The sequence below is a fragment of the Arachnia propionica genome, assembly GCF_037055325.1.
Lineage (GTDB): Bacteria > Actinomycetota > Actinomycetes > Propionibacteriales > Propionibacteriaceae > Arachnia.
In genome coordinates, this window is sequence record NZ_CP146373.1 from 3,216,778 (window position 1) to 3,274,448 (window position 57,671).

Below are 57,671 nucleotides of genomic sequence, written 5' to 3' on the forward strand. Positions count from 1 at the left end.
TGGGTGGGAGGCACGAGAGGCTGCACGATGTAGACGTCGCGCTGCCGGCAGTTGGCGAGCAACTGGGCCTGAAGGCAGTCGTTGCTGAACCGGGAGATCTTCACATGGCTCCGGGGAACCTCCAGATGGTCGCAGATCTCATCAGCCAGCGCATGATGGGCGGATCCGGAGAAAACGACGATGCCCTTCACGGTCTCTCCTTGTTAGACGACTGTACGTCCCCACCCTAGTGGGGAGGCTCTCGCTGAAGCCGTCACAGGGCCGTGCGACACGACACCCGTCACAACTACTGTCAACGACCGCCCGCGAGACGACGGCGCAGGGCACGTCCCATCCGGGTGAAGTCGTCGCCCAGTTCGTTGTCGGTGACGGTGTAGGCCCAGGTGGCGCTGGGGATGCGGGTGCCCAGCGATTCCAGGTCCAGCCGCCCGTCGACGACCGGGGCCTCCAGGAGGGTGGCGACGGCGTCGTCGAGGATGCTCTCGGCGAGTCCCTGATAGGCGGCACCCATCTCCTTCTCGAACTCGGTCAGCGGATCCTCGCGGGCCAGCACCCGCAGATGGATGCCCTCGCGCAGCTCGGCTGCGTGCCCAAGATGCGCGCTCCAGGCGGCATCGATGGCCGCGACCAGCGCCAGTCGCGCCCCTTCCTCGAGTTTGTCCTCCCCAACCCGCTCGCCCAGTTCCGCGACCTCCTCGGGCGCGTGGTCGGCGAGCCGGTCGAGGGCCTCGGGCCCCTCGAGACAGGTTTCGCGCACCTCGACGAGGTGGGCACGTTGGCGGTGCAATAGTTCGCCGTAGCGCCACGACAGCCACCTCAGGTTGCGCTGCTCGCCGTCGCTGATCCGCTGCGCATGATCCACGACCCCCAGGACGCGACGGTTCGCGCGGCACTGCTCGACCTCACCGTCGCCATCCACGACCGCGGGGTCGGGATGGTCGGGGTCGTTGTCGGTGACGAGGCGGTCCTCGAGGCTGGCGAGGAACACCGACTCCCCCGGATCGCCCTGCCGTCCGGCGCGACCACGGAGCTGATCGTCGAGCCGGGCGCTGGGGAAACGCCCCACCCCGACCACCAGCAAACCGCCCGCGTCGACGGCCTCGGGTGAGGGCACCACGTCGGTGCCGCGCCCGGCCATCTGCGTCGACACCGTGACCCGGCCCGCCTCCCCGGCCCGCGAGATGATCGCGGCCTCCTCGGTGGCGTTGCGGGCGTTCAGCAGCACGCAGTCGACGCCGAGGCCGCGCAGCAGGTCCGCGATCCGCTCCGATTCCCTCACGCTCTGGGTCGCGACCAGCACGGGTCGTCCCCGCTCCCCGGATTCCCGGACGAGGTCCGCCAGGGCCGCGTCACGATGCTCGGAGGTGGCGTAGAGCCGGGTGGGGTGGTCGGTGCGGCGGCACGGCAGGTGCGACGGGATCACCGCAACCTGCAGCCCGTACAGGGATTCGAGTTCCTCCTCAGCGGACCGCATGGTCGCGCTCATGCCGACGAGTTTGTCGTAGCCACCGACCAGTTCCGCGATGACGAGCTGGTCGAGGACCTGGAGTCCGGGGGCGGTCTCGAGGGCTTCCTTTGCCTCAACGGCGAGCTGCAGCCCGTCGGGCCAGCGTTGCAGCCGGTCCACTCTTCCCCGCGACCCGCTGACGAGCCAGACACGGTCGTCGGCGACGAGGTAGTCGACGTCGCGTTCCAGGGCGGCGTGGGCGTGGAGGGCGAGGTTCAGCGAGACGAGGAACTCGGAGTCGGTGCCGAACAGGTCGCGGTCGGGGTGGTCGTCCTCGACGCGGCGCAACCCGTCGTCGGTGAGGTGGACGGTGCGGCGATCGGGCGCGACGACATAGTCGCGGCCCGCTTCGAGGCCCCGCACGTAGGAAGCGAGCACCAGGGCGTGTTCGTCGCGGTGCGGTTCGGCGTCGGCGGCGAGCACCAGGGGCACGCGGGCCTCGTCGAGCAGGACCGCGTCGGCCTCGTCGACGAGCACCACCTCGCGGCGGGCCCCGGTGCGCTCCCCGGGCCGGGCGGCGAGGCGGTCGCGGAGCAGGTCGAAACCGGCCTCGGCAACCGAGGAGTAGGTGATGTCGGCGGCGTAGGCGACCTGCCGGGCGGGCAGGTCCTGGTCGGCCTGCACGGCCGCGCAGGTCAGTCCGAGGCCGCGGTACAGCGGACCCATCCAGTCGGCGTCGCGGGCCGCGAGGTAGTCGTTGGCGGTCAGCACGTGGACGTGACGGCCCTCCAGGGCCCAACCGGCGGCGGCCATCGCACCCACGAGGGTCTTGCCCTCCCCGGTCGCCAGCTCGATGGAGAACCCCCGCAGCAGGGCGGCGGTGGCCAGGTACTGGTTGGGGAAGGGAGCGAGACCCACCTCCCGCCCCGCCACCTCGCCTGCGAGCGCCAGGAAACCCGCCAGCTCGGCGTCGCCGGTCACATCGAGCCGGGCAGGGACCTCGGGTGGATCCTCCGGCATGGCCTCCACGACCCGTCGGAGGCGTTTGAGTCGTTTGTCATTGGCGGAACGCCACATGGACTCGCGCAGACGGTCGGCGACGGATGTGAGGGGCACGATGACTCCTGGGTCGGGTGTCATCCAGCCTAAGGCGCGACGCGGGCGTGGTCGCGGAGGAACCCGACGGGGACACCCGGGGCCGCGTCGCCTCACGGGGAGTAGAACATCGCCCGTGTTACGGTGGATTCACTTCTGTATCCAAACAGACGTCAGGAAGGACTTCCCCGCATGTCGGACTCACTCTCCCGTCGCGCCACCATCGGCCTCATGGCGACCATCGCGTCCGGGGCCCTGCTGCATCATCAGTCTCAGCAGGCTTCGGCAGCCACGCCGAGCACCCCATTCACTTTCACCGCATCCAACGGCTCGAGCTCCGGATGCAGGTTCTACTCCGCCGGCGCAACCAAGGCCGGGCTGGTCGTCTACCTCGACGGCGACGGCCAGCAACTCCACGACCAGGACCACGACGGCGACAACCCGAACTTCCCCGGCGGCCTGGCCGGCCCCGACAGCATCGTAGAAGCCGCACTCGCACGAGGCCACGACGTTCTCTCGGTACACACCCCGAGCGCAGACGGCACGTGGTGGCACACCGACCACAACGCGAAGATCACCTACCTCAACGAGCTGCTCCAGCACGTACGGACCACGTACGGGGCAAACACCGCTGCCCTGTGGCTGGTGGGCTACTCCGGGGGCTCGGAGTTCATCACCCGATACTTCTTCCCCCACCGCGCCAACGACATCGAGACTGGCGGTTTCCTCGTCTTCGGGGGCGGCGACGCCCCAGGCCCGGAGTGGACCGGATCCTTCTCCCAGTACGTGAAGTCAAATCTGTCGCTGAACCTGGTGACGGGGGAACCCGACCGCACCGACGACTACGACGCCCTGGGCGGAGCCCAAGAAGCCGCCGCCTTCTACCGGTCCGCGGGATTCGAACACGTGTGGTCGCACTGGCCCCAAGAACACGATCACCTCACCATCACCCACGAATTCGGCACCTACCTCGGCACCGTGATCGACGCCTACAACGAGGAGTAAAACCTCCCCAAAAAGGCGGCTGAAGAGGCACCAGGAGCGGTGAACCGACCCCGTGTTAGCGTGAAGCCAATAATTTCAGTCAGACGGTTCCGCGGATGGTGGGAAATGGAGCGGGGACCGTCGTGGGACGCATCAGTACAGACAACGCAATGGGACCGCATGCGGCCCCTGTTGTTGGCGTGCCACCGGGACGGTCGTAGCGACGCACCACCATGTCCACAGGAATCCCAGGGGGTCGAAAGGAAGGTTTGTCAATGTCAGCTCATCTCTCACGCCGCGCCGTCACGGGCCTCATGGCGGCGACTCTCGCCTCCGGCGCGTACCTGTCACAGGCGGTCCCCAAGGCCTCGGCCGCGGTGAACAGCACATCTGTCACCTTCACCGACTCCGCCGGCACGAGTTCCAGCGCCCGCTTCTACCCGGCCGGTTCCGTGAAGACCGGGCTGGTCGTCTACCTCGACGACAAAGACCATCCACTGCACGACCAGGACCACGACGGCGACAACGCGAACCTTCCCGGCGGCCTGGCCGGCCCCGGCAGCATCGTGGAGGCCGCCACCGCGCGGGGTCTCGACGTCGTCTCAGTGCACGTCCCCGACGGCGCCACTACCTGGTTGACGTCGTTCCCCCCCACGCTCGTGAGCTACCTCACGGAGCTCTTCTCACACGTGCAGTCCACCTACGGGGCGAATCCGGCGGTCCTGTGGCTCGTCGGGTACGCCGAGGGCGCGGATTTCATCACTATGGATTTCTTCCCCAAGTACGCCAACACCATGCAGGATGGCGGTCTTCTCGCCCTCGGTGGCGGCAACGCGCCCACGCCACCGCCCATCTGGGGCGACGATCTCTCCCAGCACGCGAAGTCAACTCTGTCGCTGAACTTCGTGACGGGCGAGAAGGACGAAACCGCCCACAGCAACGCCATCAACAGTGCGAAGCTGGGGGTCGGCTACTACGAAGCCCTGGGTTTTGAACATGTCTGGTCGGAATGGCCTGCGGGGCTTGACCACGACTCCCTCGTCCCCGAGTTCGGAGCCTACCTCGGCAAGGTGCTCGACGCCCACAAGGGCTGAGCGAGGACTCTCCGGGATGTCCTTCCCGGGAATCGGCGCACCCGGTTCCCGGGAAGGACCCCGGCTCGGCGAACACCGAGGCACAGGAGTTACGATTTCCCGCATGTTGGCCGCAGTGATCACGTGTTCGGACCGAGCAGTCTCCGGGGCCTACTCCGACCGTTCCGGTCCGCTGCTGCGGCAGGCCCTGGACGCTCTGGGGTTCGAGACCCGCGACCCGAGGGTCGTGCCTGACAATCTCGTCATGATTCGTGCCGCCATCCGGGAGGCCGTCGCATCCGGGGCACGGGTGGTGCTCACCACCGGCGGCACGGGCGTCGGACCGCGCGACGTCACCGTCGAGGCCACCCTCGACCTGCTCGCCTGCGAACTGCCCGGAATCATGGAGGCCATTCGCCGTCACGGCGCCGAGAAAACCCCCCGCGCCCTGCTGTCGCGGGGCCTGGCGGGGGTGGTGGAGTGCGCCGGGACCCGCGCGATCATCATCAATGCGCCCGGATCCGAGGGCGGCGCCTCCGACACCATCGAGGTCGCCGGTCCGCTGCTGCAACACCTCGTCGAACAGCTCGACGGCGCCGATCACTGATCTCGCGTCGGGTGGGAAGGAAATCCTGCTCGTTCCGGGCAGCGGACGAGTCCGAACCACCGTGTCGGTCGTGGATCTTATGAAGCATCCTGATCTTGTTGAACGGGACTTCACAGCCGATACCCCAGTACAGAAATAGGCGGGTGATATCACCTATATTCACACATGGAAGGATTCGTGCACCTCGCGACTCTGACGGGTTTGCTATTCGAAGAAAATTGTTGGCTACACCTTGGCGGAGCACATGCGAACCAGCCTTATCAGACTTTTCGCAATCGAGGGTGTAGCGGTGGTGTGGCATCGCTGCCGCGGGGTCGATACCGGGCAACGCCCCGGCATCCCGACTGACGTCGTCGAGGAAAACAAACCGACTGCGACGCGAGAACGCCGAACTGCGCAAAGCCAAGGAGATCCCCAAAACCGTGAGCATGTTTTTCACGAAGAAACTCGACCGGCCCTGACCGAGAGGATCCGCTTCCTCATCGAACATCGAGAGTGGTTCGGGGTCGAGTTCCTGCGCCGCATCCTCAAGGATACGGCGCCAGGGTTCCTGACCTCCCGTGGGTATCGTGCCGTGAAAACCCGCCCGGCTTCCGCGCGCCACCTACGCAACAAGTTACTCATTGCCGTGATCAAACGTTTGCACGAGAAAAACTACGGCATCTACAGGATACGGAAGATGCACACTCTCCTGAAACGAAAGGACTAAGACAAGGACTCGGCCACCACACCCCGACCGAGGACGAAACAACCCACCACCCCGGTCTCGAATCAGCCCAACCAGCACTCGCTGAGCAAGGAACCAAACAGAAACGAAACCCAGGCGCCGGCTCAGCACGGCTGTTGGTCATGGTCCAGTCACACCCCAAACAGGTGTTCAAGACTTGGCTGGCCCAACGCCCCCAGGCGTGGCGAGACGCGGTGGAAGTCGTCACGATGGACGGGTTTACCGGTTTTAAGACCACTACTGCCGAAGAATTCCCCGACACCACCGCCGTGAAGGGGTCCCTTCCATGTCATCTGGTTGGTAGGTGATGCTCTTGACCGGTGAGGCCGGCGCACCCAGCAAGAGTTGCATGGTCGTCGTGGTCTGGCCAGCGATCCCCTTCTAGCGGGCGCGGCGCACCCTGCACACCGGATGCGATCTGCTCAACCTCAGGCAGCGCCTCTGGAACACCCCCGAGGCAGTGCTCTAGGCTTTCGTAACCTCGCCAACTACATCACCCACAGCCTACTCGAAGCCGGAGGATTCAGACCCCGCCTACACCCTGAATTGCGATGATTTCCTTATGGAGGATGCTTTGGAGATGGCGGTAAGAAGCTACTCATCTGTCAAGGGCGTGATGGTTTTTCGTTCAGACCGGAGATCGCAGCATACCTCCGCCGACTACGCTGCCATCATAAACTAGTATGGTATTCCCGCCTCGGTGGGAAAACCGGCCTCTGCTACGACTGTGAGGATGATTTCAGCAAGCTGGCAGGCTGACCCTTGCTTACGACTGACGACCTGTGGGCCTGTCCGGGCTGTTGATCTGTCGGTTGGTTATTCGATCAATGCCGCAGCAGATACCATTCAACTCCGCCTGCGAGAAAGAGCTCGTCAGCCGGGAGTCTACCCGGCCAGAAGAAAAGCAATCATGGGTTAAACACTGACTGCAATCAAACCAAGAGGCCATCCATAGCTCTCTCAAGTGTATGTTGACTAGAGGTTTAGCCAGCCGACTGCTGCCTGCGAATAAACCTTCAGACCCCATCCTAAGATCGGCTACCGAACCCCGAACGAGGTCCATCAAGAATCGGAGAGAGACCAAGACGGCGACCTGAACCATTAATCCAAGTTCTTGTGCCCCTATCCACAAACCTGCCTACAGCGATCTAGTTCGCTTCATCAGTGGCTGCTGGGACTGGGCATGGGGAGGCATTCCCCTTAATGCTCTCCCCACGCCTACTCATGCGGTCAACGCCTTAACTCGCTGATGACGTTGAACAGGCTCTCGGTGATCCGGGTGGATTGGTTCTTCTCCTTGTCCCCACCCCTATGAATAGCGACAGACTGATTCACGTCACCCAAGAACACCGGTGAGCCGCTCTGACCAGGAGCTGTGTCGATCTGATAGTAGAGGTTGTTCGCCTCACTGCGGGTGATAGTGCCCGCCATGCCCCACATCTCACCGTGTGGTTTATCGCCCGGATAGCCTCGAATATCCACCTTGGTGCCGTCTAGGCTGGCGCTCTGCCAGCGGTATCCGAAGTGTCCGACCTGCGGGAATGATTGGCTGAGTTTCACGATAGCCCAGTCCAGCTTGCTTTCGCGATTGCTGATCCACGAGGTGTCGGTCCACATCCTCGCCGCCTTGGCAGTCCCGTAGGGACGCTCAGCCTCGTTGGCACCGGGGCTGTACTCGAGGTCGAAGTTCCAACCATTTTTGCCGTAGATGCAATGCCCTGCGGTCACGAGGGTGTCTGCGGAGACAAGCCATCCCGTGCAGTGCTGCGTCCCATCGGATTGGTGGATGTAGACGATAGCTCGGTTCGGGAAGTCGGTGGTGTTGGTGATGCGCTGTCGACCATCCGGGCCGATGATCTTCCAACCACCCCTGTCTTCCGGAGAGTATGCCTCCACAACTCCCCCCGCAGCAGAGGACTCTTGAGAGGCCGCCGCAGCCAGTTCTGGAGTAAACTCCAGCGGATTACCTTGGCCATCCACACCTACGGGAGAAACCGAATCCGACGAGATTTCGTCGGCCTTGGCCAGCGAGGTCGGCCCTGTCAGTCCAGCCCCCGATAGACAGAGCACGAAGACCCCCAACAGGGAAGCCAGCTTGCCCGACGTAGTGTGCTTCAGCATAATTACTACCCTTTCCTCAACTGCAGTCAACTCGGTTTCTTCAAGATTGACGCCAAACCCGAGTCAAGATCTTCGACATCGATGCTGGCCCTATCACTTATTACCAAACCCCACTGCCTGAGAGAGATCCACACCTACCGCGACTTAACGGTGAAGTCCTGCGTAAACTCCCCAATCTCCGGCACTTCGATAGCGACACGGGTTTCGGTGTACAACTCCGAGTGGCAATCTATAATCAAGGCTTGCGGCCCCCACCGGAGCCACCCCTTGAACCTGCCTTCAGAGCCACTGACGATAGCGTACTCATTGGTGTCTCCCTCGATCTGAATGAGGCAGCCATCCACAGGTTCCCCCTCCTCACTCAAGACTCGGCCCAGCAGATGGGCCCCCTGAGGCGAGAGCGTGGATAGCGGACTGTCAATGTCACCGATCGCGGATGCGCTCAAGGTAGCGCTACCATCCGACTGACTCGGTTCCGCCGGCACGGGCTGAGAGCAAGAAGATCCAAGCATGACAACTCCCACAGAAGCGAGTGCCGCAATTATCCGACAGAAATTGCTCATCTGCTACCCCCTTGCCATTGAAATCACTAGATATGAGCAGAAATCGCAGTCATCACAGCCGGACGAACGAACATCTATCCCGGCTGGCTACACGAAGTGATATTTCGTTTATACATGACTCCGTAGAGTCAACCAGAAATAACGCTAATCCCTCCTGAGTGTGGCTGTCAAGGGTGGGTCAGCAAAGTTGATGGTTGGTTGTCTAATCTCTAGTGGGTCTGGTGTGGTTGGTGCGGGTGCGGCGTGACCTGCACGGTGACAATGAAAGCGTCTACTCAATTCCGTCAATAGCGAGGTCACGCCGCCATGTCATCTTCCATCACGGCTGTCCTATCGCGCCAGCCTCCGGTCTAGGTTCTCAGGAATGTGACCGATCCCCGGCACCGGCGCGGAGTACGCCACAGCCTGTTCACGATCCTGTCCCTGACCGTGACGGAAGTGCTGGTCGGCTGCCGGAGTTTTATGGCGATGTTGGGAGCACGCCACCGGCCTGACCACCGCAGAGCTTGAGGCCCTGGGACTTCAGGATGGCCAGGCTCTGTCGTCGGAGTCGACCATTCGTCGGCAGAACCTGGAACCCACAGACGTCGATGCCCACCTGAGGTCATGGTTCTACACGCGTACCGGCACCATCGAAGGCAGAAGGATAGCAGTGGTAGCGCCAAGAGGACGGCTGTAGATGTGGTCTACCTGATCTGCTCCCTACCTATGACCGATGCTCAGCCCGAGCAGGTCGCCGCCTGGATCCAAGGACGCTGAGGAATCGAGAACCAGCTCCACTGGGTCTGTGACGTCGTTACGGGCGAGAACCACACCACCGTCAGCTTCACCCGCCTCTTCCACGGCCCGGTACCTCCATCGCCTCGACCACCAGATTCCTAACCAGACGCCCCAAACGCGCCATTAAGCTCATCATCCATCCAACCGCGTAAACCGACTTTAGCGGTCCCCTGTCCGCAAGCGTTTCGCAACGACCTGGGCGGGTGTGTGGTCGCCTGCCTCCATGGAATCGTCTCACTCACCCATGGTTGGGGGCTGGTTGCCCTCGTCGCGCTGGGCGAGGAAACGCTCCACCGCCGCCGCTATCTCGTCGGCGGAGGGCAGATCCTCGCCGGTGGGTTCGGTGTAGCGGTCGTATTGTTCCTCGAGTTGGCGCAGCAGCTCGCGGGCGGTCTCGTCACCCCGGGTGTCGGCCTCGATGGACATCAGATTGGCCTCGGCGGCCAGGTCGAGTTCGTCGGTCGGAAGGGCCAACCCCGTCACCTCCACGTACTGGTGCAGGATGGTGGCCGCGGCCTGCGTGAAGGATGCGTTCGCGAGGTAGTGGGGAACGTGGGCTGCGGCCCCGAAGGCGCTGATCCCGAGAGTGCCCAGGTGGTATTCGAGATAGGACGCGAAGGAGGCCGGGATCTCGAGGCGCTCGATCCAGCGGGGGTTCGCCTGCCTCAGGTCCGGGTCTGTGGAATGTATCGCCAGGGGTGTGGGACGCGTGTGCGGAAAAGCCATGGGCATGCCGTAACCGGTCAGCAGCATCGAGACGTCAAGTTTTTCGATCAACCCGACCAGTTCGTCGCGGAACAGCTGCCACCGATGATCGGGTTCCGGACCGCGCATCACGAGATACGGTTTCCCTTCGGCGTCGCGCGCCAGGTGCAGGTTCAGCACTGGTTCCTCGAGTGAGGCCCAGTGGTCGCGGTCGAAGACCATGGCGGGACGGCGGGCACGGTAGTCGTGGACGAGGTCCATGTTGAAGGACCCGAGCAGTTGGGGCTCGGAGTGTTCCAGAAGGGCCTCGATGAGCGTCGCGCCGACACGTCCCGAGTCGATGAAACCGTCGAAGAAGTAGAACAGCGGCAGTTCTGATCCCGCGACGGTGCCCCACAGGTCTTCGTTGATGGCAAACCAGTCGGACATGTCCCCAGCCTAACCGGTACGGCGGGAAGATCCCGCTTATCCCGACCACCCACCGTGGTCCGCAGCACGTCCGGTCTCACGCACGGGAATCATGGCGACCAACCCGGCGGCCAGCACCAGCGCGATCCCGAGGATGCCGAAATGCGCCGCCGACTCGCCTGCCGGGACGAAGAACGACCCCAACCACAGGGACAGCACCCACAGCGACGACGCCAGGAAGGACACCGCCCGACCGGTCGTCGCATACAACCCGAACACCTCACCCGAGTGTCCCTCGGGAATGATGCGCGCCAGGAAGGACCGCGACGCCGATTGCGCCGGACCGACGAACAGGGTCATGGCGATCCCGAAGACCCAGAACACCACCGGCCCCCGGTCGTGGAGCAGGAAGATGCACGACCCCAACCCCACCAGCGCGCCCAGCGAGATCAGGATCACCCGTTTCGGACCGACCCGGTCGTCCAGGTGCCCGAAGGCGATGGTCGCAATCCCTGCGACGACATTGGCCACCACACCGAAGACGATCACCTCGCCGGTGGTGAAGCCGAACACCAGTTTCGCCAGCACCGCACCGTAGGTGAACACCCCCGCCAGGCCGTCGCGGAACAGCGCGGAGGCCAGCAGGAACCAGGTGGTGTGCGGGGAAACGCGGTGGATGCGGGTCACGGAACCGATGAGGTCGCGGTAGGCCCGCAGCGGCGACTGGCGCGGCGGCGGTGAGACCACGGGCCGGTCCTTGATGGCCACGAACAGCGGAATGGTGAACAGCACCGTCCAGGCCCCGCACAGCAGCATTGAATTGCGCACCCCGTCGGGACCAATGTCGGCGCCCGCGACGGCGACGATCAACAGCAGGATCGCGATCCCGCCGAGGTATCCCATCCCCCAGCCGTAGCCGGAGACGCGACCGACGGTGCCGGGGGTGGCCACCTGATCGATGGCGGCGTAGTAGTTGACGTTGGCCACCTCGGAGACGATGTTGCCGATCCCGAGCAACGCCAAGCCCAGCCACAGGTACTGCTGCCCGGGCGCGACGAACCACAGCGCCGCCGAGACCGCCGCCAGCGCCCATGTCTGCCAGCGCAGGTGGAACATCCGTCTCCCGGAACGGTCGGTTCCCTGCCCCAGCACCGGGGCCAGCAACGCGATGAGTACTCCTGCGGCGGCCATCGCGACCCCCATCATCATCGCCGGGGAGTCATCGCCGGGGCCGTTCCCGAACAACGCCCCGGAGGAGATGTAGGTACTGAACACGAAGGTGGTGATGACGGTCGCGAAGGGCTGGGTCCCCCAGTCCCACATGCACCAGCTGAGGATCCGTGCCCAGGATGTGCGCTGTTCACGCAGCGCGGTGGGCGCCTGGGTCTGGGTTTGACTCACAGGAACAACCTAGTGCCATCTGTCCCGTCTGTCGTTCCGGACAACTGGCGAAGCAAGGCAGCATGGGAGTCCCACCACATCAAACACTGACCCGAAGAACGTTCCGCCTCTTCCTCAAACGTCATCCACTCGGCGACGTGACCAGCTCCGGACACCCAAGGTGCCTGTCATCCAGTGCGGCCACCCTTTCCACACTCTCTGGGGCCGTGGGGCCGGTCGCACGTGGCAGGTATGCCACCGCCCCGCATGAGTGCAGCTATTGTCGTAATTGGTTTTCGTTACGAACGTTAGGAGGACATCGTGAGCATGGACATGCAGCTGGAGATCGGCGCACAACAGCAGGCAGCCGAAACGGTACTGGACACGTGCGACGAGCTCTCGGGGGGCGTCAAGGGATTCGCCTCATCGGTTGAGGAACACCTGAGGAACGTGACGGGATCGGCAGCAGCTTCGGTGGTCGACGTCACCAATCACTGGGCGGAATCGTTCAAGGTGTTCCACGAGGATCTCCAGAGATATGCGTATGCACTACTGGAAGTCGACAAAGCTGCGGCAGAAAACGAGGAGTCGGTACAGGGAGCATTCCAGGACGTCATAGGTGCCATCAGCGCCTGTCCTCCGGCTGGGGGTTTGGAGGAACCAACCCAAGGAGCACTCCCGGACATCATGAGCGCCATCAGGAATCGAATGGAAAGCTGATATGGGAAAGAGAACATTCATTTACAAGGAAGCCGATGCGCAGGCCTTGCAGGACGCCTTCACCAAGATGGCCTCCGACCTGCGCACCAACATGAGGAACATGCAGTCCAAGGTGGACTCGGATCTGTCAGGCTGGAGCCCTGACACGGAGTCCCGGCAGGCGCAGCAGAAGAAGGGGCAGGAATTCAGCGACCGGTCCGAAGCACTAACAAAGGCCCTGGAGGACGCGGCGAGCGCTGTGGAAAAAGTTCGAGATCTCGCACACAAGGCCGAGGTCGATAACGTCGCTCTCCTGGATTGAGAGGATGCGCATTGCCTTCATATGATTTCGAGGTTGACCTGAAGTCCTTGGTGAGTGCCGCCAAGAAGACTGCCGAGGTAATACAGCTCAAAAAAGACAAGGATGTGGAGGACTACGTTCCAACAGAGAGCGCGTTGGGACACGCCAAGCTCCAGGAAACCGTGAATGATTTTCAGGACAGATGGGAACGCGCCATCAACTCGATGACCAAGGACCTCGAAGAGATATCTGCTCGTTTGAGCAAGGTAGCCTTTAACTACATCGAGTACAACACCGCCGCCGAAGAGCAGATGCTCTCCGTCAAGAAAACCGCAGAAGGACTTTCAAAGAACCGAATCATGGAGGATTCTTGATGAAATACACCCTGTCTATTCTTGATTATTTCATCATCCCCGGAAACCCGGCGGAAATTCGGGAGCGAACAAAAATTATGAGAGACCGCGCATCCGATTTCGACGATCTAGGGAACGCCCTCAAGTCGGTGAGTACGGATGGCTGGGTAGGGCGAGCAGCAGACCGTTTCCATGAGCGCTTCAAGCCCGAGCCGGACAGATGGATCAAAGCTGCGAACGGCTTCCGCAGAGCGGCAGCGGCTCTGGATTCCTACGCGGATGCCCTTGCTTCAACACAGGAGAAGGTGCAGATCTGCAAACAGAATTACGAAGAAGCCGTCCGCCGATCAAAAGAGGCCGAGGCAGAGTATGAAAAATCGATCGCCGAGGGATACCAGAAGAAGTCGGAGTGGGAGTCCCAGAACGGGCCGGGCACCTATACTCTGACCATCCGACCATTCGAGGATCCAGGAGAAGAGCAACGGAGCAAGGCAATCGACGACTATTTCAATCTGCGCGAAGAACTGTCGACCCATGGAGAAAAAGTGGCCGTCGAAGTGCGCGCATCGTGCGACGGGGCCGATGAATCTCGCAACTGGCTCACATCGGGATTGGCGTTCGCAGGTGGAGTAATCCTTGGGGCGCTCGAATCAGTAGGGAAAGTCGTCGGATTCACCCTTGATCTTCAGTACGGTATCGCATTGAGAGAGATAATCGATCTCACAAAAATGGCAACTGGAGAACTCACTCAGGAAGAATGGATTGCCAAGAAATCTCTCCCCGCAAATGAGGCCGCAGAGGTAGCACAGGCAGCGATGTCGAACCCCACGGAATTTGGCGGAGCTCTTGTTAATTCGATACTCGACATAGACAATCTCAAGGACGATCCCGCCCGGGCTCTTGGTGGATACATACCAGATGCCGCATTGCTTATCGCCAGCGGCGGGGTAAGCGCCCTTTCAAAGGCAGCCAAGACAATCAGGACGGTCAAGGGCGCGGTCGACAAAGGAAACAAACTCAAGGGTGGCATGAAAGCAATGAACGGGACGCTGGATGCCCAACACTCGGAGAAGGCATCGGACAGCGTCGACGAGGCCTCCCAGGAATCCCATCTAGGCAAGCTGCACGAACTCGCCGATTCCCTGTAATCCCGAGCCACGTCCATCTCTGCGACTCCGCCCTCTACACTGCGTCGCATGGACGCGCTTGAACGGGCTGCACTGGTCGAGAAGGCAGCCGAGCGCGAGGCCGTCCGGGCGCAGGTCCTCATCGACCGGTTCGTCGCCGATGCCCTCGCCTCGGGCCTGGAGCCGGTGCCGTTGAGGGCCAGAACCCTCGACGGTCACGAGGTGAGGACGGATCGCCGCGGCTGGTACCTGCGCCGCGACCGCTCGGTCGCCGTCGACACCGACGGCGGCTACCACGTCCTGCACGTCCCCGGCGGCCTGATGGCACGCCTCAGGGGCGTGAAACTCGAACCCACCCGCCCGTCGCTGCGGGTGGGACAGGGAGGTCGCGACGGAGAAACCGGCGACCTGGAGGAATTCCTCACCTGGGCGCTTGAGGGAAGAACCCCGCAACGTTCTTGACTCCTCAACCAGATCCTCCCCCACGAAAGTGAGCTATCCACAGAAAGACCGCTTTTCCACAGATCCTTGTGGAAAGTTTCGCCGAGAAGCCAAAACGTCTTGCGTGTGAGGTCACACGAAACAGCTGCTTTCCCGGCACGATCGGGCTCGACGATTCCAGGAACCGGTGCCCCGATGCCACGCCCACCGACCTGGCCTCCCGAGTGGCCGAAAGTTCGTTTTCCCGCGGCCCCCCTCCCACATCGCCCCGTGTGCTACTAGGCTTGATGCACCGGACGCCACAGGCGACGCCCGAAGAGATGAAAGGCATCATCATGGAGACCACGGAGGCAATAAGCGAAACCAGAAGCGTAGCGGTCACCCGGGTGGCCCACGCCCAGCTGGAGGCCGTCTGGAGGGCCCTCATGGCTCCCGCCGGAGCGCAGGCACTGCTCGGCGCAGGCGGGCAGCTCGGCAACAAAGGAGAGTCGTGGAAGGCCGAGGACGGCACCTACGGCATCACCCGAAGCTTCCATCCGAAGGAACAGATCCGGTTCTCGTGGCACGCTGCTGAGGGGGCACCAGCCACTCTCGTCGACCTCAGGATGCGCGCCGTCGACGACGGCACGGAACTGACGCTCGTCCACAGCAACCTGCCCGAGGACGCCGACCTCGAGGCGCTTCGTTCCCGCTGGGAAAAGACCCTCGAAAACCTGATCGCAGCCGCCTGACGGCGACGCGATAGCCCAGGACCCAGGGCCCGTGCACGCGGCCCGACCGACGACCAACCGCCGGTCGGGCCGCGGCTGTTCTCATCCCTCGAAATTTCCCCGCGCACCCTCCCGTCCCACACCCACGGGCGTACAGTGAGTCAGGACAGACTGGCAACGTGGTCAGTGCACGAATGATCGCGAGGGAGCATCATGATTGAGCTACCGCGAGAAGCGGTGACAGCACCAGACGAGAAGATCCTCCGCACCGCGACGGATTCATGGTCCGCCCGGCACAATCCCGCGAAGGGCATCGGACTGCTCGGAGCCGCGGTCGGTGTGCTCTGCCTCACCTCCTGCGAATCCGGTGGCGGCCAGCCGGGAAGCCACACGGGCGGGGAGGCGAACCTCCCGCTACCCGACCTCGGATCCGTCTCCTTCCTCGGCCTGCCAGGCAACGTGCTGCTCGGCCTCGGGCTGGTCGTGTGCGCCCTCGGCCTGGGGTTCGGGATCATCACCTACTCGCAGCTGAGCCGCATGCCCGTGCACACAGCGATGCGGGAGGTCTCCGAGCTGATCTACACCACCTGCAAGACCTACCTGAAACAGCAGGGCCGGTTCCTGATGCTGCTGTGGGCCTTCATCGCCGCCATCATCGTCGTCTACTACCTGTTCCTCGTCGACTTCGGGGTGGGCAGGACGGCCGTGGTGATCCTGTTCTCGCTGATCGGCATGGGCGGCAGCTACGCGGTGGCCTGGTACGGCATCCGCGTCAACACCCTGGCCAACTCCCGCACCGCGCACGCCGCGATGTCCGGGCGTCCCTATCCCTGCCACGACATCCCGCTGCGCTCCGGGATGAGCATCGGCATGGTGCTGATCTCCGTCGAACTGGCGATGATGCTGGTTATCATGGTGTTCCTGCCCGGCGAGATCGCGGGTTCGTGTTTCATCGGCTTCGCGATCGGTGAATCGCTGGGCGCGTCGGCGCTGCGCATCGCCGGCGGGATCTTCACCAAGATCGCCGACATCGGCGCCGACCTGATGAAGATCGTCTTCCACATCAAGGAGGACGATGCCCGCAACCCCGGCGTGATCGCCGACTGCACAGGCGACAACGCCGGCGACTCCGTCGGTCCCTCGGCAGATGGTTTCGAAACCTACGGCGTGACCGGTGTGGCACTGATCACCTTCATCCTCCTCGGCGTCCAGGACCAGACGGTGCAGGTGCAGCTGCTGGTGTGGATCTTCGTGATCCGCGCCGTGATGGTGGTGGCCTCCGGGATCTCGTACTTCGTCAACGCCACCATCACCCGCGCCCGCTACCGCGACGCCGCCGAAATGGATTTCGAGGCTCCCCTGACGTCGCTGGTGTGGCTGACCTCGGTGCTGTGCATCGCCTGCACCTTCGGCACCTCCGCGGCGCTGATCGGCGGCCTGCCCGACGGGATGTGGTGGAAACTGTCGCTGATCGTCAGCTGCGGCACCCTAGCCGGGGCGCTCATCCCGGAGCTGGTGAAGGTGTTCACCTCCACCAATGCCCGCCACACCCGCGAGGTCGTGGTCTCCTCCAACCAGGGCGGGGCGTCGCTGAACATCCTCTCCGGCCTGGTGGCCGGCAACTTCTCCGGCTACTGGATCGGGCTGGCGATCACCGGATTGATGGGGGTGAGCTTCCTCATCTCGACCATGGGGCTGGACCAGCTCATGATCGCCCCCGCGGTGTTCGCGTTCGGTCTGGTCGCGTTCGGTTTCCTGGGCATGGGACCCGTGACGATCGCCGTCGACTCCTACGGCCCCGTCACCGACAACGCCCAGTCGGTGTTCGAACTGTCCACCATCGAGGAGATCCCCAGCATCGAGGAGGAGCTGGAACGTGACCACGGCATCCGGCCCGACTTCGAACGCGCCAAACGCTTCCTCGAGGCCAACGACGGCGCGGGCAACACCTTCAAGGCGACGGCGAAACCGGTGCTGATCGGCACCGCCGTGGTGGGGGCCACCACCATGATCTTCTCCATCATCATGAAACTCACCGGCGGCCTGCAGAACGAGCTGGCGAAATCGAACCTGTCACTGCTGCACGCCCCATTCCTGCTGGGCCTGCTGCTGGGCGGCGCGGTGATCTACTGGTTCACGGGCGCCTCCATGCAGGCCGTCACCACGGGCGCCTACCGGGCCGTGGAGTTCATCAAACAGAACCTGCGCCTCGACGGCGAGACGAAGGCCTCCGCCCAAGACTCCAACAAAGTGGTCGAGATCTGCACCCAGTACGCCCAGAAGGGCATGTTCAACATCTTCCTGGGCGTGTTCTTCGCCTCCTTGGCGTTCGCCTTCGCCGAACCGTACCTGTTCATCGGGTTCCTCGTCGCGATGGCGCTGTTCGGGCTCTACCAGGCCATCTTCATGGCGAACGCCGGTGGCGCCTGGGACAACGCGAAGAAACTCGTCGAGGTGGATCTCGACGCGAAAAACACGCCGCTGCACGACGCCACCGTCGTGGGTGACACCGTCGGTGACCCCTACAAGGACACCTCCTCGGTGGCGCTCAACCCGGTGATCAAGTTCTCGACGCTATTCGGGCTGCTGGCCGTCGAACTTGCCACCGCGATCACCGCCCAAGGCTTGGGTGTGCTGGCCCACGTCCTGGCCGCGGTGTTCCTGCTCGTCTCCGCCTTCTTCTGCTACCGCTCCTTCTACGGCATGCGGATCGGCGAGAGGATCGAGGACATCAAGGTCTGAGGCCTGCCACGGGTGAGGCCGGGACCCGACACCCCGCCTCACCCTCCGTCCATTCAGGGCCGGAGATGTGCAAGAGTGGTTGGTGATCGAGTGCGTCCGCGTGGAGAGGAACCATCATGAGCAATCCGCAGTACCCCCACGACCCGTACGGCGGCGACCAGCAGGGAAACGTCTGGGAGCAGTCGCAGCCCACCGGAAACGTCTGGGATCCACAGGCCACGGACGCCTGGAATCAACAGGCGGTCTCCAGCGACTCCCCACACGGGCTGCCACCCTCCCCCTCCCCGGGAGGACCCATGGGCCAGTCCGCACCCCCGCCCCAACAGCAGCCACCGCAGTACCAACCCCGCCCGAGTAACGCCTTCGCCACCTTGTTCGACTTCGGTTTCGCGCATCGCACGAGCATCGCGGCCCTCAAGACGATTCACCTGCTCGGCACCGTCACAGCGGCCCTCCTTGCGGTCGCGATCCTCGTCATCGGATTCACCGGCCAGAACACACTGCTCATGATCGTGGCACCATTCCTGGCGGTTTTCGTGTTTATCACCACTGTGGCCGTCATCCGTGTGATACTGGAGACATATCGGGCCGTCACAGGAGAGCCCGACTGAGGACCGGTTGGGCCGGGCCACACACGACAGAGACTCAGCCTGGCCCAACCTTCATCACCCACACGTCCTTGAAGGAACCCGCCAGTGGAACCACCACAGCCGGTAGGTTGTAGTCGTGAGCATCACTGTCAAGACGATCAGCGCCGACGAGCACCTCGCCTTCGTGGCCGCTCGTGGACAGGCGAGTTTCCTACAGCTTCCCGCCTGGGGGAAAGCGAAACCGGAGTGGCGTTCCGAATCCGTCGGCTTCTTCGACGGCGACACCCTCACCGGGGTGGGACTCGTCCTGTATCGGCAGCTACCGAAACTGCCCCGCTACCTGGCGTACCTGCCGGAGGGTCCCGTCCTCGACTGGAACCGTCCCGACGTGGACGCCCACCTGGAGGCGCTCATCGCCCACGCCCGCCGCAACAAGGCGTTTGCCGTGCGGATCGGCCCGACCGTGGTGCACCATCGCTGGCTGGCCCCCACCGTGAAGGCGGCCATCGCCGACCCCGAGATCACCGCCCTGTCGCAGGCCACCCCCGACGAGACCACCTTGACCGGAACCCGCGTGCTGCGGACCCTGGATCATCTCGGCTGGCAACCCCAGGCGGAGGGTCACGGCTTCGCCGCCGGGCAACCGAAGTTCAACTATCAGCTGCGCCTGACCGACGCCGAGGGAACACCCCTGACCGACGAACAGCTGCTCAAGGGAATGAACCAGCTGTGGCGCCGCAACATCAAGAAAGCCGACAAACTGGGGGTGACGGTCACCCGGGGGGAACGCGCCGACCTGGCCCGGTTCCACCACATCTACCTGGAAACCGCCGAACGCGACCACTTCACCGGGCGCGGACTGTCCTACTTCGAGACCATGTGGGACGCCCTCAACACCGAGGAACCCGACCGGATGCGCGTCTACCTGGCCGAACACGACGGTGACCTGGTGGCGGCCACCACCTTCATTCGCGTCGGTACCCACGCCTGGTACTCCTACGGCGCCTCCACAACCGCGAAACGCGAGGTTCGCGGCTCCAACGCCATCCAGTGGCGCATGATGCGCGACGCCCGCGACGCCGGAGCAGACATCTACGACCTGCGTGGCATCACCGAGGGGCTGGCAGCCGACGATCCGGAGCTGGGACTCATCCAGTTCAAGGCCGGCACCGGAGGCGAAGCCGTCGCCTACCTCGGGGAATGGGACAAACCCATCAACTCGTTCCTTCACTTCGCCTTCCAGCAATACCTGAAGCGGCGGTGACATGACCCTCACGCTGACCATCGACACCCGCGCCTGGCGTGACCACCTCACACACGTCCACGAGGAGTTCCCGGGGCTGGTACCCGTCGCCAAGGGCAACGGCTACGGCCTCGGGCTGGACGTCCTGGCCCGCGAGGCCGAACGCCTCAGCAACGACTGCCTGGCGGTCGGCACCGCCCACGAGGTCGCGACGGTCAGGGATGCGGGATGGTCGCACGACGTGATCGTCCTGAACCCGTGGCGACCCTTCGACGACGCGGCCACGGCCCTGCTCGACGATCCCCGCGTCATCACCGTCGTCTCCCGCCTCACCGACCTCGACGAGCTGCGCACAGCACATCCGGGCGCCCGGGTGGTGGTAGAGCTCATGACGTCAATGCGCAGACACGGCATCACATCGCAGGAGATCGCATCGGTGGATGCCGGGACGTTGGGATTCGAGGGCTGGACCATGCACCTGCCGTTGAAGGGACAGTTCTCGGAGGCCCAGCACCTCGCCTCCGAGGCCGTGGCCCACCAGCGGGGCGCGGTGTGGGTTTCACACCTGGGAGCAAACGACTATCGCAGGCTCCGCACCCAGCTGGGCGTAGAGACCCGGATGCGGATGGGAACCCAGCTGTGGCTGGGGGCCCCGCAGGCCCTGAAAACCACCGCCACCGTCCTCGACGTGCACCGCGTCACCCGCGGCACCCGCTACGGCTACAACCAGTCGCGGGCCCCCCGGGACGGCTGGCTGGTGATCGTCAGCGGCGGCACCTCCCACGGCATCGCCCTGTCGGCGCCGTCGCCGGCCCGGTCGCTGCGGCAGCGGGGTGTGAGCCTGGCACAGGGTGTCCTGGACGCCGCCGGGATCTCGCGGTCGCCGTTCAGCATCGCGGGTCGCAAACCCCCCTTCGCGGAACCCCCACACATGCACGCCTCCATGGTGTTCGTCGGGGGCTCGAGCGCCGGGGTCGAGGTCGGCGACGAGATCCCCGTCACCACCCGCCAGACCACCACCACCTGCGACACACTCGTCTGGAACTGACGGGCAGCACCGCCGATCGCACGGTTACGCAGCACTCAAGCCGGAAACTGACCCGTTTCGGCTCGATTCCCGGGTTGAGTGCTGCGCAACCGTGCACATGAGTTTGCGGCCTCGTTCAGCACACCGCCGATCGGGTCGGCGGCCTGCGGGGTGCGCAGCGGATCGCGGCCCGGGTCGGCGGCGTCGCGCAGGCAGGAGACGAAGATCCAGACCTCCACGACGATTCGCAGGATGATGGCGGCGAAGTAGATGTTTGGGTTCGAGTTGAGGTGCCCGGCCAGATGCCCCCAGATCGCGGCCCAATAGATCACCTGGGTGATGGTGAACGCCACCCACTCCGGGCGACCGGGACGCCCCACCAGCAGCGCGAGCAGCAGCCACAGCGCGGTCTGGGGAGCGTAGGTGGCGCCGAACAGCACCGTCGGGAACACGAACAGCACCACCACGGTGCCCACGCGTGGCCGATGGCCCCGCAGGTACAGCCACGCCACCACGATCAGCAGCAGCAACGCGGTCAGCATCAACCCCAGCGATCCCGCAGCCCGCACCTCCCAGCCGAACAGTTTTCCGAGGTAGAACAGCGACCCGTGGGACAGGTTCTTCGTCGCCTCACCCTGGTAGTAGCCGGCGACGGCCTCCCAGTTGAGGATCAGCAACGGCAGGTGCAGCAGCGCGACGGTGGCCGTCGCGGCTCCGAGAAACGCCCCGGCCCGCCCGGCACGACCCCGCAACGCAAAGGCCGAGGTCACGGCCAACACCACTGCGATCGCCACCAACCCCGCACACACCGCGAGTCCGAGAACGATCCCCGACCACACCGGTCGTCCCGTGGAGAACAGCAACAGCCCGAGGGCGGTCAGCGAGACCGCAAAAAGGTCCCACGAGACCAACCCGGAGGCCAGAACAACGGGTGAAGCCGCCAGCCACATCCCGTCCCACGAGCGGCGCCGACCACCCTGCGAGTCGCGACCCATGAAGGTCTGGCACAGCACCCACAGCAGGAAACACGCGAACAGCAGCACCATGCAGACGGCGTAGAACACCTGTGCGCCGTCGAGCTGGGCCTGGACCTCCAGTGACGTGCCGACGGGCGCCCCGAGCAGACCGGAGATACCGATAGCGGCCAGCAGCAACAAACCGAGAAGTGGTGGGTAGCTCATCTGTCCACCGTCGAAGGGGTGAGCGCCGAGCGCGAATCCGCTGCTCGTCCACGCCAGCGGCACATCCGAGTAGCAGAGCGTGATGAACGCGTTCACCCGGACACCCTCGGTGGTCTGGACGCACGGTATCTGCCGCAACGAACAGGCCACGAAAAGCACCGTCGCGACCAACAGCGACCACGGCAGCGGATCGAACCACGGTCCTGAGCGCCGGGCGTAACGCCCGGCAGGCCCTCCGAGGCCCTCCAGCAGCGCACTGTTCATGCGAACACCTTAGAGGCTGCGCGAACAGCTGCCGGAACAGCCAGCACATGCCCTACTCCCCGGCGACATGGACACGACAGCGGCTAAGGACGCAGGGACCCGAGGATGTCAGTCCTCCTCCCAGCCCCGGCCGTTGTCGCCCCCCTGGCCGTTCTGGTCTCCCTGCCGGCCACCACCGGGGCCCCGCTCATCGTCGCCGGGATTGGTCGGCAGGTTGTTGTTTCCACCGCCTGTTGGTTGCTGCGTGGCCCTGCCATCGTTGCTCGGCTGCTTGGTGGGCCACTGCGACGACCTGCCGCGGGTCGGCTGCGTGGAGGGCGTGACCCGACCCGAATCGGTGGGCTCGGAAGTGGGCCGCCTGCCCTCAGCCGACGATTCCTCAGTGGGTTGGCCGCTCGGGCTGGGGTGGCCGCTCGGGCTGGGTTGGATGCTCGGGCTGGAACTCTCCGACGGGGCGATCGACTTCCCCTGGATCGGTTTGGCCTTGTCGAACTGCTTGACCTCCTGCCCCTTGGTGGCGGTCTGCATGTACTCCACCCACGTCGTCAACGGATAGCCGGAACCGAAGAAGGTCTTGTCCCCGGGTTTCTTGTAGGCATCGAGGTTCTCATTCCCGGAGTCACCGGCGACGTACATGACCGCCGTGGAGATCTGCCGGGTGTAGCCGACGAACCATGCGGAGGTGATGGTGTCATCGACACCGTTGGTTCCGGTCTTGCCCGCGACGGGACGGTTCAGCTGCGACGCCTTCGCTCCGGTGCCCTCCTCAACCACGGAGGTCAGCGCGTCCGTGACATTGGCGGCCACGTTCTCCTCGATGGCCTGGGTGGCCTCGTTCTTCGCCTCATAGACGGTGTTGCCGTTGCGGTCCAGCACCTTCGCCACGAAGTGGGTCTCCTTGCGTTTCCCAGAATCCGCGAGGCTGGCGTAGGCGTTTGCCATGTTGAGCGGGCTCACCTCGGCGGCGCCCAGGGCGATGCGGTTGTTGGCATCCCATCCCGCCCCGGTCGGGGCACCCGCGTCGTTGGCGGCCTTGATGACGGCGGCAGGGCCGTTGTTCATGGATACCGTCATGTCCACGAAGGCTGTGTTGATGGATTCGGCGACTGCCTTGCGCAGCGTCACATCGCCGTACTGCTCACTGAACTCGTTGCGTACCGGGACGCCTTCACCACGCGGGGTGAACGTGTCGCCCTTGAGGGTGCTGTCAAGGGAGTAGCCGTTGCGCAGACCCGCCACGGTCGCAAACGACTTGAAGGTGGATGCGGCAGGACGCGGCGTCATCGACCAGTTGCGGGAGTTCGTCGTGTAGTCAGGACCGCCGTACATCGCCAGGACCCCGCCGGTGGCGGTATCGACCGACGAAATCGCGACGTGCAGTTGAGACGCATCCTGCTGGGGTTTCGCCTTGGTCGCGGCCTCCTCCGTGTACTTCTGCGCGGTGGCAACGGCGGCGTCCTGCATGTTCTTGTCGAGGGTAGTGATCACTTTGAGGCCGCCACCTTGCACCTCGGCGTCGCTGTACCCGAGGTTCGACAGTTCCTGCTCCACCTGGGCCACCAGGAATCCCTTGGGGCCGCCGTAGCGATCGGAGACGGGCACCTCGGGAAACTCGGGGAGGGCGGGATGGGCCGCGTCGTGATCGGCCTGAGTGATGTAGCCATTGGCCAGCATCTGATCGAGGACGTACTGGTAGCGCCCCAGGAGCCGTTCCCTGCTCTTCTCACCAGCGGACGGGTTGAGGCCGGCTGGGTTGTTGAGGATGGCTGCGAGAGTCGCGGCCTCGGACAGGCTGAGTTCGGAGGCCGACTTGAGGAAATACGACTTAGCGGCAGCCTCAATGCCGTAGGCGCCCCGACCGAAGTAGATGGTGTTGAGGTAGCCCTCCAGGATCTTCTCCTTGGGCACCTCCCGACCCATCTTCATGGCCAGGATCAACTCGCGGATCTTGCGGCCCGCGGTGCGTTCAGAGCTCAAGTAAAGGATCTTGATGTACTGCTGGGTGATGGTGGAGCCGCCCTGCACGTCACCGCCCCGGGCGATGGTCCACAGGCCACGGAACATGCCGGGCAGGGAGAACCCCGGATCGGTGAAGAAGGTGGAGTTCTCAGCCGCCACCACCGCGTCCTTCATCACCTGCGGCATCTTGTCGTATTCGAGGGTGATGCGGTTCTGCACGGCCAGGGAGCCGAGCTGCTCCTGCCCGTCGTTGTAATAAATGAAGGTGGTATTGGTGGTGAAGTCGCTATTCGGGTCCGGTAGCTTCGTCGTCGCATACAGGTACAGGAAAGCACCCACCCCCACCAGGCTCACGACGAGGAACAACACGAGCATCGCCAACCCGGTCCTCGCCACAATCTTTCGGGCGCGGGACTTCGGGCGTTTCGATGAGCGACCGCGTTTCTTCTCCGGCTCGGTCGCCGGCTGCTGATCCTGCTGTTCCATGAGCCCCAGAGTATGCGCTGAAGCTAGATGACTCATCCGCAAACGGGAATCTGATAGCCCGCGGGCTACGAAATTCGGGTGGAACCGGGGCTGCAGCGACGTCCGGCGGGTGCCGTCATGGCGATCAGCGCACCCCACAGCAGCGGGGAGGATCCCAGGCCGGGCCTCTCCCGCCAGGCGGCGAGCTTTCTGCGCTGCAGGTCGCACAGCGATGCCACCGGGTCGGCGTCAGACTGGGCGTGGTCGACGGCCTGCGCCAACCATCCGAAAGCTCCCACTGCCCTGGCGTTCACGAGTCTGATGGCGTGGTCGGTGGGGAGCGGCCACAGGGTCGCGTGCACCACCTCAGCGCCGTTGATCAGCAGCGCGGTGCCGAGCCCGAAGGGTTCGTGCTGGGTCAGGTCGGTGCCCGAGGCGCACGCCACCACCCCGACCCTGGGAGGCATCGACCACCTCCCGGCCTCTCGCACCAGCCGCGAGGCCCGCAGCTTGTTCGCCTCGCCGTCACCCATGAGGAACACGGTGTCGGCGGCGTCACTCGCCCCTGTGGCGCAGTGCCCGATCATGAGCAGTCGCGCGATCTTCCCGGCCCCGGCGTCGAGGACGTCCCGGAGCTCCTCCACGCCGTTGCCCTGGGCAAAGAACCGTTCCGCACCGTGCCCGTGGCAGTCGCAGGGCTCGAACCTCTCCGAGAGCACCCTTCCCCGGCTGGTTCTAGGATCGATGATGTGCAGCGCCCGACCGCCCGTCGCGGGGGTGACCTCGGGCGCGTCCGGATCGATGTCACGAGGCAGGATCGGAGCGATCCAGGAAACGTCTGCGACATCCAGCAGCCGCATGTCATCGTCATCGAGCACCAGCAGTCCCCACGGCACGACGGCAGCGGGTGGACTGGGGGCCACCCGCACCTCCACGCGTTCCCCCTCGGCGGTCGCTTCGACCAGCTGGCGGCGCAGGTCATCGGGCAGCAGCGCCTTCGACAAGTCCTGCATCAGCTTTCGTTCATCGTCGTAGCGGGTCAGGGGGCCGTACAGCCCCAGCTTCTCCAGGACGTCCTGCCGGCTCACGGTTTTGGAGGTCGCGAGCCGCCGCGGGCTGTCGCGGTTCTTCTTCCTGTCCGAGTCCGGTTCCCGAGGCAGGGCGGCACGGAACGTCCTGACCGCTTCCCCGAGCTCTTTGACACGATGCACCCCGACCGGTCGGTAGGGGTCGTTCCAACGCCACGTCAACCAGTCGCCGTCCACGCCGTCACCGACGATCTGCACCACCCGGTGGCGCCGTCCCGCTTCCTCCACGTCACACCTTTCCACGCGGATGCCAGACTTGTCCCATGCCTCAGAATGCCACTGTGACGCCCGGACCGCGACGGATCGGCCCCGATGTCCACGATGACGTCACGGCGAGGCTGCTCACTCAGTGGCTGGCCGCCCCGGGAAACGCGGCGATCGAGGTCGTCTTCCGCGACGACGCGGTCGCGGCGCTGTGGGAGGGGCATCCGCGGGTGCGGGCCACCGCCTACGGGAGGCGACTGGCACGGTTGGTGCTGGCTGCCGTGGCGCCATCGACCCCGAACCGGGTGGCCCCGCCGCCGATCATCGTCGGCGACGGCCCCCTGAACGCCACCCTCGCCGAGGAGCTGGTGGCGGGCTGGTCCGAACCGGGCCAGCCGATGGTCGTGCACTGCGTGGGTCGCGACGAAAGCTGGGCCCGCGACGTGGCCGACTGGGCGGGCGGGGCGGCGCGGATCTCGTGGTCGCAGGGGTCGCTGCGCCCGGAACCGGTGCTGCGGCGGATCGGCGAGCTGCTGGCCAGCTGGGACGCTCCTCCCCCCAAACGCGGCACCCCCACCGGGCCGGCGGTGATCGTCGCCTGCGACGACGACATGCTGACCCCCGTCGTCGCGGCCGCGGTGGCCCGGGAGGTGCGGGAGGCTCGGGTCGCGATGATCACCCCCGGCGGGATCCGTTGGCCGCAGCTTCCCGGGGTGGCGCATTTCACGCTGGAGAAGTCGGCGGTGCTGGCCCTGGATCCGCGGTTCTCCCCGATGCAGCAGCTGGCCCGGTTGATCCTGGACGACGTCGCCTGGCTGAGCGCCGCGGACGCCGAGGCCACCCGGTCCGAGGGGCCGATTTTCGCCGACGTCGCCCACTCCCCGGACGGTCGGGCGGCCTGGGAGGCCCAATCGGAGGAGCTGCGAGGGCAGCTGACAAAGCTCGCCGGGGCCTGCGAGGAGCTGCTCGCGGCGGGGTCGGTGGAGCTGGCCCCCGGCGGGGTGAGGGAGCCGTCGGCGATCCTGCTGGCCCCGCCAGAACTGGCCGCGATGGCGTCGCGAATCCTGGGGCTGCTCGACCGGGACAAGACTCCGGGCACCTGGTTGACGGCCCTGGAGCTGGCGTCGCGGCTGCCGGTGCTGGCCGCCCGCGCCGGCTTCACCCCCCGCCGTCCCGCCGGCCACGACCCGCTGCTCACCCCGGAGCTGGTGGAACTGCTGGCCCCGCAGGTGCACCTGGCCTACCAGCGGATCAGCGAGGAGACGGGCAACGCGACGGGTTCGCCGCTGGCGCTGGAACTGTGGGAGAACCTGGACGATTTCACTAAGGCCAGCAACCGGGCGGCCATCACGGGCAGCGCGGTGACCCACGCCGCGGCGGGCCTGACGTGGCGTCGCCCCACGCAGGAGGGAGAGGCGACGCTGGACGAGGAACTGCTGACAGAACTCGGTCGGCTGGAGCACCGTCGCTGGGCCATTCACGAACGCCGCAACGGTCGCGGGGACCACGAATGGGCCAAACCCTGGGCCAAGATCAAGGATGTCCAGCACTACGACATCGCGATCATGCGCCACCTGCCCCGCATCCTGGCCGCCGCCAACATAGAACTGGCGACCGCCCCGCCCGACGCTCGTGTCGACATATCTCCGGAAGCCGGTTGAGTCGGCTCAACCGGCTTTGGGTGCGGGGCGGTAGTTCGCCGTGAAAACGTCCTCTAGGACGAACCACGAGTTGCCGTCATCGTCGGTGACCCGCCACTGGCCCTCCCCCGCGACATCCTCCCCCTCCTGGGTCGCCACCCGCTCCCCCGGCTTTGCGGGTCGTGCCCACACCTCGCCGGTTCGTTCGTACACATCCCCCTCGACCTGCGCGTAGGTGGCGGCGAAGGATTCGGGTGTGATGCTCCAGGTACGCTCCCCGGAGGTGACAATCATGTCACCGGGTTCAACGCTCATGGGGCTGCCGGAGTCGGAGGTCCAGGTCTCGACCCGTTCGGCCACCCGGAGCAGCCTGACCCGACCCGACCGGCGAAACCGGGCAGTGGCGTCCATACCTCGACCCTACGCCACCTCGATTCGGTTCCACCCACATCGGCCTGGTCGTGGACCAGAGCACCCATTGGGAGGACCTGCTCAGGGACGACTCCGACCGGGTGCGGTTGATCTCCCGGGACGCGCTGCTGGCCGACCCGAAGGTCCTGAAACGCAACGAGGCCGACCTGCTCCACTCCGAGCTTCGTCGCGACGCCGAAAGCTGGCCGCCGGACTCCCCGAGCCTGTTCAGCGCGGACATCGTGCGGGACGAGAACGACGGCGACATCGCCGACGCGCTACCCGGCAACGCCGACATCCACGACGTGCGGCAGTGGGTCCTCGACCTGGCCTCCCGCCTGCCGGAGATGATGCAGCGTTCCGGCTGGACGGTCACCAGCGACACCCCGCCACTACTGGATTCCGAGAGCATCGAACACCTGGCGGAACGGGTGCACGAAAGCTACCGGCAACAGGCGTTGGCGGAGGGCAGCAAACCGACATCACGGCCAGCGAACCGACGATCTTCTCCCCGGCTCCGCGCCGAGGCGCACATGCACCTGTTCCGCGACGCTGGGACGCACGGGCCAGTTCGCGGGAAAATCGGGTTCCCGGGCCAGATCGAGCAGGTCCCGTACCGCCGCGGCCTCCGCTCGGGCCCCGCCGGCCCGCCAGGTCTCCGTCGCAGCCTCCAGCGTGGAAAGCCCCGTCTCCAAGAGCCCCCGGTCGGCGGTGATGACGTACAGCCGCAGGTCGAACACCCCCTGGGCGGTCAGGCACCGCGCATCCTCCGAGGCACGCTCCCCACAGGACCCCGGCGGCAGGCAGGGTTCGATGTCCTCGCTCTCCTCGTCCTCGGGTTCGACCCCACCCGCGGCCAGCGCGTACCGGAACACCTCCGGGCGGCCCACAGGCGCGGGATCCGGGATTGCCGATCCCGCCAGAACATCGGAGGCTTCCAGCAGCAGATTCATCGCCACCGGATGCCCCTGGATGCGCAACAGCCTCTCCGGGCTCTGCGTCAGGCAACCAAGCAGGGCCAGCAGCGGTTTCCGCCACTCCCGGTCCACCTCGATCCGACCGGAAAGGCGACTCAGGAGGGTCAGTTCCTCCAGCTCCAGCAGCAGGGAATCGAGCAGCAGGTCAGAGTTGTCGCGGCACCAGCGGATCTCCGCCAACCCGCGCAGCAACCCCAGCACCTCACCCCCGCGCACCTGGTAGATCCCGGACTCGGCCCCCTCCCCGGAGACCACGTCCAGCAGTCCCTTGGCGACCGCCCTTCCGAAAATCTGTTTCACCCCAGAGATGGCCAGGTCGACGTCCCCCACCAGACACGACGGCACGAGATCAGGACGCGCTGGATCGACATCCAACACGGTACCGGGCAGGTTGATCACGACCGCGCCGGCGGGCGCGACAGGTTCGCGTCCAATCAGCACCGTTCCCAGGCCGATGTGACGGATCGACGACCGTTCGGTTCGCATCACACACCCACCCTCAACTCCTGGTACCCCACCGCATCCTCCATGCCCGACGGAGGGATCCGCGCAGTCGGTCTCGTGATGATTCCACCGAGTTCCCTCCTTTCAGATCATCATGACGGACAGCCACCGGCTACACCGGGATGCGGTATCCGGCATCCCGGCGTGGCACCGCCTGTGCCATTTCTGTGTCAATTTCGTTCCGTCCCCACCTTCTGCCACAAGGGTGAGAAAAACTGCTTGCCATGACGGGGGAAGCCGCAGCCGGAACAGCCAGGGAGGCACGATGGTGCGGCATCGACATTGCCCCCGTGGCCGAGGCGGCCTGGCACATCGCCCGCGCCGAACGATCAGCCCGGTTCCACCACCTCGCGAGCTGCCCCACCCGGACGGCACCCTACGGTCACAAAGATCCCGAAGGAACAGGACTGCATCCCTCCTGCCAGGAAACCGGATGCCTAGATCTCCACCACGACCTCATCGAACGCATGGTGAACCAGCTCGCCCGCGACAACAGACGTCACCCAGACCGCGTCGTCAAGAACCTCCCCGCCTACCTGACCCGAGTGGCCAGGAGCCAACTCTCGGAACAGAAACGCGCCGAACGGGTCCAGATCGGCGCCCAAGCCAAACCCACCCGCAGCGACGGCGCCGCGGGCCGCGTGATGGCGCACTTCGAAGCCATCGGCGGTCTCCGCGGAGAGTGGCTGACCAGATTGTTCCGGATCATGCGGTCATACCCCTTCAGCACCACCCACGTCCCCGGACGCTGGCCCATCGACGGACTCATCGAGGAACGCGCCACACTTCCCGACGGCCACACCCCCACCCGGGAGGAAATCCGGAAGGACATCGCGTTCGTCACGGACACCTCAGCACACATCCTGGGGCCGCGATGGGTTTACGAGAACCTGACAATCCCGCTCATCAGCAACGGAGCGTTCGAGGAACTGAGAGAGGAACACACCGCCACCGACATCGACCTCACCGATGTGGTGCTCGGCAAACAGCTCGTCGCCGTCTACCGGCATCTGCGCGACGGCGGTCTGTCGCGGGCGGCGGCGTTCCACCACGCAGCCGACAGGATCGGCGGCCAGGCCCCGGATCGGATCACCCCGAACATTCTCACCATCCTGAAGGATCTGGACAGGAAGTGAAGGCTCCAAAGACCTCCTGAGGTTCTACAGTGGCGTCGGAACTTTCCGGCGACGACCACGTGAGTCCACCCCGATCTGCGACTGGAGGGACGCCCAAGTATGAAGACACGGCAGCTACGCGCTACCCGACCATGCCCCCACCCGGTCAGCCACCGTCATGGCAGATACCGCCCGGAGGGCAGAATCAGGAGGGGGGAGCAGAAATGCCCGACTGGGTGAAAACCTTCCTGATACTTGTGATCCTCACGACAGTGGTGCTCGCGCTAGACGTCATTCTGCCGCAGGAAGTCTGGGATTTTCTCATGGAGATTTTCCCATCCAAGTACGAGTACTGACTTCTTTCACCGTGCCCGACGAACTCCCTGGTCCGGGTGTCGCGACAACCGATCGGCAAGTATGTTGGACCATGTCCCTGAACGATCCGGACGTATCTCCCGGCCCATGAGTAAGGATTGCCATGAAATCCGACCGCCCCGCCCTCGCCAAGGTGCAGAAGCTGCTGCTCAAGATCAGCAGCAACCTGCAGAAGGCCGACGAGAACACCTTCACGCTGCGCCACGAATCGGCTCGGGCGTTCATCCGGGTCGACGAGGAGGACACCACCTCGTTCGTCACCATCGAGATCCTCATGGTCAAGGAGCTCACCCTCACCCCCGAGCTGCTGGAGTTCGTCGCCCTCGATAACTCCTACACCTTCGGACACATCTACCTCGAGCCCATCGACGACTCCGCTGTCCTGATGTTCCGCCACACCCTCCTGGCCGACAACCTCACCGAGAATGCCCTCGCGTGGGCGGTCGTCGGCATGCTGAAGTCCGCCAACCAGGACGGCAAGGAGATCGCGAAACGCTTCGGAGGCAAGCTCTTCCACGAGGAATGAGTCCCCGGCGACATCCTTCACCTCAATCGCGCCCTGCGCCTACAGACGGCATCGCCCGCAGGCGCGGCCTGAACGTGCCGGTGGGTGGGACAGGAAGTCCTTTCCCGCCCACCGGCACGGATTCACCGATGTGATGGCGGCCTTTACGCCTGCCAGGCCGCGTTGACCAGGGCGCCGCGATCCACGGGCTTGCCCGCCTCAACACCGATCGCCTTGGCGACGTCGTCAGGCAGCGGCTGGCCCGAACCGACCGCGGGTCCACCGGGTTTGGGATGGAAGTCGGAGGTCTTCCATGCCGTCGGGTCCGCAGCTTCCTTCACGAAGAGGGGGTTCTCCTCGCGACTGCCCCGCAGATCCAGGCCATTGGCCTCGCGACCGGCGGCCGTCACGTGTTCACTGTTGGTGAAATCGGCGAGAGTTTCCGCGTTGACGCTGTCTCCCGGCTTGTTCGGTCCCCAGTTCCACAGCACGGTGGTGCTGGGCACGTTCGCCTGCGCAGGGGCCCGGTAGTAGGCGTTGTGGTCGATGCCGGTGACCATCTCATTGGCGTAGACGGCACCGGAGCCATCGATGTTCTTGTCACCGGTGACCTTCATCATCATCGAAAAGGCCCAGGGATCACCGTCCTTCGCAGTGGTCTGCTCGGAGGAGAAGATGTTGTTGTAGATCGTGGTGCCGGTGGTGTCCCACGACAAACCGTGCTCGATGCTCCACTTCTGCGGTCCCGTGCAGGCACCGTTCTCGTCGCGCGCGTTGCATCCCTTGGAACGGGCGTCCTCCTGAATGAAGATGCTCGTCAACGCGTGCGAGATGGTGTTGTTCCAGATCTGGGTATCGTCCGACCCCGAGACGTGGATTCCGACACCGGCTCCCTCGACGATGTTGGAGGCGATCATGTTCTTGGAGGAGACCTCGTTGAAGATCGCGACCGGTACGTTGACGAAGTAGTTGCCCACGATCTGGGAGTTGATGACTCCCTCGTCGAACCAGACGCCAATCCGGCGATCCGTGCTGTAGTTCTCCGGCAAGGAGGCGTCCTTGTCCGAGTTCGAGTAGTCGACGATGTTGTGGGCGAAGCGGATGTCCTCCGCGTGCGTGATCTTGGTGTCCCCGAGGGTGCAGTAGGCGCCGCAGGAGGTGGTGTTGAAACCTGAGGTGTTGTTCGACGTCCACCGGTTGTTCTCAACGGTGATGTTGCTGGACTTGTCGATCCCGAAGCCGCCCGCGCCGTTGTTCTCGAAGACGTTCCCGCTGACCGTCGAATTCTGCGAGTTGGCGACACCGAGGGCCGACGCCGCCGAGGAGTAGCGGAAGGTCGAGTTCTCGATCGTGAGGTCGTTGGCCGAGGCGAACACCATGGCACCGCCGCTCAAAAGACCGATCTCGGGGTCGGCGTAATCCCATTCCTGCACAGGCGAGTACTTCTCGACCGTCACCCCCTTGAGCGCGGCCCCGGCCGCCGAGATGGTCAGGGCTCGCGAGTGCTGGACCACCTCCACCGTGTGCTCGGCCGGGTTGACACCGATGACGTAGGAGGTGCCGGTGTGCGGTTTGACGTTGTAGCCGCCCCGGCTGTTGCCGGGTTCCTTGAGCGTGACGGGGTCGGGATCGTCGACGAAGAAGCTGGAGGACGTCACCTCGTCCCTGGTCGCGACCTGGGTGAGGGGCTGGCCGTCCACGAACACCTGTTCGGGATAGGCGGCCATACCCTCGACGGACGGGTCGGCGTTGGTGGTGCAGACATCGCAGAACCGCACCATGTCGTGGGCGGTCGCCCAGGTGCCGTTACCGGCGTCCTTCCACGTGGTGGGGTTCTTCGCACCCGAGATCACGGGTGTGGCCCCGGTGTCGTCGTTATGTCATGTGGAAAGATTGTGTGGCGTACGCGCTCCACAACCTTTCACGACGTCGCGAAAATCTTTCACCCGGGCTTCACTCCGGGACTGCGGTAGAGCATGACGCAACTCGTTGCGATTGAAGCAACTCATCTGTAGGGTCGTTCCATGGGTGTCGAGGAACGGGTGCGACAACTGATCGAGGAATCGGACCTGACCCACACGGAGTTCGGGGCTCGCATCGGCCTCGAGAAGACCAAACTGTCCAAATCCCTCGCGGGCCGCAGAAGGTTCACATTCCTGGAGTTGGCACTCGCGGCACAGCAGGGCGGCGTCACCGTCGACTGGCTGCTGACGGGCACCGAGGACGGTTTCGCCGCGGCGGCGCGCACCGGATCAGACGGGGTCGGCGCCAGTGCCTCACTCAGCCGCGCCCGCGAGCTGACAAACCTGCGCGAAACCCTGGAAGGCTTCGGTTTCCCCCAGCAGATCCGCTTCGCGGCCGGGGACCTGAAAGGCAATCGCTGGGCTTTACAGGGCATCGAGCTGGCCAAGCGATTGCGCCACAGCTTCCACTCCCCCGTGGAACAGGCAGCCAATCTGGCGACGCTGATCGAGACAGATCTCGGAGTCGACGTGGCCATCCAGCCCCTCGGGCGGCTCGACGGGCTCGCGGTGACCACCGAGTCGACCCGGCTGATCCTGGCCGCCACCTCCGTCGTACCCACCCGTCAGCGATTCACCCTGGCCCACGCGCTGGGGCATCTGGCAGCCAGCGACGACCAGCAGCTCCACACCGACGAGAACGTCTACACCCATGATGGGGAAGGCGAGATGCGGGCCAACGCGTTCGCCACGGAACTGCTGATGCCGGAGGCGGCCCTGGCGGATCGCATCCACCGGGGCTCGCGCTGGTTCGAGGAACTCACCTGGGAGCTGCGGGTCTCGCCGACCGTACTGGCCCACCGACTGGGAAACCTGAAGTTGATCGACGAGGCCGAACGGAACCGGTTGCTGACGGTGGACATGGATCACGTCGTCGCGACCCTGGGCCGGCAGCAGGACCACGCCGCCCGCGTGGCCGAGGCCTCCCAACCCCGCATCCCGACCCTTCTGGTGCGCGACCTGCTCGCCGCCCACCGCCAGGGACACACCACGCTGCTGCCCGTCGCGTCGCTGATGGGCATATCCACCGATGATCTTCGGGCTCAGCTGACCAAACCCGAGGGCGAGTAATCCATAGCCCCGGCAACCCGTGTCGTTATGTCATGTGGAAAGAATTTGTGGCGTATACGCTCCACAATCTTTCACGAGATCGCACAAATCTTTCACCCACCGCTGAGGAGCAGCCCTACGCGACGAGCCAGTGTGCATCTTGATGCAGACGGTAGATGTTATGATGCATCAATGCGCACCACGATCACGTTGGACGAAGGACTGCTGCGGCGCGCCAAGGAACGGGCAGCCTCCCAAGGGAAGACTCTGAGCGACGTGATCTCTGACAGTCTGCAGGTCCTGCTCGCAGAGCAACCACAGCCACGCCACAAAATCACGCTGCCGACCTTCGGCGGTAGCGGCTTCCAGCCGGGCGTCGACCTTGAGGACAAGGAAGCCCTCGCGGTCCTCCTGGAGGATGGCGACCGTGCTGCTTGCTGATGTCAATCTCTTCATCTATGCGCACCGGCCCGAATCCCCTCGATTCGACGAGCACACGGCATGGCTCATTGCCGCTTTGTCGGGCGACGAACCCTTCGGGGTCTCCGAGCAGATCCTGTCCGGTTTCCTCAGGATTGTCACGAACCACAGGGTCTTTCGCGACCCAACACCTCCCGACGTGGCATTGGACTTCTGCCAGACGGTGCTGACGGCCCCATCGACGGTCCGCATCCGCCCCGGAAGAGAGCACTGGCGGATCTTCGAGAACCTCTGCCGAGACCTCGGGGCCCGAGGCAATGTCATTCCCGATGCATTTCTGGCGGCCATGGCCATCGAGGTCGGCGCCACCTTCATCACCACGGACGCCGGATTTGCCCGTTTTCCCGGGCTCAGATGGCGTCGCCCCTTCGACACCAATCCCGGTCGCCGCTGAACCCACCCACAGTCCAGAACAGGACGGTCCTGCCCGGAACCCTCATCCGTCACAGGATCCATCGCCCAGGTGTAGCGACCCCACTGGCACCTGTGCTTGTCCTTTGGGATGTCGTGCAATCGCCTCGTTGCGCCACGGATCGTCGAATCCCTGGTCAGCTTGTGCGTGAGGGCACCTGCCACGACCGCCGAGCTGCGGACATCGCACCTGCGAACCCGCAACGGGGACCACGAGATCGACCTCATCGTCGAGAACACCGCGGGCAGGGTGGTGGCCATTGACGTCACACTGACCCGCGACCCCGACGACGCCGATGTGCGGCACCTCCACTGGCTGGGCGATCGCATCGGCGAGCGCCTCGTCGACAAGGTGGTCGTCACCACCGGCGAATACGCCTACCGTCGCGACGACGGGGTCGCGGTCATTCCCCTCGGACTGCTGTCCTGAAGGGCGAGGAGTCGACCGTCCCTCACTCCACCTCGACACCCACCGCACGCCGTCCCCGCGGTTCTGGCTCGGGGGATGCGACGGTCAGGGCCGCGATGCCCGTCGTGATGGGAACGCTCAGCACCAGGCCGATGGCACTGCCGAGGGTGCGGACGATCTCGCCCGCGAACATTTCCGCGTTCAGCAGGGCGACGGCGGAGCGGTCGGTGAAGTAGAGCAGCAGGAGCACCGTCATGGAACCGCCCGCGTAGGCGAAGACGATGGTGTAGATGGTGGAGGCGATGTGGTCGCGACCGATCCGCATGCCGGCGGCAAACAACTTCCCGCGACCCATCGCCGGGGCCGCGGCGCGCAGCTCCCACACCGCGGAGCTCTGCGTGATGGTCACGTCGTTGAGCACACCGAGCCCACCGACGATGATGCCCACCATGAGCAGCTCCCGGAAATTCATCCCGGGCAGGAGCTGCGCCAGGTCGTACTCGTTCTCCTCGGCGAAACCCGACAGCCGGGCGAACTCCGCGGACAACGCCCCCAGCCCAGCCGTGACCGCCAGCCCGAGTAGTGTTCCGGCCAGGGCCGTCGACGTCCGGATCGAGACGCCGTGGGCCACGTACAGCACCACGAACATGATCGCCGTACCCCCGACCAGCGCCACGACGATGCCCGGTTTGCCGGTGATGAGGGCAGGCAGCATGAAACCGACGAGCACCACCCCGGCGAACCCGAGCCCCAGCAGCGCGAACAACCCCTTCCAGCGCGCCACCGCCAGCACCACGATGACGAACAGCACGGCCAGCGCCCCCAGCACCGGAAGCCGGTTGACCGACGAGTAGGACCAGCTGATCCCGTTGCCAGTGTCGATACGGTTGACCTCCATCACGTCCCCGGTCTTCAATCCGGACTGCGCCTGCGGGCCGAGCAGCGGGATCTCCACCGACGTGCCCGCATCCACACCGGTGTCGATGGTGGCCGTCGCCGTCAGGCATTTCGCCTGCCCCACCTGCTGGGTGTCGCAGCCATCCTTGATGTCGGTGATCGTTGCGGTCTCGTGGGTCAGGTTCTGGGCGTCGTAGGTCTTCTTCACCATGGAGGAGAGGTCCTGGCCCGACGGCCACAACCAGATCAACCCGGCCACCGTCAAGACCCCGAGCACCGCCAGGAAACCGATCAGGATGTTGCGTGCCATCCAGTTCACGCCAACGTGTTCCAGTTCCTCCGTCGAATGAGAATGTGAATGCCCTGCGCCCATGGACCAACACGATACCCGGCAGGTCGAGCCCACCCGTTCCGCGACAAATGGGACGGATTCCCGCCGAAGTGACGACCGCGACGGGTAGCCTTGCGGCCATGCTAGAGAGCGCCTGCTACCGGCACCCCGACCAGGCCACGGGGATCGTTTGCCAACGCTGCCACCGTCCCATCTGCCCCCGGTGCATGGTGGCTGGGTCCGTCGGATTCCAATGCCCCGAATGCGTCATGGCGGGTCGCAGGCAAACCCGCCAGGGGCAGCTGCCCTACGGCGGCTCCCGCAGCACCCAACCGGCGCTGACGTCGCAGGTGCTGGTCGGGATTAATGCGGTGGTCTGGCTGGCCGTTCTGCTGACCGGGGGCCAGCGAAGCCCCCTGTTCAGGATGCTGGCGATCCAGACGCAGGGATTCTGCGCCACGGAACACTACATTCTTGCGGTGGACTCCCCGGCCCAGTGCGCCACCCTCGGGGCGTCATGGACGGAGGGTGTCGCCACCGGGGCCTGGTGGCAGGTGCTGACCAACGCCTTCACCCACCTCGACGTCATTCACATCGCCTTCAACATGGCGGCCCTCTACGTGCTCGGCCCGCAGCTCGAATCGGTGCTGGGACGCGCCCGGTTCCTAGCCCTCTACCTGGTTTCGGCGGTGACCGGTTCCGCCGTGGTGATGTGGTTCTCCGACCCGTACATCACCACCATGGGGGCTTCCGGGGCGATCTTCGGAATGATGGGCGCGGTGCTGCTGATCGCGTGGAAGCACCACGGCGACGTGCGCACCATCCTCGTCTGGTTGGGCGTGAACGTGGCCATCACCTTCGTGGGGTCGAGCTTCATCTCCTGGCAGGGTCACCTGGGTGGCCTGCTCGGTGGCATGGCCGTCACCGCCGCCCTGATCTGGCTTCCCCGCGAACAGCGGGAGCGCTGGCAGTGGCCGCTGGTGGGTCTGGTCGCGGTGCTGGCCGTCGCCGCCATCGTGGCGCGGGCAATGACCGTCACGGGCTGAGCGCCTCTCCCGACGCCGGTGGAGCCAGCCAGCTGACGCACGGCCGCTCAGCTGAACATGTCCTTGATGAGCGGGCCAGCTGTCCCGGAACCCGAGTCGCCATCCTGGACGAAGGCCGCCACCGCGTACTTGTCGTTCCAGGCGATCATCCAGGCGTGGGCGGTGTCGGCGGCGGCGTTTCCGAACTCGGCGGTGCCGGTCTTGGCGCCAGTCATGACTCCCTGAAGGACATTGCCCGATCCCTCCGTGACGACGGCCTTCATCAGCGTCTGGAGCTGCGATGCCTCGTCGGAACTGAGCGGTGTGGCCGTCGACTTCGCCTCGTGCCCCTTCACCAGCCACGGGATGCGCGTCTCACCTGAGGCGACGCTGGCCGAGACCGTCGCCATGCCCAGTGGCGACATCTCGATGCCACCCTGCCCGATCATGCTGAGCGAGAGGTCCAGCGGGGCATCGGCGGACTGCACCTTCCCGAAGTTCGAGGCGAATCCCGCGTCGTAATCAGTACCCACCCCGAGGGTGGCGGCGGCTTGCTGCAGCTTCTCCTGTGAAACCTTGTCGGCGTTGGTCCCGAACGCGGTGTTGCAGGAGTTCGCGACCGCCTGGGTCAGGGTGACGCTGCCGGTCTTGTCGGCTGGGTAACCGTCGTAGTTCTTCAACGTGTGGTCACCGATCTGCATGGTGGCGGGGCACTGCACCACCGAGTCGGCACGCAGGCCGGCGCGCAGCAGCGCCAGCGACGAGACGATCTTGAACGTCGAGCCGGGCGCGTATTTCCCGAAGGTGGCGTAGGGGTATTCGCCCGCACCCGCCGAGTTGGCGGCGGCAAGCACCCCGCCGTCCTTGACGTCCAGCACCACCAGGGACGCGATCCCGGAACTGACGTGGCTGTTCAGCACCGATTCCGCCTTCTCCTGCATGGCGCGGTCCAGCGAGAGCTGGATGGGGCTGCCGACGCTGGCCTCCTGGGAGAACAACGAGACGGGACCGACGTTCTGACCCGAGCGCCCCACCACATCGATGTTGATCTTCGGTGCCCCACGCAACTGCTCGTCGTAGCGCTGCTGGAGGCCACTGACCCCGACCATGTCCGAGGACATCAGGGCGCCGCCCGACTTCTCCACCTGTTCCTTCGACGGACTCCCAACCCTGCCGAGCAGCCCGATGGCGAACGTGTCCGAGGGTGCGACGCTGGCGGTGGACTCCTTCACGAAGGCCCCGGGGATGCTGGAGACCGTGGAGGGAACCTGGTCCTGGGAGACGGTTTTGGCCACCACGAACTGTTTGGGGCCACCCGCCAGGACCTTCTGGGTGTACTCGGTGGCATCGACTCCGAGCAGCTGGGCCAGCTGCGTGGCGGCGGCCTGCCACGTGGACTCCTCGGACTTCGACTTGTCGATGCCGACCTGGTAGACGGCGCGTTCCTCGACGAGCGCCACCCCGTCGCGGTCGTTGATGGCGGCGCGTTTCGGCCAGCTGCGCTGGTGCCTGAGGCGGGTCGTGGCAGAGAGTTTCTCGTGCACCACCGTCGGCGACCACGTCACCTGCCACGTGCCATCCACGTTCTCCAGGGGGACGGTGGTGGCGTACTTCCAGCCCTCCTGACCGATGGGGAAGGTGTAGGTGAGATGCGCGGTGGCGGTCTTGCCGTCGGCGGCGTAGCGGATTCCCGCCGACTCCACCGTCGGCGTGATGTCGTCCATGCCGGCGAAGATGGTCTTCAGCTCAGTGGTGGCGTCAGCGGGCGGGGTGGATAGCGCCACACCCGTGAGGTCCAGTTTCTGGATTCCCGCGACAAGCCCTGCCACCACGTCGTCGGCTGCCGCCACCCCATCGGGTGGGGTGTCGCGTTCTTGCCCGGAGTCGCCGGGGGCGCACCCAGTCAACAGCAGCGCCGAGGCCGTCACGGCGGCCAGCACAGCCCTCCGGGGGGTCTTCATGGTCACGTCGGCTCCCTTCCACTGCGTCCTTGGAATGAGACTACCGGGGCATACCATCACAATCGGCGGGAGGTTCGAGGCGCGAAATGGATGCAGGCCTGCCATGAACAGCAGAGACGGGTACCCTTGATGAGGTCGCCCAGATCACTTCCCCGGATCACCCCGCGACCGCCTTCCGCATTTCTATCAAGGAGTGAGTCGGTTGTCCGTCCCTCTCTGGATCTGGGTCCTGACCCTGCTGCTCATAGCGGGCCTGCTCGCCTTCGACTTTTTCGCCCACGTCCGAAAGGCGCACGCCCCCACTCTCAAGGAAGCCACCGTCTGGTCCATCATCTACGTAGGCCTGGCGATCCTCTTCGGGGTCGCGGTGACCATCTTCGGCGGCGTCGAGATGGGCACCCAGTACTTCAACGGCTGGCTGCTGGAAAAAGCGCTGAGCGTCGACAACCTATTCGTCTTCCTCGTGATCATGGGGTCCTTCGCCGTGCCCAGGCAGGATCAGCAGAAGGCGCTGCTGTTCGGGATCGTCTTCGCGTTGCTGACCAGGTCGGGGTTCATCGCGTTGGGCAAGGCGATGCTCGAGGCGTGGAGTTGGACCTTCTACATCTTCGGTCTTGTCCTGATGATCACGGCCGGACGGATGCTGGCGCCCGAGGACGGGGATTCCGGCGACGCCGACAACTTCGTCATCCGCATCGCGAAGAAGTACCTGCGCACCACCGACCACTACGACGGCGACAAGCTGTTCACCATCGAGAACGGTCGCAAGGTGCTGACCCCGATGCTGCTGGTGATGATCGCCATCGGCGGCACCGATCTGCTGTTCGCGTTGGACTCCGTCCCCGCCGTCTACGGCGTCACCACCAACGTGTACCTGGTGTTCACGGCGACGGCGTTCTCGATGATGGGGTTGCGGCAGCTGTACTTCCTGATCGACGATCTCCTGGACCGTTTGATCTACCTCAAGTACGGGCTCACCGCGGTGCTCGGTTTCATCGGCGTCAAGTTGATCCTCCACGCTCTCAACGAGAACAATGTGCCGTTCATCAACGGCGGGAAGCACGTCGACGTGTGGGACATCGGGGACATCGAGTCGCTGGTCGTGATCCTCACAATCTTGACGGTCACCGTCGTGGTCTCCCTGCTCAGCCGGAGGGGTCTCGTGGCCAGCGCCATCCGCAGCCTGGACCGCAGGGCTCATTCCTACCTGCACACCGAATACCACAACACAGACGAGGAACGCGAGGCCCTCTACCAGGAGATCGTCACCCGAGAGACCGATCTGAAGAAATACGATCCCCGGTTCGTCACCGAGTACATGGAATCCAGCGGTCTGGAAACGACCTTGGAGAAGGTCCACAAGATGCACGGCGACCTGGCCTGACCTCATCTCCAACAGCACCCCACCCTCACCACGCTCCTCTCACCAGCAACCGGCGGCGCCATCGCCGCGCTCACAATCCGACTGAACGAGCCGAATTAGGACGGAAACCTTACCCGAGGAGAGCCGTTCAAAGAACATTCGCAGTTCAACAGAAGTAGGCATCATGAAACGAACCACTTCATGAAGACAAAGCGTCTGCCGAATCCTCGTCACCCTGCACCGCAGCACTGGTGCTTGAGAATCAGGCAGACGCCCCACCCCGCCTTCATCTGAGTGGCATCATCAGGATTTATGCGCATTTCCCAATGAAACGCATCTCCTGGCCCGAAGGAAGGAGAGCGCTGGACGCGCACCCTGCATCATCTACACCCGTATCGCCAAAGAGTTCTCGATCGGACTCACGGGTTCCGACGCGGATTTCTCAGATAGCCCAGAGGGCAGCGACATTGTCCTCGCAATCGACGTACATTTGATCGATCGTGTCGATGATCCCGGCCAGCTCCTCGAGATAGTCGATCTGTTGATTCATGTCGGTCTCCCATTGCTGGTGCCTCGTCGACGCACTTTCTGAGGCTTCTCCAGTCCAGCCAGACCGAAGGTTTCCCATGCTGCCTCGATACTCGTTGAGCGCTGAATCCAGCCGCGATACGTGACCTCTGAAATCCCCTGAGAGAGTGCTCAGCACCCCGTCATTAACTTTCAAGATATTGCTCATACCCCTTGCTTCCTTTGTTCTTCGACATCTTGATTGCGACCGCATTCGGCCGCCCGGTGAACATCGTCGACTCGCTCAGTTCCGGTCCGGCCAACTGGGGAAAACATCGAGATCGTTGTTCAAGGAACGAATGCGCTCCTCGTGAGCTTCCCATGCGGCGCGCATCTGGGTGAGTGGATTCTCTGCATCCTCCTCCTCAGCCTCCTTGGCCCACTGATCATGGATCCTTCCCAAGGTCTTGTTCGATTCCTGCCGCAAAGCACGAGCCTCAGGAGAATCATCATTACCATTGAAAACATCACTCAGGGTTGTCTTACCCTGATCGATCCGCTTCTGGATCTCCTGCCACTTGGGGCCAAGCTCACCCGCACGAGCCTTCTCGGCCCGCGCCTCATCGGCCTTCTTCTCGGCCTCCTCCCCGGCCCTGTCCTTACGCTCGACCTCCTCTTCGTGGAGCTCGAAGTCTTCGAGGATCCCACGCATCTCCTCGAACATCGACGCCAGCTCGGGAAACTTTCGCGCATCTTCGATGAGCTGTTCTTCTTTTGCCTTGTCCTTCACGAACGTGCCTCCACACCTCGCCGCACGGAATCAACAATGTCGGCGCCTTGGTCCTTGTACTTGTCGTACTTGTCCTTGTACTCGTCGTACTTACCCTTGTACTCGTCGTACTTACCCTTGTACTTGTCGTACTTGTCCTTGTACTTGTCGTACTTCTCCTTGGCCTTCTGCACTTTGTCGACGGCCTTTTGAATCTTGTCGTAGTTTGCCTGAATTTTCTGGATGAGTTTCTGAGCCTTGTCGAAGGCTTCCTTGATCTTCTGACTGTTCGCCTGGATCTTCGAGATGAAGTTGCAGACCTTGGTGATCGCCTCCTGCGCCCACTTGACATCTTGGAAAACATCTTTGGCCAGAGTCCCGATCTCGACTGATCCCACGATCCATCCGGCTACGGGTATGGACGCTTCCACTGCGATTCTCTCCAGTTTGTGCGAAATCCGCCTGAGCATGTGGGCAATCTGCTTTGCAAGCGACTTGACGAGCTCAGCGAAGCACTTGATTCCCTTTGCAACCATCTGGGCTGCCAGAGCGATCAGCTCATCGATTCCGGCCACGGCGCCAATTGCAATGGCGAAATTGTCAGCGCTTTTGCTGACCCAGTCGGTGATGCGAAGCAACAGGCCTAGCGTGTTTTTCGCAAGTTCGGTGAAGGCCTTCCCGGTGTTCTCCCATGCCGCGGCGGCACACTCCACGCGCTTCCAGTCACCGGCAAAGGGTTTGAACACCACTTCTTCCAGCACCGAGAACCCGAAGAGTTTCTCGCACACCCAGTCCACGCTTCCCAGTATCTCGCCGGCCTCCCAGCGCAGGTTATCCGCGTCATCGGAAGTCGCGCTCGGCTCACTCAGAACGGCTTGAACATCTTTGATCTCGGGCTGCCCGGCGCCCGCTGCCCCCAAGGTGGGCATGTTGCTCCGAGGGTCCTCGCTCGAGGAAATGGAGTGTCCCATCTTCGCTGCATGAGAAGAAAGAAGCGCGTGGGCCTGCAGATCAGTCTCGGCGTAGAGATCAATGGAGCTGCTGAGGTTTTCGGCCCCTTTGGAATAAACGCCTTTGACGGTATCAAGGACCATGTCCCCACCTTGAACCAGGGCGTCATTCACCGGCTTGAGAAACTGAAGAATCAGGCCGAGGTCATCCTCAGTCAATGTTGCCCATTTATCCAAGTAATTCTTCATGGCCGGCAGATGGTCATCGGCCTGGCGCGTAAGTACTGCACGCGCAAGCCCCAACTGTTCGTAGTTCACATGCACGGGAATCTCCGTTCCACAATGAAATTAAATTAGGCTGCGCCCCTGAGGACACTGGCCAATTAGCTTAGCGCGCGGCAGGGTCATATCCGCCCTACAACCGGAGGAGCAGCATCCAGAAGCACGCAAGTTAACGAAAGCAAATACTTTCTGCGTTGCGACAACCTTCGGATCGGATCACGCCATCGACCCTGCGATCATCCAACGGCCATCTTTAACCGTGGTCTGACTAGGGGTTTTATTCACGAAGGCATCGCCTGCACCTCGGTCTCTCCGGTGAGATTCGCTGCTCCTTCTCGCGAACGGTTCAGGGAACAAAGCCCAATAACAGCGTTCCATATCGCGGGATCCCGGAGACGGGAAACTGACCATGCCCACAGTTCAGTGGTGCTCGACCCGGCGGATCTCCTCGGTCTTGTCCTCCGACAGGTCGACGGTGCGAAACTCCTCGGTCAACGGCAGACGCATGCGGAAATCGGTGCCCAGGCACAGTTCGGCTTCACCCTCTTCTAGGACGAAATCCACTAGGTGCCCACCCCACGTGCGGTCATCGTTGATGATGTGCGCGTGGCAGCCTGCTACCGAGATTCCCGACTCGTACAGAGGCGTGCGAAACCCGGCGATCGTCCCGCTGAAGTCCTCGCGGCGGGCGATCTCCTCGCCGTCGGTGGCCTCAACCATGGGCCGGTAGGGACGGTCCTGTTTCGTCACCGTGCGCGCGCTCGCCCATACGAATCGACCGGTCACCCGCAGCGCATACATGTAGTTCGAGCTCGGGACGAAGGCATCGACGGCTCGGGAGAATTCCTCCCGGGTCATCGGTCCCACCACGGATCGGCTCAGGCTCGGCACGAAATTGGTCACGACGGCGTAGGGGGTGCGTTCCGTCAGCTCGGGCACGGTCACGGATCCGTCGCCCCGCAGTCGGTAACAGACACCGCCCAAGATGATCATCTCGCCGTCGAGCCCGTTGAAGGTGCCGATGCCGAAGGAACCGTGACCGAGAAGCTCAGCCAGGGTCATCTCGTCCTCGTAGACGCCCTGGACGAGGGCGGAGATGAGGCTGGTCTGGAAAATTTCGTGACGGGTGACGGCATGTGCGGTCATGCCCCCACAGTAGACGCTCCGACCTCACAGCCGATTGAGCCGGGTTGCGACGATGTCCGCCGCCGTTTCCTCCAGCGGCGTGTGGGTCTCACCGAGCAGTTCACGGGTGTCAGTGTCGTCGGCGACGAAAGGTTCGGTGTTTTGGTACATGGTCTCCCTCACCGCCCTCAGCGTCGGGGAGAACCATCCCAGCGCGCGCAGCAACGACGCCGGCATGGTGCGCAACCTCGGTTCGTCCTCGCGACCGGCGGCACGCAACAGCATCCGGGCCAGGTCGCGGACGCTGACCGCCGGGGCGCTGGGGACGTGCCAGGCCCGGCCTGGCATCTCCGGATCGGTGGCGGCGCGGGCCAGCAGACGCCCGAAGTCGGGGATGGCGGTCATGGTGTAGGGCAGGTCGGGATCGCCGAGGACGCTCGTCGCCCCCTTGGCTAGCAGCGGATCCACGAACCGCGGCCCGAGATAGGCACCCGGACCCGCGTCGGCCCCGAGATAAGACGACCCCCGCACCTCGACAGCGCGGATGCGCCCCTGTTCGTGGGCGGCGAACAGCCTGCGGGACACCTCTGCCCGGACCTCGCCCAGCGCCGACGGTGGGTGGTCGAGGGGATCGGTGGCGCGCATCGGCATCCGACCGCGCACATAGGAGTAGTAGTTGCCCGCAACCACGAGGGTCGCATCGTGCCGCTCCGCCGTCTTGATGAGGTTGTCGATGGCGAGGGGCCAATCACGGCGCCACCCAGCGATCGTGTACGTGATGCCGCAGCAGGCGACGATCGCAGCTCCGGGCGCGAGCACCTCCAAGCCGTCGCCCGTGACGACGTCGGCCCTGACGGCCTGCGCCCCGGGTACCTGTGTGCCGCTGCGGGTGGCGACCGTGACCCGGTGCCCGGCCTCCACGAGTGAGCGTGTCGCGGCCCTGCCCAGCGGTCCTGCTCCGATGACGGTGATGTGTTCCATGTCTCCTCCGTTCCCGCCCCCAAGAACAGTAAACACTGTTCACGTAATTTTGTAAACACTGTTCACGGATCTGTTGGTCGTGGCGTGCGAGACTGGGACCATGACCCCCACCCCGCGCGGCGAGGCCCGCGACGCCTTCACGCGGCGACTGCTCGAGGTCGCGCACCGGCACCTCGTCGAGAGGGGAGCGGTCGGGCTGGGAATGCGGGCCCTGGCGCGCGACCTCGAGGTCACCCCCGGCGCCCTGTACCGGTACGTGAAGAGCCGCGACGACCTCCTGACCTTGTTGATCGTCGACGCCTACGAGTCGCTGGGACGGTCCGTCGAGGAGGCCGAGGGCAGAATCCCACGCGGAGACCTCGAAGGTCGCTGGATGGCGCTGTGGCGCGCCACCCGCACCTGGGCGCTGGAGCACCGCAACGAGTACGGCCTCATCTACGGCACCCCGGTCCCCGGCTACCAGGCCCCGCCGGAAACCATCCCAGCCGCGTCCCGGATCTCGATCCTGCTGGCCCGGATCGCCTCGGACATGAGGTCGCAGGCGGGGACGACGCCGCCGCCGGACTCACCGGAAACGGCACCGGCACTGCGGGAAGACCTCGCCAGGGTGCGTCGCTGGATCGGTGAGCAGGGAATGCCCGGCGATGTCCCCGACGAGCTGATCATCATCGTCCTGAGGGGCTGGACTGAACTGTTCGGCTGCATCAACATGGAGCTGTTCGGCCACTACGTCGGCAGCATCGAGAACGGATCGGCATTCCTGGACGAGCTGGCCCACCGTAACTTCAAGGAGCTCCGGGCCCGGATTAATCCCTGAGCCCGTCTCGTCGTAGAGGTCGTCGTCCGTGAGCACCGGATCGCTCACATGATGGAGACGCCGTCCTGCGGCAAGGATCGCCTCGGTCCTCACCCAAACGGAGTGAGCGACAGTGTGCCGAGCGAGGTTCTCGATGATGCCTGAGGAGGATCCTCCTCATCGACGGTGTCGCGCACACCACACACCTCAACGGAGGCAACGAAGGACGGAATCACATCCAGAACGTCACCAGCTTCACTACTTACAGTTTCAACATTACGTTCGTCGCCGAGAAAATTAGCCCGAACATCAGGAAAACCAAGCTGACAAGGCCAAACTCTCCCAAAGCGGCGGATCCGGGGCGTGACCAAAACTCCGATCCCACCTCCAAAATTCTAACTAATGGCCATAGTTGTTAGCCGAAAGTTATGTATTTCTGCGTGTCTCATGCGGCGGGCCATGGAGCGAAGTTAGGGTGCTCCTGAAGCTTCAAAGGTCCAGTCTCCCCGTACAAACCAGCTGGGGGATGACTGGCCGCACCAACCGGGCGCGCAGCGCTGAACCCGCTACGCACCCGATTGAGCGCTCAACATCAAAACAACAATTTTCAAAAAATTACACCCCCACCATACCTGCAGGGACGCAAAAACCAAGTAGGAGCTTTGATGTCTCTCAATCATTCAATCACTCGTCGTAGCATGTTCAAAGGAGCAGGCGGGATAGCCGCGGCCTCCTTCCTCGGCGCCGGTGCCGTCTTGGGCGGCGCCGCCAGCCCCGCACACGCCTCAGGCCTAAAGGTCATCGCGCACCAGACCACAGGGCGAATGGAGTACTACAGGTTCTCCACCTCCTGCATCAGCTGGACCCCCCGGGTCAACATCCTCCTCCCCAAGAACTACAACAACGGCTGCCGTTTCCCGGTGCTCTACCTGCTCCACGGCCCTTCAGAGAACTTCTCGAAGTTCGACAGGGATGACGACATCCGCAATCTGGCCGGCTCAGATGACCTCATCATCGTCATGCCCGATGGTGGCGCCGCGGGCTGGTACTGCGACCCGGTGAAATCAAACGCCGGACCACAGAAGTGGGAAACCTTCCACATCGAGCAGCTCATCCCGTGGGTGGACGCGAACTTCCGCACCATCGCGCAGTGCGAAGGACGCGCCGTCTCCGGGTTCTCCATGGGAGGCTTCGGAGCCCTCAAGTACACCGCCAAGTACAGCAGCCACTTCGCATCCGTCAGCTGCCACTCGGGCCCGGCCAACCTGCGAGGAAACTACGGTCAGACCGTGGTCCAGTGGGCCAACTCCTCCTCCTCGGCGGATCTCGCAGGCGGTTGCGTCTACGGCTCCGACGAGACGCGGATCAAGGCCGACAACCCGGTCGACTGCGTCGAGAAGTACAAGAACAAGAGGATCTTCCTCTTCAGCGGAACCGACTCCAAGAATTCACACGAAAGCTGCATCGTTCACACCCACCGGGAATTCAGGGAGACCCTGCACAAGCACGGAATCAAACACGAGCACTGCGAGGACTCCGGCGGTCACCACATCCGCAAGGAACGCCTGAGGCAGGACCTCGACGGAATCGTCGGACACCTGTGGCGTCCCTGCTGATCATCAGCACACCTTGAACTAGACCCGATCCCTCGACCCTGCGGTGGCCGAGGGATCGGGTCGTGCCCGCTCACCACGGCTTCCACAAAAGTGCGAAAAACCCGCCACAACAGGGTTGCATACAGGACTGCATCCAGTTAAAGTCTACAGGGAAGCTTCACAGGATCGAAAATTCCCGGAAAGGCCACCGGGAACGGTGATGATCATCCGAGCAGAATGATCGCACCAGCGCCGATCCACCCCGGCATTCTCTGCCCCACAACACCCATGTTTTGTGGTGAAATTTCAATCACTAGGAAGCATCATGTCCCTGGATCGCACCATCAGCCGTCGCACTGTCTTCAAGGGAGCCGGAGGGCTCGCCGCGGCTTCCATCATCGGCGCCGGAGCCGCGTGGAGTGGCGTCACACCCGCCCACGCAGCAGGCCTCGAGGTCACCGACCACGCAACCGACGGTCGCATGGAAACCTACACCTTCTCCAGCCCATCGTTCTCGGGCGTCACACCTCCGCTGTCCCCAGCAGGCAGCAATCCCCACGTCAACGTCCTGCTTCCCGCCGATTACGCCAGCAGCGGAAAACGGTACCCCGTGCTCTACCTGTTCCACGGAGGCGGGGGAAATTACACCCAATACGACCGGGAACTCAACATCCGGGCGATGACCGAGGGACGTGATCTCATCGTGGTCATGCCCGACGCGGGCGTCAGCTGGCACTGCAACCCTGTGTCCGCCCGAAACAGGAAACGCGACTGGGAGACCTTCCAGATCGATGAACTCATCCCCTGGGTGGACGCCACCTTCCGCACCTTCCCCGAACAGGCCGGACGCGCCGTCTCCGGATTCTCCATGGGAGGCTTCGGAGCCCTCAAATACGTCGCCAAATACAGCGACAAATTCGCCTCCGTCAGCGCCCACTCCGGACCGGCAAACCTCCGCTCGAAAGCGGTGGAGGGCATAGTCCCCAACCTGATCATTGCCTGGGCGAACCTGACCTCCCATGCGGAGTTCGGTCAACCCGTCTATGGTCGGTGGCCCCGGTGGCACCAGGACCTCATCACCGCGGACAATCCCATCGAGAACATCGAGAGCTACCGCAACAAGCGCATCTTCCTCGTCGCCGGAACAAGTCGTGTCAGCGACATTCCGCAGGTCGGAACCATCATCAACACCCTGACTGAAGACACGGTTCTCAACACCCAGCGCGAGTTCGCGGCTGCGCTCGACTCAGCCGGAATCAAGTACGAACGCTTCGAGGAACCAGGCGGCCATATCATCCGCCCCGAACGCCTGCAACAGGACATCGACGGAGTCGTCGCCCACCTCCACAAGGCCGAATAGGAACTCCACGAACGAACCAAACGGCTCCGGGCCCTCGACCTTCTCATGGTCGAGGGCCCGAGTCGCGCCCTAACCTAAAGCATCACACGGGAGACGAACTGCAGACCCCATCTCTCCAAGGAGTTTCACACAAACCTGTGCCCACTCAAGGTTCAGGGACTCATCCCTGCTCCCGAGCGGCCACACGGTGGACGTGGTGACAGAGAATGCTCAGTGCATGCCTGTCATTCACCAGGTACCGAATCATTTGTGACGTATCCGTTCCTGTCCGATCTTCCGGTAGCCCGACGGTGACACTCCGAACACTTCCTTGAAATGGCGGGCCGCATGTCCACGACTACGCCACCCCACTGTGCTCATCGCCTCTGCTATGGGCAGGTCGGTCTCCCGCAACAGCGTGGCCAACAAATGTGCGCGAAGGTACATCAGGAAACGCATCGGGGTGCGGCCGAACCTGCGGGTAAACACTCGCCCGAGCTGCGACACCGAGAGATGCACCAGCGCAGCAAGTTCGTCAAGTTGCCAGTCGTGTTCAGGTCGCTCAGCCAACAGACGTGCGGCCTGCTGAGCAGCGGAGAGGCTCATCGTCGCCTCCTGCGGTTTCCTCGTGGCGAAGGGGTAGGTGGTGACGATCCCGTCGTCTTGAACAGGTCCACCCAGGCCTCCGGATGCATCATTCGAGGCAGGGCTGAAGCATCAATGCCATGTCTTCCGAGCCAAGTCCGGGCTACCTGCGGTGAAGGAAGGGAGGTGACGCGAGCAAGGATCTGGGCCAGGCCGTTTCCCGGGCCGGTATAGATGCGATGGACCAAGGCGTGGAATCGACGTCGCTCAGTCACTGGTAGCAGTGGGTGCTCGCGACGGTGGATGGCGAGAATCCCACCATCCACACCCGGGCGTGGCGTGAAAGCCCGCGCTGGGACGCGACCATGCAGAGTGAACGTGAACCACGGCGCCCATTGCGCGGTCATCATGGTAGCCCCGCCCACACCGGCCCTGCGACGAGCAACCTCCCATTGAGTCAGCAGAACCGCATCCCTCCAGGCAAAGGAGTGCAGGAGGTGTCTCAACATCGCAGTGGTCTGGTGGAAGGGCAGATTCCCCACCACCACGTGGGGATGGCTCGGCAACCGATAGGTGAGGAAATCACCCGTCACCACCTTCACATGCGGAGGAAGATGACAACGCAGCCGCTGCTCCAGGCGGTCGTCGATCTCGATGACCGTCACAGGACGACCGAGGCGCACCAACGGCACGGTGAGTGCGCCGTCGCCTGGTCCGATCTCGATGATGGGACCGCGGGTCGCTGCAACGAGTTCGACAAAGGCGGTGAGGACAGCTGGGTCGGTGAGGAAATTCTGGCCGTATTCATGACGACCGTGATGAAAAGTAGGCACTGCTTGCTCCGTGATGATCGTGGAACCGGGCACGCGAAAGGGCACCGCCCGGCATGGAGGCCAGGGCGGGAGCAGCGACGGGATGCTCCCGCGGTCAGCGGCTGCGCAGACGCAGCAGAGCAGCGCAAAGGATCAACATGGTGTTCAGCATAGGGAGTTCGCCCTCGAGGGAACCAGCAGGAAGCCGCTGTGGAAGCAAAGATGCGCAGATGTGTATCAGCACCACGATTTCGACGCCCCTGGTACTACAGTCGCTGAGGTGACGACGCTTGCGCTGCACGAGTGGGGGAATCCCGCAGCTCCAACCCTGCTTCTAATCCACGGCCTGACGGAATCGGCTTCCACCTGGCCCGACGCGGTGGCTAACTGGTCCTCCCGGTACCACGTTCTCGCAGTGGACCTACGAGGGCACGGAGTGTCCCCACGGTGGGACGACAACTCTCTGGCCCGGGCGCCACAGACCATTCAGGAAGACCTCGAGCGAGTTCTCTTCTCGCTTCCAGAACCACCGGTCGTCGTGGCACACAGCCTGGGAGGACTCATGTCGCTGCGAGTGAGCGTGGCCCGGCCCGATCTGGTTCGGGCGCTGGTCCTGGAGGACGTCGCGCGTCCCACCGGGCACTGGGGTCCGGCTCCTTGGTTCGTGGAGCACCAGGAGCAGTTCCTGGACGCGTTCGTCGCCGACGGCGGCCTGGCCGAACGGAAGCGTATGCGGCACGAGACCTCATGGAGTGATGCCGAGATCGAAGAGTGGGCCCGGTGCAAGGAGCAGGTCGACCGCCGTTTCATCCGTGAGGGCACCTATCTCGGCGAAGCCGATCTCGTCAGCGCAGTCAACCAGCTGGCAATACCGGCGCTGTACCTTGCACCCCGCGACGGTGACATGGCCCCGGACCCCTCCGAGGTGACCAACCCGCTCGTGCGCCTGGTCTTGATCGACGGTGTCGGCCATTGCGTACGGCGGGACGCCCCGAAGACCTACCACGGACTGGTCGACCCCTTCATCGCGGAGGCCTTCAACAATCCCAGTCGGTGACTCACACCCTCCAGGGATGTCGACGACCTGAAGTTTCACGCTCTACAGGAGGTCTCCGTAGTCGCCTTCGAGCCACCCGACCAACCACGTGCAGGCACCTTCACCGTCATGCAAGGATTCAGTGTGCAGAACCCGACCGGTCTCAGGCTCCACCAGCCTGCCCACGAGGTCCACCTCGAAACCGATCTTGCCTGCTGTATCACGCACCGGGGCGAAGATGCCATCAACCAACATCATGAGGGAGTAGAGAGTGTCATCAACGGCCTTGCAGGCAGCCGCTCGGGCCACGTCACCGAGATCGGCGGGCAAGTCAGTGATCACGCTCTGCCGGACACGGGTCATCAACATGAGCCCGGTCATGCTCTGCATCCACAGGCACCGCTCCGATGAGTCTTCAGGAACTGTGAATCCGTCTGCTTCCGGGGTTTGACTCATCTGATCACCTGATTCCCACAGTGGATTTGACCCCCTCCTGCTGCCACGATGTAGCCCAGAGCGGGCAGTGCAACAGAGGACTCGCACATGGGGTCAATCCTTTCATGCAAAGCTCAAGAGCTGGATACATGGGATAATGAGCCGGGCATGGTGCTGCTGCCTGAAGATCAAAGAATCTGGTCTCGCAATACCGGAGAAGGTGTTGCGATCACGAACTGGCCGGCGCCCAACACCCCTGCGGGTACCCCGAGCGTCCCCGGAATCATGAGCTACAGCAAAGTATTCGCACAGCAGTGCAACTATCGTGCCACTGTGGGCTCAACAACTCTGACTGGACTGATACTGCTGGCAGCCTTACTCATCACGGGATGGGTGGCATGGCGACGTATCCGCCAGGAACCACGGCGACTGGCCAACGCCGGGTGGATCGCCGTCACCGCGCTGCTCGGCATCCAGACGCTGACGTTCCTCGGCTTCGCGGCCCCACTGATGGGCTTGGCCGCTCTGGTGGTGATGTCACCCTTGATGGCCGTCGGTTTGGCGGGTTTCCTCATCCTCAATGGTGTGGTCATGCTCCGCAGGGAACGTTTCTCCCTGGCCCACTCGTTGTCCCTGCTCGCTGGCGTCGGGCTGGTCGCGGCAATGGTCATTTGTATCGCCATCATCATCGTCGGGGAGCGGCGAGCTTATCCCGTCCCGGCGTTCATCATGCTCACTACCGGCTGGGTGGCGTTGATGTTTTTCTGTTTCGTCGGGTACTCCTGGTTCTACCAACGTATCGTCCGCAGAGTTCACCCGGATTTCATCATGGTGCTGGGTGCCGGGGTTCCTTCTGGAAAAGTCACCCCGCTGCTGGCCGGGCGTATTGACCGGGCCCTTGGGGTGTGGCGGGGTGAGGTGGGTGTTGGGCGGCGTCCGTTGTTGGTGATGAGTGGTGGGCAGGGTCCTGATGAACCTGTCAGTGAGGCTAGGGCAATGGCCGATTATGCGTTGGAGCAGGGTGTTCCGGAAGCGGCCTTGGTGTTGGAGGATCGCTCCACGACGACCCGGGAGAATTTCCAGATGTCGACGGATCTGGTTCGAGCCGAGCCGCGGCTGGGCCCAGAAGCCACGGGAATCGCTGTCACCAGCAATTATCACGCGATGCGTGCTGCGTTGTTGGCCCGCGACTTGGGTACGGGTATCCAGGTGTTGGGGGCGCGTACTGCGTGGTATTACTGGCCGAGTGCCATGTTGCGGGAATTCGTGGCGGTGGTGCAGAGATCCCCCAAGGCCTACGTGCTGGGCCTGGCCCTGGCGACGGTGCCATTGACATTGCTGGTGACCCTGGCAGCCTGGCTGTCCTGACGGAAATCGCCTCGAGCCGAGCACGCCGCCACGCCATCGAAGACGCGGAAAGCATCCTCACAAGGGGTTGCATACAAACTTGTATCCGGTTAGGGTTCGGGGGAGGCCTCGTTGAGCCGGATTCCCGAAAGGCCATCGGGAAAACACTCCGGCGCTCATTCCGAACTCGCACGAATCGGCAGCAGCCATCGCGCGCCCCACATCATGATGAAACTTCAATCAATTAGGGAGCATTGTGTCTTTTGATCACAGCATCAGTCGCCGCAGCGTCTTCAAGGGGGCCGGCGGGCTCGCCGTCGCCTCCGCCCTGGGAGCCGGAGCCGCTCTGGGGGCCACCACCCCCGCACACGCGGCAGGCTTAGACGTCGTCGAACACCAGACCTACGGTCGGATGGAGTACTACAAGGTCTCCACTCCATCGATCGCTTGGAAACCCAGGGTCAACGTACTCCTGCCCGACGGCTACGACAGCGGTCGCCGCTATCCGGTGCTGTACCTGCTCCACGGCGGGGCGCAGAACTTCATGAAGTTCGACAAGGAGGACGACATCCGCGGACTGACAGCCGGACGCGATCTCATCGTTGTCATGCCCGATGGCGGAATAGCGGGATGGTACTGCAACCCGGTGACCGCGAACCTGGGGCCACGCAACTGGGAGACCTTCCACATCGAGGAACTCATCCCCTGGGTGGACGCCACCTTCCGCACCTTCCCCGAACAAGCCGGACGCGCCGTCTCCGGATTCTCCATGGGAGGCTTCGGAGCCCTCAAGTACACCGCCAAGTACTACGGCCACTTCGCCTCCGTCAGCAGCCACTCAGGACCTGCCAGCCTGCGGAGCATCAACGGTGCGGTCGCCCACTGGGCGAATGCCAGCTCAACCATTGACCTAGGCGGCGGCACCGTCTACGGAACCCCCTGGGACGAGGCCCGGGTGAGCGCCGACAACCCTGTGGAGCGCATTGAAAGCTACCGCGGCAAACGTATCTTCCTCGTCTCCGGCACCGAGGCCTTCGACGTGAACGAAGGATTCGTACTGCCCACCCAACGAGAGTTCGCCGCCGCGCTGGACCGCGCAGGAATCCAGTACGAACGCCACGAAGAGCCGGGTGGCCACTTTGTCCGCCGGGAACGCCTGCAACAGGACATCGACGGCGTCATCGCCCACCTCCGCAAGGCCGGCTGACACGCTCCTGCCACACGAGATCCCACCAGAGCTACGGGGATCCTCGAGCCCTCCGGACTCGAGGATCCCCGTAGCTTTTCCAGCCAACAAAATTCCTTGAAATAATAATCAATATTTCATGCCGCCAAAGAGTTGCATACAGTTCTGTATCCGACTAAGCTTTCATTCAGCTTGAGCACGAGGGAACCCCTCAAGAGCGGAAGCTAGACAGAACATTCACGATGGAAAACTGATCACGTCCATCGCGATGTCAAACGCCGTTCTTGAAACGATTTCGAGTGGACCTCAACTACCTTGGAATCGCCTGTCGTGATGGAAATCAACCACAAGGGAAACCATGTCCTTGAACCACACAATCAGTCGTCGCGCAGTCTTCAAGGGGGGTGGGGCAGTCGCAGCTGCTTCTGCCCTCGGCGCGGGAGCTGTACTGGGTGCCGCACCGCCGGCACACGCCGCTGGATTGGAGGTCGTGAACCAAGACACCGTTCTCAACACACAACGCGAGTTCGCAGCCGCGCTCGATTCAGCCGGAATCACATACGAGCGCTTTGAGGAACAGGGAGGACACTTCGTTCGCCCCGAACGTCTGCAGCAGGATGTCGATGGCGTCGTCGCCCACCTCCGCAAGGCGGAGTAAACCTCCTCCCTATTTCATTCACGCCAAGACCGAGTCGCTTCGGGGAGCGGCTTCATCCATCGCTTCTCGAGACATCAGAGCCAAAAACTGAACAACGGCAAAGAAAAAGAATTTGGCCCCAGAAATCACCCGGAATCAAATTCTTTCCACCACTCAACTCCAAGGAGAAAAATGCTCAAACGCAAACTCGCGGCAGTCGCCGGAATCACCCTGACCTTGGCGACTCTGCTCGGAACCCCGGCAGCCGCACACGCGAATGACGGCATGGACCCGGACCCAGATCCGAGGCTCAACCACACCTCGACGGGAGAAGAATTCCGCGGGGTCTCTTTCTACCTCTGCAAGTACCTGGGAATCTTCTGCCGCAAGTGAGTGATTCCCGCGTGACCCGTTCGCGCACCTCACAGGGATGAAAACATCTCGAACAGTCAAATCTAAGGAGAAAGACATGTTCAAACGCAAGATTGCTACCGCCATCGGAGCCGCCCTGGCCCTCAGCACCCTGGTGGTAGGAGCCCCCACGGTCGCGCAGGCCACGGAGACTCTGCCCGCTCAGTCCCAGAAAACGGGATTCGACCCCGGTGGCTGGTCCTCGAGCGAGTACAGCTTCATCCATGACATGCTCTGCAGGTTCGTCTCGCGCAACTTCTGCAAAGGCTGACGAAAATCCGTGGAACAGCACCACGGAACACCTGCACGGTGATGGTGTGACGTCGTCGACATCACCTCCCTCCCTGCGCGACGACAAGCACACATCTCGCATTGACGGATGAAAAAAATGATCCCCTCGACCCTCGGCGGTCGAGGGGATCGCTCTACTCGCGGCCCCGAGGGCGGGAATCATCGGAGTTCTGCGAACTACGACCACCTCACACGGTGGCAGCGGACCCTGGCCGCCTTCACCGGGGACGCTTTCATCCCCCGTACCTCAGTCGGCCCCTGCACCACCCATCGCTTCACAGCACCGCCATCATGGCACGTGCCCCGGAGCTGGGCCTCAAAGGCTGAAAGATTCCAGGCTCGCCGCCCGTTCCTTCGTGACGTGTGGAGCGAGCAGGCCGCTGGGAACCTCATCGAGGATCACCACACGCAGCACCGCTGGCCTGGAGCGCAGCATCCAGGATTCGGTCAACCTGATGGCTTCGGGACGCAGGACATACCTGCGGACGAAACACACACCTCGACGGAAGACAACGCACTCCTCGCGTCGTCCCCACGCAGCCGTCCAGCGATTGGCCAGCCACAAGGTGACGATGAGCAGCAATGACGCCACGCCCCAGTGCTGCCCGAAGATCATCGCCCCCGACACGAGTCCACCGCCGAGCACGAGTACTGCGACGGGCACCGGCCAGCCCGGCCGATCCGTCGCCATGGAGGCGTCGGGCAGGATGCGCCGGACCTGTTCCTCCACCGTCGACATCGGGGCGACAGGCAGGATCATGAGGCTCTGGGCCTCGCCGTGGGAGTTGCGCAGCACCAGCCGAAGCGATGCCATGCCGAACAGCACCA

56 protein-coding genes and 1 pseudogene (2 of these 57 only partly in view) are annotated in these 57,671 nt (G+C 63.7%); 35 read left to right on the forward strand and 22 right to left on the reverse strand.

Annotated elements, in window-relative coordinates:
* On the reverse strand, positions 1-191 hold the 5' end (the start) of the coding sequence (locus V7R84_RS14905; protein ID WP_338570498.1) for a ribose-phosphate pyrophosphokinase. It extends 790 nt beyond the left edge of the window; 191 of the gene's 981 nt are visible here — the first part of the coding sequence; its start codon is at positions 189-191; its stop codon lies off the left edge, out of view.
* Positions 192-292: 101 nt separating this feature from the next.
* Positions 293-2,563: an accessory Sec system translocase SecA2 gene (secA2, locus tag V7R84_RS14910; RefSeq protein WP_338570501.1), complete on the reverse strand. Its 2,271-nt coding sequence runs from the start codon at positions 2,561-2,563 to the stop codon at positions 293-295.
* A 171-nt stretch (positions 2,564-2,734) separates the two neighbouring features.
* Here secA2 and V7R84_RS14915 point away from each other — a divergent pair, with 171 nt between their 5' ends.
* The 5 genes and pseudogenes from V7R84_RS14915 to V7R84_RS14935 form a co-directional block, all read left to right on the forward strand.
* The gene (locus V7R84_RS14915; RefSeq protein WP_338570503.1) at positions 2,735-3,547 is read left to right on the forward strand and encodes a hypothetical protein; all 813 of its coding nucleotides are present in this window, start codon (positions 2,735-2,737) and stop codon (positions 3,545-3,547) included.
* Between the two features lie 254 nt (positions 3,548-3,801).
* Positions 3,802-4,620, forward strand: a complete 819-nt coding sequence (locus V7R84_RS14920) for a hypothetical protein (RefSeq protein ID WP_338570505.1) — start codon at positions 3,802-3,804, stop codon at positions 4,618-4,620.
* Between the two features lie 103 nt (positions 4,621-4,723).
* A complete protein-coding gene (locus V7R84_RS14925) occupies positions 4,724-5,206 on the forward strand; it encodes a MogA/MoaB family molybdenum cofactor biosynthesis protein (protein ID WP_338570508.1) in 483 nt (160 codons plus the stop codon).
* A gap of 289 nt (positions 5,207-5,495) precedes the next feature.
* Complete coding sequence (locus V7R84_RS14930) at positions 5,496-5,915, forward strand: hypothetical protein (protein ID WP_338573935.1); 420 nt, start codon at positions 5,496-5,498, stop codon at positions 5,913-5,915.
* Between the two features lie 113 nt (positions 5,916-6,028).
* A pseudogene (locus V7R84_RS14935) lies at positions 6,029-6,488 on the forward strand (transposase); the annotation flags it as partial.
* Positions 6,489-7,163: 675 nt separating this feature from the next.
* On the opposite strand, the gene V7R84_RS14940 reads toward V7R84_RS14935, so the two are convergent.
* Positions 7,164-8,054 (reverse strand): trypsin-like serine peptidase, encoded by an 891-nt coding sequence (locus V7R84_RS14940; protein WP_338570510.1) that lies wholly within the window; start codon positions 8,052-8,054, stop codon positions 7,164-7,166.
* A gap of 929 nt (positions 8,055-8,983) precedes the next feature.
* On the opposite strand from V7R84_RS14940, the gene V7R84_RS15525 reads away from it, so the two are divergent.
* The gene (locus V7R84_RS15525; RefSeq protein WP_412728064.1) at positions 8,984-9,127 is read left to right on the forward strand and encodes a hypothetical protein; all 144 of its coding nucleotides are present in this window, start codon (positions 8,984-8,986) and stop codon (positions 9,125-9,127) included.
* Positions 9,128-9,631: 504 nt separating this feature from the next.
* Here the strand turns inward: V7R84_RS15525 and V7R84_RS14945 are convergent.
* Together V7R84_RS14945 and V7R84_RS14950 are read right to left on the reverse strand one after the other, a co-directional pair.
* Positions 9,632-10,531, reverse strand: a complete 900-nt coding sequence (locus tag V7R84_RS14945) for a PAC2 family protein (protein WP_338570513.1) — start codon at positions 10,529-10,531, stop codon at positions 9,632-9,634.
* 36 nt (positions 10,532-10,567) lie between these two features.
* Positions 10,568-11,833, reverse strand: a complete 1,266-nt coding sequence (locus V7R84_RS14950; protein WP_338573927.1) for an MFS transporter — start codon at positions 11,831-11,833, stop codon at positions 10,568-10,570.
* 378 nt (positions 11,834-12,211) lie between these two features.
* On the opposite strand from V7R84_RS14950, the gene V7R84_RS14955 reads away from it, so the two are divergent.
* From V7R84_RS14955 to V7R84_RS15000, 10 genes are all read left to right on the forward strand, one after another.
* Positions 12,212-12,610 (forward strand): hypothetical protein, encoded by a 399-nt coding sequence (locus tag V7R84_RS14955; RefSeq protein ID WP_338570515.1) that lies wholly within the window; start codon positions 12,212-12,214, stop codon positions 12,608-12,610.
* Between the two features lies 1 nt (position 12,611).
* Entirely contained in the window at positions 12,612-12,911 is a 300-nt protein-coding gene (locus V7R84_RS14960; RefSeq protein ID WP_338570518.1) for a hypothetical protein, read from the forward strand.
* 11 nt (positions 12,912-12,922) lie between these two features.
* Positions 12,923-13,264 (forward strand): hypothetical protein, encoded by a 342-nt coding sequence (locus tag V7R84_RS14965; protein WP_338570521.1) that lies wholly within the window; start codon positions 12,923-12,925, stop codon positions 13,262-13,264.
* Positions 13,264-14,391, forward strand: coding sequence for a WXG100 family type VII secretion target (locus tag V7R84_RS14970; RefSeq protein WP_338570524.1), 1,128 nt, complete (start codon positions 13,264-13,266; stop codon positions 14,389-14,391). The genes V7R84_RS14965 and V7R84_RS14970 overlap by 1 nt, the downstream gene beginning before the upstream one ends.
* Positions 14,392-14,439: 48 nt before the next feature.
* On the forward strand, positions 14,440-14,832 hold the full coding sequence (locus V7R84_RS14975) for a hypothetical protein (RefSeq protein WP_338570527.1): 393 nt from the start codon (positions 14,440-14,442) through the stop codon (positions 14,830-14,832).
* Positions 14,833-15,146: 314 nt separating this feature from the next.
* Positions 15,147-15,542 carry an SRPBCC domain-containing protein gene (locus V7R84_RS14980; protein WP_338570530.1) on the forward strand — a complete coding sequence of 132 codons (396 nt, stop codon included), beginning with the start codon at positions 15,147-15,149 and terminating at the stop codon, positions 15,540-15,542.
* A 192-nt stretch (positions 15,543-15,734) separates the two neighbouring features.
* A complete protein-coding gene (locus tag V7R84_RS14985; RefSeq protein WP_338570533.1) occupies positions 15,735-18,263 on the forward strand; it encodes a sodium-translocating pyrophosphatase in 2,529 nt (842 codons plus the stop codon).
* Between the two features lie 116 nt (positions 18,264-18,379).
* Positions 18,380-18,874, forward strand: a complete 495-nt coding sequence (locus V7R84_RS14990; protein WP_338570536.1) for a hypothetical protein — start codon at positions 18,380-18,382, stop codon at positions 18,872-18,874.
* A 115-nt stretch (positions 18,875-18,989) separates the two neighbouring features.
* Entirely contained in the window at positions 18,990-20,117 is a 1,128-nt protein-coding gene (locus V7R84_RS14995; protein ID WP_338570538.1) for a lipid II:glycine glycyltransferase FemX, read from the forward strand.
* A gap of 1 nt (position 20,118) precedes the next feature.
* The gene (locus V7R84_RS15000) at positions 20,119-21,144 is read left to right on the forward strand and encodes an alanine racemase (RefSeq protein WP_338570541.1); all 1,026 of its coding nucleotides are present in this window, start codon (positions 20,119-20,121) and stop codon (positions 21,142-21,144) included.
* Between the two features lie 35 nt (positions 21,145-21,179).
* Here V7R84_RS15000 and V7R84_RS15005 read toward each other — a convergent pair whose 3' ends face one another.
* The 3 genes from V7R84_RS15005 to V7R84_RS15015 all read right to left on the reverse strand — a co-directional run bounded on the left by V7R84_RS15005 (position 21,180) and on the right by V7R84_RS15015 (position 26,308).
* On the reverse strand, positions 21,180-22,568 hold the full coding sequence (locus V7R84_RS15005) for a glycosyltransferase 87 family protein (protein WP_338570544.1): 1,389 nt from the start codon (positions 22,566-22,568) through the stop codon (positions 21,180-21,182).
* Between the two features lie 108 nt (positions 22,569-22,676).
* Positions 22,677-25,013, reverse strand: coding sequence for a transglycosylase domain-containing protein (locus V7R84_RS15010; RefSeq protein ID WP_338570547.1), 2,337 nt, complete (start codon positions 25,011-25,013; stop codon positions 22,677-22,679).
* Between the two features lie 65 nt (positions 25,014-25,078).
* Positions 25,079-26,308, reverse strand: coding sequence for a hypothetical protein (locus tag V7R84_RS15015; RefSeq protein WP_338570550.1), 1,230 nt, complete (start codon positions 26,306-26,308; stop codon positions 25,079-25,081).
* Positions 26,309-26,343: 35 nt separating this feature from the next.
* Here V7R84_RS15015 and V7R84_RS15020 point away from each other — a divergent pair, with 35 nt between their 5' ends.
* Positions 26,344-27,945 carry a hypothetical protein gene (locus tag V7R84_RS15020; RefSeq protein WP_338570553.1) on the forward strand — a complete coding sequence of 534 codons (1,602 nt, stop codon included), beginning with the start codon at positions 26,344-26,346 and terminating at the stop codon, positions 27,943-27,945.
* 6 nt (positions 27,946-27,951) lie between these two features.
* Here the strand turns inward: V7R84_RS15020 and V7R84_RS15025 are convergent, their stop codons facing one another.
* Entirely contained in the window at positions 27,952-28,335 is a 384-nt protein-coding gene (locus V7R84_RS15025) for a hypothetical protein (RefSeq protein ID WP_338570556.1), read from the reverse strand.
* A 482-nt stretch (positions 28,336-28,817) separates the two neighbouring features.
* Positions 28,818-29,798 (reverse strand): hypothetical protein, encoded by a 981-nt coding sequence (locus V7R84_RS15030; protein WP_338570558.1) that lies wholly within the window; start codon positions 29,796-29,798, stop codon positions 28,818-28,820.
* 242 nt (positions 29,799-30,040) lie between these two features.
* On the opposite strand from V7R84_RS15030, the gene V7R84_RS15035 reads away from it, so the two are divergent.
* From V7R84_RS15035 to V7R84_RS15045, 3 genes are all read left to right on the forward strand, one after another.
* Positions 30,041-30,952 (forward strand): hypothetical protein, encoded by a 912-nt coding sequence (locus V7R84_RS15035; RefSeq protein WP_338570560.1) that lies wholly within the window; start codon positions 30,041-30,043, stop codon positions 30,950-30,952.
* A gap of 203 nt (positions 30,953-31,155) precedes the next feature.
* The gene (locus V7R84_RS15040; RefSeq protein WP_338570562.1) at positions 31,156-31,287 is read left to right on the forward strand and encodes a hypothetical protein; all 132 of its coding nucleotides are present in this window, start codon (positions 31,156-31,158) and stop codon (positions 31,285-31,287) included.
* Positions 31,288-31,409: 122 nt separating this feature from the next.
* Positions 31,410-31,832 (forward strand): T3SS (YopN, CesT) and YbjN peptide-binding chaperone 1, encoded by a 423-nt coding sequence (locus tag V7R84_RS15045; protein ID WP_338570564.1) that lies wholly within the window; start codon positions 31,410-31,412, stop codon positions 31,830-31,832.
* Between the two features lie 143 nt (positions 31,833-31,975).
* Here the strand turns inward: V7R84_RS15045 and V7R84_RS15050 are convergent, their stop codons facing one another.
* Positions 31,976-33,664, reverse strand: coding sequence for a right-handed parallel beta-helix repeat-containing protein (locus V7R84_RS15050; RefSeq protein ID WP_338570566.1), 1,689 nt, complete (start codon positions 33,662-33,664; stop codon positions 31,976-31,978).
* A 171-nt stretch (positions 33,665-33,835) separates the two neighbouring features.
* Between V7R84_RS15050 and V7R84_RS15055 the strand changes: the two genes are divergently transcribed.
* From V7R84_RS15055 to V7R84_RS15070, 4 genes are all read left to right on the forward strand, one after another.
* The gene (locus V7R84_RS15055) at positions 33,836-34,903 is read left to right on the forward strand and encodes an XRE family transcriptional regulator (protein WP_338570569.1); all 1,068 of its coding nucleotides are present in this window, start codon (positions 33,836-33,838) and stop codon (positions 34,901-34,903) included.
* A gap of 171 nt (positions 34,904-35,074) precedes the next feature.
* Positions 35,075-35,323, forward strand: a complete 249-nt coding sequence (locus V7R84_RS15060; RefSeq protein WP_014848047.1) for a DUF2191 domain-containing protein — start codon at positions 35,075-35,077, stop codon at positions 35,321-35,323.
* Positions 35,301-35,756: a type II toxin-antitoxin system VapC family toxin gene (locus V7R84_RS15065; protein ID WP_338570579.1), complete on the forward strand. Its 456-nt coding sequence runs from the start codon at positions 35,301-35,303 to the stop codon at positions 35,754-35,756. Before V7R84_RS15060 ends, V7R84_RS15065 begins: the two co-directional genes overlap by 23 nt.
* A 165-nt stretch (positions 35,757-35,921) precedes the next feature.
* Positions 35,922-36,203 (forward strand): hypothetical protein, encoded by a 282-nt coding sequence (locus tag V7R84_RS15070; RefSeq protein WP_338570581.1) that lies wholly within the window; start codon positions 35,922-35,924, stop codon positions 36,201-36,203.
* A 22-nt stretch (positions 36,204-36,225) separates the two neighbouring features.
* Here V7R84_RS15070 and V7R84_RS15075 read toward each other — a convergent pair whose 3' ends face one another.
* Positions 36,226-37,389 (reverse strand): YibE/F family protein, encoded by a 1,164-nt coding sequence (locus V7R84_RS15075; RefSeq protein ID WP_338570584.1) that lies wholly within the window; start codon positions 37,387-37,389, stop codon positions 36,226-36,228.
* Between the two features lie 161 nt (positions 37,390-37,550).
* On the opposite strand from V7R84_RS15075, the gene V7R84_RS15080 reads away from it, so the two are divergent.
* On the forward strand, positions 37,551-38,456 hold the full coding sequence (locus V7R84_RS15080) for a rhomboid family intramembrane serine protease (RefSeq protein ID WP_338570587.1): 906 nt from the start codon (positions 37,551-37,553) through the stop codon (positions 38,454-38,456).
* 47 nt (positions 38,457-38,503) lie between these two features.
* On the opposite strand, the gene V7R84_RS15085 is transcribed toward V7R84_RS15080, so the two are convergent.
* Positions 38,504-40,396 (reverse strand): penicillin-binding transpeptidase domain-containing protein, encoded by a 1,893-nt coding sequence (locus tag V7R84_RS15085; protein WP_338573929.1) that lies wholly within the window; start codon positions 40,394-40,396, stop codon positions 38,504-38,506.
* A gap of 193 nt (positions 40,397-40,589) precedes the next feature.
* Between V7R84_RS15085 and V7R84_RS15090 the strand changes: the two genes are divergently transcribed.
* The gene (locus V7R84_RS15090; protein ID WP_338570590.1) at positions 40,590-41,780 is read left to right on the forward strand and encodes a TerC family protein; all 1,191 of its coding nucleotides are present in this window, start codon (positions 40,590-40,592) and stop codon (positions 41,778-41,780) included.
* 421 nt (positions 41,781-42,201) lie between these two features.
* Here V7R84_RS15090 and V7R84_RS15095 read toward each other — a convergent pair whose 3' ends face one another.
* The 5 genes from V7R84_RS15095 to V7R84_RS15115 form a co-directional block, all read right to left on the reverse strand.
* A complete protein-coding gene (locus tag V7R84_RS15095) occupies positions 42,202-42,495 on the reverse strand; it encodes a WXG100 family type VII secretion target (protein ID WP_338570593.1) in 294 nt (97 codons plus the stop codon).
* 75 nt (positions 42,496-42,570) lie between these two features.
* Positions 42,571-43,056, reverse strand: a complete 486-nt coding sequence (locus V7R84_RS15100) for a hypothetical protein (protein WP_338570596.1) — start codon at positions 43,054-43,056, stop codon at positions 42,571-42,573.
* The gene (locus tag V7R84_RS15105; protein WP_338570599.1) at positions 43,053-44,309 is read right to left on the reverse strand and encodes a hypothetical protein; all 1,257 of its coding nucleotides are present in this window, start codon (positions 44,307-44,309) and stop codon (positions 43,053-43,055) included. The genes V7R84_RS15100 and V7R84_RS15105 overlap by 4 nt, the downstream gene beginning before the upstream one ends.
* Before the next feature lie 378 nt (positions 44,310-44,687).
* Complete coding sequence (gene budA, locus V7R84_RS15110) at positions 44,688-45,413, reverse strand: acetolactate decarboxylase (protein ID WP_338570602.1); 726 nt, start codon at positions 45,411-45,413, stop codon at positions 44,688-44,690.
* A gap of 24 nt (positions 45,414-45,437) precedes the next feature.
* On the reverse strand, positions 45,438-46,373 hold the full coding sequence (locus V7R84_RS15115; RefSeq protein WP_338570606.1) for an NAD(P)-binding domain-containing protein: 936 nt from the start codon (positions 46,371-46,373) through the stop codon (positions 45,438-45,440).
* Positions 46,374-46,473: 100 nt separating this feature from the next.
* On the opposite strand from V7R84_RS15115, the gene V7R84_RS15120 reads away from it, so the two are divergent.
* From V7R84_RS15120 to V7R84_RS15130, 3 genes are all read left to right on the forward strand, one after another.
* Positions 46,474-47,190, forward strand: a complete 717-nt coding sequence (locus V7R84_RS15120) for a TetR/AcrR family transcriptional regulator (protein WP_338570609.1) — start codon at positions 46,474-46,476, stop codon at positions 47,188-47,190.
* Between the two features lie 644 nt (positions 47,191-47,834).
* Positions 47,835-48,785 carry an alpha/beta hydrolase gene (locus V7R84_RS15125; protein WP_338570612.1) on the forward strand — a complete coding sequence of 317 codons (951 nt, stop codon included), beginning with the start codon at positions 47,835-47,837 and terminating at the stop codon, positions 48,783-48,785.
* A gap of 304 nt (positions 48,786-49,089) precedes the next feature.
* Positions 49,090-50,124, forward strand: a complete 1,035-nt coding sequence (locus V7R84_RS15130) for an alpha/beta hydrolase (RefSeq protein ID WP_338570615.1) — start codon at positions 49,090-49,092, stop codon at positions 50,122-50,124.
* A 243-nt stretch (positions 50,125-50,367) separates the two neighbouring features.
* On the opposite strand, the gene V7R84_RS15135 is transcribed toward V7R84_RS15130, so the two are convergent.
* On the reverse strand, positions 50,368-50,709 hold the full coding sequence (locus tag V7R84_RS15135; protein WP_338570618.1) for a helix-turn-helix transcriptional regulator: 342 nt from the start codon (positions 50,707-50,709) through the stop codon (positions 50,368-50,370).
* A complete protein-coding gene (erm, locus tag V7R84_RS15140) occupies positions 50,706-51,521 on the reverse strand; it encodes a 23S ribosomal RNA methyltransferase Erm (protein WP_338570620.1) in 816 nt (271 codons plus the stop codon). Before erm ends, V7R84_RS15135 begins: the two co-directional genes overlap by 4 nt.
* Before the next feature lie 259 nt (positions 51,522-51,780).
* Here erm and V7R84_RS15145 point away from each other — a divergent pair, with 259 nt between their 5' ends.
* Positions 51,781-52,557 carry an alpha/beta hydrolase gene (locus V7R84_RS15145; protein ID WP_338570623.1) on the forward strand — a complete coding sequence of 259 codons (777 nt, stop codon included), beginning with the start codon at positions 51,781-51,783 and terminating at the stop codon, positions 52,555-52,557.
* 42 nt (positions 52,558-52,599) lie between these two features.
* Here V7R84_RS15145 and V7R84_RS15150 read toward each other — a convergent pair whose 3' ends face one another.
* Entirely contained in the window at positions 52,600-52,917 is a 318-nt protein-coding gene (locus tag V7R84_RS15150; RefSeq protein WP_338570627.1) for a hypothetical protein, read from the reverse strand.
* Between the two features lie 387 nt (positions 52,918-53,304).
* Between V7R84_RS15150 and V7R84_RS15155 the strand changes: the two genes are divergently transcribed.
* From V7R84_RS15155 to V7R84_RS15175, 5 genes are all read left to right on the forward strand, one after another.
* On the forward strand, positions 53,305-54,339 hold the full coding sequence (locus V7R84_RS15155) for a YdcF family protein (protein ID WP_338570629.1): 1,035 nt from the start codon (positions 53,305-53,307) through the stop codon (positions 54,337-54,339).
* 235 nt (positions 54,340-54,574) lie between these two features.
* Positions 54,575-55,525 carry an alpha/beta hydrolase gene (locus tag V7R84_RS15160; RefSeq protein WP_338570631.1) on the forward strand — a complete coding sequence of 317 codons (951 nt, stop codon included), beginning with the start codon at positions 54,575-54,577 and terminating at the stop codon, positions 55,523-55,525.
* 337 nt (positions 55,526-55,862) lie between these two features.
* Positions 55,863-56,162 carry a hypothetical protein gene (locus V7R84_RS15165; RefSeq protein WP_338570634.1) on the forward strand — a complete coding sequence of 100 codons (300 nt, stop codon included), beginning with the start codon at positions 55,863-55,865 and terminating at the stop codon, positions 56,160-56,162.
* Between the two features lie 171 nt (positions 56,163-56,333).
* On the forward strand, positions 56,334-56,534 hold the full coding sequence (locus V7R84_RS15170; protein WP_338570637.1) for a hypothetical protein: 201 nt from the start codon (positions 56,334-56,336) through the stop codon (positions 56,532-56,534).
* A gap of 76 nt (positions 56,535-56,610) precedes the next feature.
* Positions 56,611-56,823 (forward strand): hypothetical protein, encoded by a 213-nt coding sequence (locus V7R84_RS15175; protein WP_338570640.1) that lies wholly within the window; start codon positions 56,611-56,613, stop codon positions 56,821-56,823.
* A 336-nt stretch (positions 56,824-57,159) separates the two neighbouring features.
* Here V7R84_RS15175 and V7R84_RS15180 read toward each other — a convergent pair whose 3' ends face one another.
* A protein-coding gene (locus tag V7R84_RS15180; protein ID WP_338570643.1) for a PH domain-containing protein crosses the window boundary here: on the reverse strand, positions 57,160-57,671 show its final stretch. 853 nt of this gene lie beyond the right edge of the window; the window shows 512 of its 1,365 coding nt (coding positions 854-1,365); its start codon lies beyond the right edge, outside the window — the gene reads right to left on this strand; its stop codon occupies positions 57,160-57,162.

Coding starts and splice junctions, on each gene's coding strand:
- V7R84_RS14915 (WP_338570503.1), top strand. CDS start 2,735: ATGTCGGACTCACTCTCCCGTCGCGCCACCATCGGCCTCATGGCGACC.
- V7R84_RS14920 (WP_338570505.1), top strand. CDS start 3,802: ATGTCAGCTCATCTCTCACGCCGCGCCGTCACGGGCCTCATGGCGGCG.
- V7R84_RS14925 (WP_338570508.1), top strand. CDS start 4,724: ATGTTGGCCGCAGTGATCACGTGTTCGGACCGAGCAGTCTCCGGGGCC.
- V7R84_RS14940 (WP_338570510.1), bottom strand. CDS start 8,054: ATGCTGAAGCACACTACGTCGGGCAAGCTGGCTTCCCTGTTGGGGGTC.
- V7R84_RS14945 (WP_338570513.1), bottom strand. CDS start 10,531: ATGTCCGACTGGTTTGCCATCAACGAAGACCTGTGGGGCACCGTCGCG.
- V7R84_RS14950 (WP_338573927.1), bottom strand. CDS start 11,833: ATGTGGGACTGGGGGACCCAGCCCTTCGCGACCGTCATCACCACCTTC.
- V7R84_RS14960 (WP_338570518.1), top strand. CDS start 12,612: ATGGGAAAGAGAACATTCATTTACAAGGAAGCCGATGCGCAGGCCTTG.
- V7R84_RS14970 (WP_338570524.1), top strand. CDS start 13,264: ATGAAATACACCCTGTCTATTCTTGATTATTTCATCATCCCCGGAAAC.
- V7R84_RS14975 (WP_338570527.1), top strand. CDS start 14,440: ATGGACGCGCTTGAACGGGCTGCACTGGTCGAGAAGGCAGCCGAGCGC.
- V7R84_RS14980 (WP_338570530.1), top strand. CDS start 15,147: ATGGAGACCACGGAGGCAATAAGCGAAACCAGAAGCGTAGCGGTCACC.
- V7R84_RS14985 (WP_338570533.1), top strand. CDS start 15,735: ATGATTGAGCTACCGCGAGAAGCGGTGACAGCACCAGACGAGAAGATC.
- V7R84_RS14990 (WP_338570536.1), top strand. CDS start 18,380: ATGAGCAATCCGCAGTACCCCCACGACCCGTACGGCGGCGACCAGCAG.
- V7R84_RS15000 (WP_338570541.1), top strand. CDS start 20,119: ATGACCCTCACGCTGACCATCGACACCCGCGCCTGGCGTGACCACCTC.
- V7R84_RS15005 (WP_338570544.1), bottom strand. CDS start 22,568: ATGAACAGTGCGCTGCTGGAGGGCCTCGGAGGGCCTGCCGGGCGTTAC.
- V7R84_RS15010 (WP_338570547.1), bottom strand. CDS start 25,013: ATGGAACAGCAGGATCAGCAGCCGGCGACCGAGCCGGAGAAGAAACGC.
- V7R84_RS15020 (WP_338570553.1), top strand. CDS start 26,344: ATGCCTCAGAATGCCACTGTGACGCCCGGACCGCGACGGATCGGCCCC.
- V7R84_RS15025 (WP_338570556.1), bottom strand. CDS start 28,335: ATGGACGCCACTGCCCGGTTTCGCCGGTCGGGTCGGGTCAGGCTGCTC.
- V7R84_RS15030 (WP_338570558.1), bottom strand. CDS start 29,798: ATGCGAACCGAACGGTCGTCGATCCGTCACATCGGCCTGGGAACGGTG.
- V7R84_RS15035 (WP_338570560.1), top strand. CDS start 30,041: ATGACGGGGGAAGCCGCAGCCGGAACAGCCAGGGAGGCACGATGGTGC.
- V7R84_RS15040 (WP_338570562.1), top strand. CDS start 31,156: ATGCCCGACTGGGTGAAAACCTTCCTGATACTTGTGATCCTCACGACA.
- V7R84_RS15045 (WP_338570564.1), top strand. CDS start 31,410: ATGAAATCCGACCGCCCCGCCCTCGCCAAGGTGCAGAAGCTGCTGCTC.
- V7R84_RS15055 (WP_338570569.1), top strand. CDS start 33,836: ATGGGTGTCGAGGAACGGGTGCGACAACTGATCGAGGAATCGGACCTG.
- V7R84_RS15060 (WP_014848047.1), top strand. CDS start 35,075: ATGCGCACCACGATCACGTTGGACGAAGGACTGCTGCGGCGCGCCAAG.
- V7R84_RS15065 (WP_338570579.1), top strand. CDS start 35,301: ATGGCGACCGTGCTGCTTGCTGATGTCAATCTCTTCATCTATGCGCAC.
- V7R84_RS15075 (WP_338570584.1), bottom strand. CDS start 37,389: ATGGCACGCAACATCCTGATCGGTTTCCTGGCGGTGCTCGGGGTCTTG.
- V7R84_RS15080 (WP_338570587.1), top strand. CDS start 37,551: ATGCTAGAGAGCGCCTGCTACCGGCACCCCGACCAGGCCACGGGGATC.
- V7R84_RS15085 (WP_338573929.1), bottom strand. CDS start 40,396: ATGAAGACCCCCCGGAGGGCTGTGCTGGCCGCCGTGACGGCCTCGGCG.
- V7R84_RS15095 (WP_338570593.1), bottom strand. CDS start 42,495: ATGAGCAATATCTTGAAAGTTAATGACGGGGTGCTGAGCACTCTCTCA.
- budA (WP_338570602.1), bottom strand. CDS start 45,413: ATGACCGCACATGCCGTCACCCGTCACGAAATTTTCCAGACCAGCCTC.
- V7R84_RS15115 (WP_338570606.1), bottom strand. CDS start 46,373: ATGGAACACATCACCGTCATCGGAGCAGGACCGCTGGGCAGGGCCGCG.
- V7R84_RS15120 (WP_338570609.1), top strand. CDS start 46,474: ATGACCCCCACCCCGCGCGGCGAGGCCCGCGACGCCTTCACGCGGCGA.
- V7R84_RS15125 (WP_338570612.1), top strand. CDS start 47,835: ATGTCTCTCAATCATTCAATCACTCGTCGTAGCATGTTCAAAGGAGCA.
- V7R84_RS15130 (WP_338570615.1), top strand. CDS start 49,090: ATGTCCCTGGATCGCACCATCAGCCGTCGCACTGTCTTCAAGGGAGCC.
- V7R84_RS15135 (WP_338570618.1), bottom strand. CDS start 50,709: ATGAGCCTCTCCGCTGCTCAGCAGGCCGCACGTCTGTTGGCTGAGCGA.
- V7R84_RS15150 (WP_338570627.1), bottom strand. CDS start 52,917: ATGACCGGGCTCATGTTGATGACCCGTGTCCGGCAGAGCGTGATCACT.
- V7R84_RS15165 (WP_338570634.1), top strand. CDS start 55,863: ATGTCCTTGAACCACACAATCAGTCGTCGCGCAGTCTTCAAGGGGGGT.
- V7R84_RS15170 (WP_338570637.1), top strand. CDS start 56,334: ATGCTCAAACGCAAACTCGCGGCAGTCGCCGGAATCACCCTGACCTTG.
- V7R84_RS15175 (WP_338570640.1), top strand. CDS start 56,611: ATGTTCAAACGCAAGATTGCTACCGCCATCGGAGCCGCCCTGGCCCTC.